Here is a 52,527-nt window from a genome sequence, read left to right as displayed (position 1 = left end):
GGCAATCCTCAGGTTAATGGAAACGCTTCAGACACTTTTTGCATCTGCCCCGCATGGTGCTTCTAGTTTGTCTTCTAGCCTGTCTAGCGAAAAGCCCGCGCCACCCCGCGCGGGCTTTCTTTTGCTCCCAACCACCCAGCCCAACAAATGGGGCGCCCAAAAAAGCGCCCCGCAGCAAAACACCTTGTTATCATCCTTCATATCGCAAGACATCAGCTCTGTTTCACGACCTTTTGCCTTATCTGCCACTCTAGTTGCGCGTTGCTCCCTTACCTGTGCCACAGCACCACGCTATCCCTACCATCGTCAAGGCATTCCAGCTCTCACAACTCATCCCAATCCCACAACCCCAAATTACCATCGCCCCAGCTACGCGCCATACTCCCCGCCGCCGAACCGCCTCCACAACACGTTCAAACTCCCCGCAAAATTTACCTGTTCCAGGACTACCTGCTTGCGCATCTAGTAACCCGCATTGTCTCCATCTGCCCGCCCAACATATCGCTAAACGCGATCCCTCGCTATCCGCCTGCCGCCTGGCCATCATCCCCGACAAACAAATATCGCCCGACTGGTTATTCTTGACCTATCCGGTTGCCTGCCGCGCAATCCGACGCCTGATCAGCATCGGTGAGCGCCGAGCGCGGAGGACGTGGCCACTAAGGGCCTGAAAAAGTCCGCAAGTGCTCAAAACTTGGCGAAAGGCGCAAAGGATGACGGAGTCCATTTCGGATACCGAGTACCCGATGGGGTCGATCGAGGCGGTTTCAAGCAGACTACGTCTCCTGCTGATGGTCGATTTCGGGAGGGAAAGGGTCTTTAGGGTTCCGAAATCCGAGTGCCGTATCGCCGCCTGGTCAAGGGGCCGGACTTCATGGCCAAGCTGCCGCGGATCAAAAACGCTGATTACCCATACTACGATTCGCGGCAAGGCCTCCATGGGATAGGAGCCACATGTCCGCGAGCGGTTTGAAATTAAGGGATTACCAAGCGGAATGTATCGACATAATCGACAGCTTGGACGGCGGTGCCCATTTGGTCCAGATGGCGACCGGGTTGGGCAAGACCGTCACGTTCGCGAACATCCACCGTCACGGCCGGATGCTTATTCTGTCCCACAGGGACGAGCTCGTGGCGCAGCCTGTCAAATACTTCGATTGTCCCGTGGGCATCGAGAAGGCGAGCCGCCACTCGAACGGCGAGCCGGTCGTTTCCGGTTCGGTCCAGACCCTTTCGCGCGGTACCCGCCTCCAGCGAAACTTCAAGCCGGGCGATTTCGACCTCATCGTGACCGACGAGGCACACCACGCCTTGGCCCCCACGTACCAGAAGATCGTCGACTACCTGCAACCACGCCTTCATATCGGTTTCACCGCGACGCCGAACCGAGGCGACGGTAGGGGATTGGACCATGTCTTCGAGGACATCGTCTTCCAGCGCGATCTCCTCTGGGGCATCCGTCGCGGCTATCTCTGCGATATCGACTGCATGCAGGTCGAGGTCGATTGGTCCACCAAGGGCGTAAGCGCGTGGCGGGAGACTTCCAGCTGAGCGCCCTGAACGATGCCGTGAACCGTCCGAAATCGAACGCGCAGGTGGCCGAGGCATACCGTCAGTTCCATCGCGGGCAGACCCTCATCTTCGCCTCATCGGTGCAGCACGCCCATGCGCTTGCCGAGCTCATCGAGGGCGCGGTGGTTGTCGACGGCAAGACCCCGATGGACGAGCGACGTCAGATCATCGAGGACTTCACCGCCCGCAAGATCCCCGTCCTCATCAATTTCGGCGTGTTCACCGAAGGAACCGATATGCCCCTGATTGAGACGGTCTTGCTCGCCCGACCGACGCGAAACTCAACCCTCTACACGCAGATGGTGGGGCGCGGCCTGCGCCTCTACGAGGACCCTGCCACGGGATACAGGAAGAAAGACCTGCTGCTGATAGACTGCGTGGGCGATTCCGACAAGAACGATATCTGCACGGCTCCGAGCCTGATCGGCATCGACCCGAGCGAACTCGACGAGAATGAGCAGAAGGCCGTTCGCGGCCCCTTGTCGGGCATGCGCGACCGTATCGCGGCATCCGAGGACACGCCCGAGGGCTGGGTGCTTTCAGTCCGAAAAGTCGACCTCACCGCTTCCAGCCAGAATATCGCCTGGATACGCCGCGCGGATGGCTCAAAGGTCATCCGCGGCAAGGGCTGGTCTGTTCGCATGCACGCCCCAGATATCCTCTACCGCGTCAAGGTGGACTACATCGGCACCCTGAAGAGCACCCGCGAATACGATAGCGAGGAAATCGCCGAGGGCGTGGTGCGCCGTTGGCTGGATCATTACCCCATTCCTTCCCAAGACAAATCCCTATGGGATACCGAGTTTGTCAAAAAATGGGGCAACAAGCCCGCCTCCAGCGCACAAGTCGGACAGATTAGGCGCATGCTGGGCGATGGTGCCGAGGAAATCGATGTCGAACACCTCACGAAGCGAGAGGCGGCAGCGGTGCTGGACAACGCATTCGAGAAGCAGGAGAAGGTCTTCGCCGATATGTACGGCCTGTGCCCCAAGTGCGGTCAGGCGTTGAAACTCACCAAGAACAAGAAGTCCTTTACCTGCACATCGAATCACTGGTCGAAGGACGGCACGTGGACGCTGATTTCTGGATGCGGAACAACCTTCAAGGTAAGGGCGGACGGCCATTGTGTAAAACCCGCAGACCTCAAGGAGATTCAAGAGAATGGCTTCTACATATGGCGCGGCAAGAAATATGCCTTCGAGCCCGCCCATAACCCTGGTGACTTCAGCGCCATCAGATGCATCGGCAACGCCGATGATGACTCCTGATAGGACTACGCCCCTCACACTTCACACCTCAAACCCATCAAGTCCTTACGGCCGAACAACACCTCATCCCCACTCAATCGAAGTGATTTTCAATAGCATCCCTCATTAACTGATTTCTTTAGTCATCATCTTCCTACTATTGCCGCTGCGGCAAGACCGGTGCAGCCTTTTGAAATAGCGCTACGCTCAGCTCGTATTGCAAACCCTGAGCGAAGGGAGCCGCATATGCATGCAGCGGCATTTTCGCCTCGGGGGGGGGGGGCGCTCCTAAGACGATCCGCCTCCGTGGGCAAGGACTTATCGAGTACGTCCTGCTCATCGCCGTCATCGGCCTAGTGGTCGTGTTCGCCGGACCCGGCGTGGCGGGCGCCATCCGCAACCAGTTCAACCTGGTCGGAAACACGGTAAACAGTGGGATTAGCGGAGGCACCGAGGGAGGCGGAGCATCCGGCGGCGATACCGGCGCGGTATCCGAGGCCGTCCATGCGGCGGTGGCCAAGGATGCCAGGGATTGGACGCTCGATGAGCAGAAGGCCGTGGCCGAGGATATTGCGAAAAAGGGCGAGGCCTCGCCCGCCTACGCCAAAGCTAAGGCAGCCATGGACGCGGGTACCGAGTGGTCGATAACGCTCACGGACGGGAACACGCTGACCTACCGCATCATCGGTATTAACCATGACGACATGGTAGATGGCAGCGGCAAGGCGGGGCTAACGTTCCACACTACTTCGTCGGGCATCAGTTCGCGTATGAACGCAACCGACACCAATGCCGGCGGTTGGGAGACCTCTGAGCTCCGTGCGAAGATGAACTCCGGCGAAATCTGGAACCTCATGCCGTCCGATTTCCAGTCCAAGGTGAAATCGGTCAGGAAGCTCACGAACAACGTCGGCGGAATGGACGAAAATGCCGCAGTGACGGCGACCTCCGACAAGCTGTTCCTGCTAAGCTACTCCGAGATCGTGCCGACGTCGTATTGGGCGGATAGTGACCCCTGGACCTCCTCCGAGGGCACCCAGTACGAGGCCTTCAAGGGCAAGGTGACGGAGAACTTTTCGGCCGACGCTAGCTTGGCTAATGACATCGAATGGTGGCAGCGTTCGGTGGCTCCGAACGTCTCTGAGGGCTTCCTCGAGGTCTACCTCGACGGCGATATGTCGCTCGCCGAGGCCGCGACGAGTTGCTGTTGCGTCTGCCCCGCCTGGTGCTTCTAGACATTTTGTCCTATAAGCCGACATATGGAAAAAGGCCCGCGCTACCCTGCGCGGGCCTTTCTTTTGGTAACAGAACGAACGGTTTGAGTTTCGTAGCACAGGTAATCGGGTGGAGGAAAATTGGGGTCACACAGCGGCTCTCAGAGCGCCTTTCGCACTCCTATATCGTTGCCGCTGCGGCAAATCATCCTTGCTGTCCGCCATGACCCCTATCTTCAAACCATCAAAGACTTTGGCTTGAAAGGACAGGACATGGCAGATAGCGAGGCTCGTCTGTTCGACGCAACTGGAAAGAACATCGGCTCCTATAAACTCGAGGTGATGGACACCTTTTGGAAACGTTTCATGGGACTGATGGGCCGGCCCGATATCCCGATCGGCGATGCGGCGCTGTTCCGCAAGTGTTCCTCGATCCACATGTTCTTTATGAAGGTTCCACTCGATGTCATTTGGTACGGGGCGGCGAGGGTCGATGGTCGTGTACCCGTCCTATCGGTCGCGAGGGACGTCAAGCCTTGGCAATTGTCTTTCGGCCCGAAGCGTACGCAGGGATGCCTCGAAGTCGCCGCCGGTACCGTCCCCAAAAATCTCGATGCAATCGAGATTGTGGCTGCGTCTTCCTTGCAATCAGGATCGACTGTTATCCCTCCCGACTACCGAGATGTCGTGCGTGACCGCATCCAAGTGACCAGATGCTTCGATACCGCAGTTCACCTCGGAGGAGCCGCCCCGCTTCTACATGGTCGCACCTATTAGATGACATTATTTCATTCCCCATAGCGAGAGGAGCCGCATATGCATGTAGCGGAAATTCCTTTCGGGGGGGGGGTATCTCCTAGGAATACCCGCCGCCTGAAGGGGCAGTCGACAGCCGAGTACGTCCTGATTGTCGCGATTATCGGTCTGGTGGTCGTGTTCGCAGGACCGTGGATTGCATCGGCAATCAGGAATCAGTTCGACGCCGTGACCGAGACACTTGACGAGGGTACGGGCGGGAACGCGTTCAAGGACGCCGTCGATATCCCGGACCCGCAGAACGGCACCGCCTTCGCCGTCTACTCCGAGGACGATCACAGCCTCATGTTCTACAAGCGCCGCGGGGTCCCGCAGGTCGGCGACATGTTCAACGACCGCAGGGTGACTGAGGTATATACGGGGTTCGAGGCTGCGCGATACAAGGTGTGCGCAACAAATGACACCATGGCTCGTGATTGGACTTGTGAATCGGTGCCATGGTGGTCCCACCGCGTGGATATCAAAACTGTCGTTGTTATTGACGAAGGCATTACTCCTTCATCCATTAGCGGTTGGTTTATGAGGATGCCCGGGTTGACGACTGCTGATTTGAGCAGTCTTGATTGCGCAAAGGTGGACACTGCGTGGTGTGCTTTTCTCCGCTGTCCAATGCTGGCCACGCTAAAGTCACCTAAAAACTTTCGGCCGATTGACTTTAGAGATTTCGTCTATTTTTGCGTGAGCTTAAAGGACTTCGATACAAGTGATTTGGACATGAGTCGCTGTCGGGCGATTTCGCTGGCTTTTGACCATTGCAAATCTCTAAAAGTTATTCCAGGTGCCGAGAAATGGGATATGAAATCGTTGAAGAATGCTGAAGGTGCTTTCTCACACTGCGATTCACTCGAACTTGACTGTTCCGGCTGGATTGTCAGCGCGAATACACAGCACGACGAATTCAACAAGAGAGCGCTCGGCGTAATCCTTCCCAAAGCCTGGCAATAGAAGTTGTGCCGCAGCGGCAAGACAAGTCGCGTCTCCCGCGTTGCATCGTACTCTCCCGCATGCAATATCAATCCCCATACGAAGGGAGTGTCGCAAATGCACGCAGCGGCGCAGAACCTTCGGGGGGGGGGGTATCTCCTAGAAATACCCGCCTCCGTGGGCAAGGACTTATCGAGTACGTCCTGATCATCGCCGTCATCGGCCTAGTGGTATTCGCGGGGCCGCAGGTCTCCGGTGCCATCCGGAACCAGTTAAACCAGGTGGCCAACACGGTCGACTCCGGCACCGACGGCGATAACTTCATCTCGGCCGAGGAAAAGGCCTACCGCGAGGCGATGAAGACCGTAGCCCAGAAGGATGCCAAGGACTGGACGCTCGATGAGCAGAAGGCCGCAGCCACCGACATCGCCAAGAACGGAACGTCTTCGGTCGTTTACGCCAAAGCCAAGGCCGCCATGGATGCGGGTACGAAGTGGTCAATCAAGCTCACGAACGGCAAGACGATGACCTATCGCATTATCGGAATCAACCACGATGACTTGGGCGACGGCTCTGGCAAGGCGGGTCTGACTTTTGAATCGACCCGCGCTATCACGCGAGATGTGGATCGGCTTGTTAAGGACAGAGCTTCAGGCGGCTGGGAGAAATGCGAGGGTCGCGCCAAATTGAACTCCGGCGAAATCTGGAAACTCATGCCGGCTGAATTCCAGTCCAACATTAGAACGGTTAAGAAGATAACCAACTGCGTCGATGGCACGGATGCTAATGCTGCGCTTACCACGACAACTGACAAAGTTTTCATCCTGTCCTCCACTGAGATTGCCGATGACGGGCATAGGGACGGATGGCAATATGAGTTCTATAAAGAAAGGAATGGAACCGTCGGAGTTGATGACTCGTTAGAAAGATGGACTCGTTCCTTGAGTGCTTACAGTAAATACGGCTTATTCGAATACTACAAGGGATCATACGGTTTTGGTCGAAACGGATTCAATGGTGGCACTTACGGTGGCGTATACCTATACCCTGCTTTCTGCTTCTAACCTCAACAACAAAGCCCGCGCGACCCCGCGTGGGCTTTCCCGCCCCTAAAACATTGCCGCAGCGGCAAGACCCGCGCAAAACCTCGCGCCACACCTACCCTTGGCTCGTATCTACAAACCCTGAGCGAAGGGAGCCGCGTATGCATGCAGCGGCATTTTCGCCACGGGGGGGTATCTCCTAGGAGTGCCCGCCTTCGAGGCCAATCTATCATCGAGTACGTCCTGATCATCGCCGTCATTGGCTTGGTGATTGTGTTCGCCGGCCCCGGCGTTGCCGGTGCCATCCGCAATCAGTTCAACCAAGTCACGAACACGGTCGATTCCGGCGCCGACGGTGGCAATTTCATGAGCGCGGAGGAGAAGGCCTACCGCGAGGCGATGAAGACCGTCGTGAATAAGGACGCGAAGGACTGGTCGCTCGGCGAGCAGAAGGCCGCGGCCACCGACATCGCCAAGAACGGCACATCCTCGGTCGTCTACGCCAAGGCGAAGGCTGCCATGGAGGCCGGTACCAAGTTCTCCGCCAAACTGACCAATGGCAAGACGCTCGAATACCGTATCGTCGGTATCAACCACGACGATCTCGCCGACGGTTCTGGCAAGGCGGGTTTGACGTTCGAGGCGACCAACGCTGTCTTGGGCGCCCAGAGAATGAACGCCACCCAGACCAACGCCGGCGGCTGGGAGCAGTCGGAGCTCCGCGGCCGTCTCAACAGCGGTGACCTCTGGTCGCTCCTGCCCAGTGAGCTCCAGTCCAAGGTGAAGTCCGTCAAGAAGATGACCGACAACAAGGGCGGCGGCACCGCCGGCACGCCCTCGGCTACGACCGACAAGGTCTTCCTGCTCTCTACGACCGAAGTCTACGGTAATCTCCAGTCTGATGGCGCCCAGTACGAGTACTACAAGTCTAAGGGCGTGACGACGTCGAGCTACTCCGGAGCTTCGTCGAGTAGCAATCACTGGGCTCGCTCCGTGAGTCCGGGCAACTCCGCGTACTTCCGCAGTGTCTATAGCAACGGCGACTATTACTACAGCGACGCGACGTACGCCAGCTACGTGTTCCCCGCTTTCTCCTTCTAATCTACGCCCCTGAACCCCTCTGGCATTCGCCGGAGGGGTTCCTTCACAGCTGGAGGCTCCATGGTTCCCAAGAGCAGACAGACCGAATCGGTTTCGACTGAATACCTCCGACAGGCACGCATCGTTTGGCGTGAGCTCATCTCGATAGCCAAGAAACTTCCGAAGTCACGTGCCCTTACCGAGACGCAGTACATCTGCCGTGCAGGCTACGAACTCATGCAGGCAACCGCCGAGGCGGATGGCATCTACGTTATGACGGTCGAAGAGAGTGCGCAAAGGCTTGCCCTCCTGAACGATGCCTACGGGCGGCTTTGTCTCATCGGCATGTTCATTGATGCGTGGCTGGACGATATGCCCCAAGTTATCTATACCGAGCTAGACGCTGGGGGAGTAGAAGTGGGAGTTTCCAAGCCCTTCGTGAAGATGAGCCGGCTCGAGGCGCTCGCAGGTACCGTTTCTACCGCCATGAAGGTGACGAAGGGAGCTATAAAGGCAGAGCGTATGCGCCTTAAATCACTTGATTCCAAATTGGCTGCAAGGTCGGTTTCTCCCGAGGTTTCTCTCGTCGAGTAGGGCTGCTCTCCATCTGGGCTTCATTGCAGTGAAGCTCAGATGGTGGGCATCCGTTTTAGCTTCGTCGAGTAACAATCACTGGACTCGCTCCGTGAATCCGGGCAACTCCACGAACTTCCGCAATGTCAATAGCAACGGCGACTATAACAACAACAACGCGACGAACACCAACTACGTGTTCCCCGATTTTCTCCATTTGGTCTGAGTAGCGAACCTCGTGAAAGCGGAATGGTAAAGGAGAAAAGGGGATGTCCACCGGTCGGCGCCCCATTCGGCGCTGCGAATACAGGCCTCGGTGATGCAAGATGGGCGGACTTGCCTCTCGAAAGAGACGGCATCTGGATTGCTCCGGCGGTTTTCAGGCACATCGGAATCGGCACCTTGAATAGGGGTGCAGCCGGGGCTTATTGTTGATTTATGAAAGGAGGGAGCCCCTTGAACCGCTCCCAACGGGCAAGGCGGCGCGAACGCCGAGAAAAGCGCCGCCGAGAGCTGAGCCGCGAATCGCTTGCGACGGTACCGAAAACACCTGAAGACGTTTTCTCTTTCGGAAACCTATATAAGGCGGCTCGAGTATGCGCAAAGGGCACCCTATGGAAATCGGCTGCTATGAAGTTCGATAGGTATCGTGCGGTCAACTGTATCCGCCTGCGCGAGAGCCTGCTTGTGGGTAAGTATCGCCGCCAGCCCCCAGTCCGCTTCACCCTTTGCGAGCGTGGCAAGATCAGGCACATCGTGGGACCGCGCTACAAAGATCGCGTCGTCCAGCGTTGCCTATGCGACCGCTTTATCGTCCCGATGGTGTCGCGCAGCCTCGTCTATACGAACTCGGCGAGCTTGAAGGGCAAGGGGACCTCCTTCGCTCGCAGCCGCTTCGAGCGGGACATGCTTTTGGCAGGCCAAAGATACGGGGCAGACGCTCGGGTTTTCCAATACGATGTCAAGAATTACTTCGGCAGCATCCCCTCGGCTCGGGCGCATGCCGTTCTAACTCGAATTATCCTGCGACCATATAGCGGGCTTCCCGAATCGGATTCTATGTCTCGGCTCCTGGATATCGCTGTTCTCTATAGCTGCGAATCGACTTATCTGACATTGGGCAACCAAGTAAATCAGCTTGCGGCGATTGCCTACCTGAACAGGATGGACCACGCCTTTCATGAGCGTCTCGGGCAAGGCGGCGCTGGACGCTATATGGATGACGGCTACATTTTCTGTTCAAGGGAAGACCTGCCGTCTATTCGTCATCTCTTCCTCGCAAGCCTAGAATCTTTTGGGCTTCAGCCGAATGCAAAGGCCTGCTTCTCTTCCCGCCTGAATCAGGAGCTGACGTTTCTCAAAATCCGATTCTCTTGCGCTAATGGCAAATCTCGCCGCCGTCTCGCCCAAACCACCCTAATCCGCTACCGCAGGCACCTCAAGTCACTTTACGCATCCGTGAGCTCGGGGAAGCTGCCGCCGGAGGTCATCGCGTCGTCCATCGCGAGCTTCAACGCCGTCCTGTCCGTCTCCACCGCAAGGCACAAAACAGCCCTAAAAGCGAAGGCCGTCGGTAACGAACGTCACGTCTCCCGCATCTTGCATAGCACCCGGAAGTGCCCTTAATAGCACTTCCGCAGTACTGCACCTTGTTATTATTCTCATCCCCATCCACACCCATTGCACCCATTTCGGTCATTTCCGGACATTCCCGGACAATGTCCTAAAACCGCCCAAAAATGTCCGAAAACGCCCCCAAATGTCCGCAATTGCTTACCGTCCACCGATAACACAGGAAATATATAACGGCGCACCGTTAACTATGCTACTATCCTAGCCGTCAGGCCGCTCCCCAAACGACCTGCCGGACAGATAGGATGACGACATGAAAACCCTGAATGCAGGAGGCGGAGCCAAATCCGCCGCCACCCTTTTGCGAAACGAGAAACCAATAGGAAGCCGAATGTTCTACTTCGAGGACGAGCCGCACGATGACGGCACATTCGTCCACGAGGCGGTCCAGTCGTTTCTCGGCGAGATTGTGGACGTCGCGATGCCGTGTCCGTTCAAGGCTCGCGGCTTGGAGACCATACGCATGCAGATAACACAGGCGTACCCCGCATTTTTCATCGGCCGCCGCGTGAGCGGCAACAAGCGAGGCCTCGTCGTAAGCGTCCGCTACGCCGATATCTCGAGCGGCGCCTGCATCTCTGACCAGATCTCCACCGCGGTGCGCCGAATCGAGACATCCCACACCCGTCCGCAAAGCCATGCGACCCGCGCGAAGCGTGCGAACTTCATCGCCGACCTTATCGATTAGCGTTTCGAGAGAGGAACCGACATGTCCGATATCAACAACGTTTCCCTGACCGGTCGCCTGACGCGACCGCCCGAGCTGCGCATGACAGCAGGCGGCACGCAGCTCCTGTCGTTCACACTGGCGTTCAACACCACGGTGCGCAACAAGCAGACCGGCGAGTGGGATGAGCGTGGAAATTTCATCGACTGCACCATTTTCGGCAAGCGTGCCGAGGCCCTGTCGCGCTATCTCGCGAAGGGCCAGAAAGTCGCAATCGCAGGCGAGCTCCGTTACTCGACATGGGACAAGGATGGCCAGCGACATTCCAAACTCGATTTGATTGTCGCTAACATTGAGTTCTTGGCAACTCGACAGTCCGCAACCCAGCCCGAGCAGGCACCTGCCCCGCAAGCCCCGATGCCTCCCGTCGTCGATGACTTCGATGACGATATCCCGTTCTAAGGGGGGCAAGGGTTAATGGATTTTAAATGCTCTGTCCGCGTGCAGACGGCAATCGAAGGCATTATTTATTTCACGATTCTAATAGGAGTGGGTTTACTCCTCTTTGCGATTTGGGACTTTGGCGACAGCGAATACAATTCGTTCCAGCTCGAGCGCACGCAGGCGGGGAGCATCCAGGGCAAATACATCGACTCATCGGGTTCAGCCAAAAGCTACTACGTGACCGTCCGAAACGGGAGATACGAGGCAGACCATGAAGTCTCCCTTGTCGATTACAACGCCGCCAAGGTCGGAGCCGATTTCCCGATCGTGCCGACCGATTCCGATTCCGTCAAAACCGATGAGGCTCAAGAGCAAGCCGACAACGCGCAGGCAGATTCTGCCAAATCCCAGGCGGCTGAACGCCAGAACAATGCCTACTGGCAGTGGTTTTGGACCCACCAGTTGCTCACGAACATGAGCGCGGGAGGCGAATAATCGTGATGCACTCTGAGTCCGAACACCTTCTAGCTTCACAGGAGTGACAGATGCACGTTATCGAGAAACTTCGCGACATTTGGACGAGGTACGGCGGCGGGTTCAATAGCCTGAGCCGCTCCGAGCAGGTCGAGATCCTGCACGGTGTATGGACCTTCTCGCTCGCGCTCTGCGTCCTTGCCTGCATCGCCACGCTCGTCGTGATGCTCGTACGCCTGATTGAGTTCTTGGCGTAATCCCCTGACATACAACTGTTTATAACTGGGCGGCCCCTGTCAGAGCCGCCCTTAAAGAAAGGAAGCTGCATGCTCTTCGAATCTGTAATCTTCAACCTACTCCCCATCATCGTCGGTATCCTGGTCGTGGCGATGGTGTTCGAGAGCTGCTGGCGCAAATGCCCACCGGACAAACTGATGATCGTATCTGGATTCGGGCAGATGCGCAGCGTCTCCGGTAAGGGTACCTTCGTTATTCCGCTCCTCCAGCGTGTCGACACCCTCTCCCTCGGTGCCGTACAGGTGCAGCTGACCACCGAAAATGAGATCCCCACTCAGGATGCAATCCTCATCCACGCCTGCGCGGTCGCCAACTTCCAGATCGGTCAAACCCCCGAGTTGATCGAGACTGCTTCCAAAAACTACCTGAATATGGACAAAGTGGAAATGACGCGCCAGGTCACCGAAGTGATGCTGGGTAAGATGCGAGAGGTCATCGGTCAGATGGACTTGAAGGAGCTCATGCGCGACCGCGAGAGCTTCAACGCCAAGGTCTTCGACGGCTCCAAGGACGACCTCGCCAACCTCGGCCTCGAGCTGCGCACCTTCAACGTTCAGGACTTCTCCGACTCCCAGGGCATCATCCGCTCCATGGGTGCCGATCAAGCGGCCGAGATTAAAAAGGAAGCCGAACTGGCGCAGATCAAGGCGGCCGAGGAGGTCGCCATCCGCCAGAACCAGCTCGACTTGAAGCAGGCCGATCTCAAGAAGCAGGCCGACAAGGCGAAGGCCGAGGCCGATATGGTGAAGGCCACCGTGACGGCCGAGAAGCAGCGCGAGCTCTATATCGCCCAGCAGGAGGCCGAGATCGCCGCGGAGACCAAGAAGGTCGAGCTCGCCGAGCGCCAGGCGGACGTGAGGGAGCGCGAACTGAACGCGACCGTGAAGAAGCAGGCCGAGGCCGACCGCTACGCCGCAGAGCAGGCGGCGGAAGCCGACCTCTACAAGCGCACGAAGCAGGCCGAAGCCGCCCGCATCGAGCGCCAGAACGCCTCTGATGCCGAGCTGTATTCCGCCCAGAAGGATGCCGAGGGCATCAAGGCGAAGGCTATCGCCGAGGCCGAGGCCACGCGCCTGAAGGGTGAGGCTGATGGGGCATCCGAGAAGAGCAGGGGAGAGGGCATCGCCGCCGGCGTGAAGGCCCAGGCGCTCGCCTACAACGGTATGGAGAACCCCTACCTCCTCGCGAACCGCTACATCGATATCATGCCCCAGGTTGCCGAGCAGGTCGCGAAGCCCCTTACCGCAGTCGACTCCATCAAGATGTACGGATCGGGCAACGCCCAGAAACTCGTAAAGGAGACCGCCGCGATTGTCGACCAGGTCGCATCTGGCCTGAAGGACAGCACGGGAATCGACCTGCCGTCCCTGCTGAACGGCCTGATCTCGAGCTCCGATACCGATACCGACCCTGCAGAAAGCCCAGTTGACTGATGGCCATCTTGCTGGTCGTCTCGGCCTTGCTGCTCGACTTCCTTGGCTGCGCGATGCCCCTGTCATGGATAGTGGACACCAGGGGCATCAAAGCGGGCGTCTTTCTGATTTGGCTGGCACTCGCCATCGTTGCCGTCCTGATGGGGTTGCTGCATCGCGATGAGCTGACGGGGGTGAACCCCCTGTTGACGGCAGGTCTTGAATCAATCTGCCTAGTCTGTGCAATCTATCCCTTGTTTGGTTTCGCTACGAGCTTGGCTCTCTGCGGTACCGCACAGATCATCACGCTGACCGTCCTTGCCTTTTTAGATCTCCTTGTGACGACCGCAGGATATATTTCCTTGCTCTTGGGTACGGTCTGGCTCATATTCTTCTAACTTCACGGGCGCACCCGTATCGCTTATAGTGCCCGCATCATTTATCCCCCGCGCCACAACGGTTGCGGGGGCTTTTCTTTGCCGATGTGACCCATCCCACGCAAATACTAACGACACGCCGATAATTCTCAGATATTGCTTGCATTATGCCGATAGGCTGTTATCATATAGTTAAGTCAAAAGCGTTCCCCAAGCGCTGGATGACGGACAGGAAGATGACTACGCGACATCTATAAATATCGTAAGGTGACGGGCGGCGTGCTGCCCATCACCTAGGCTATCTATGTTCGTAATTCCGTTCGGGGTCGCACGAATCCGAAGGGAGTCCGATGATGGGTGCCGATGGCGTGGCGCAGGTCGCAAGGACGATTGCAGTAATCAACAACAAGGGCGGGGTTGGGAAGACCACCGCAAGCAAGGCTCTCTGCGAGGGCATGGCCGAGCGCGGGTTCAACGTTCTCCTGATCGATATGGATGCCCAGGCGAACATCACGACTTGGATGAAGGCCGAGACCGCTCCTGCCGTCCCCACGGTCTTCAATCTGCTCGAGAAGCCCAAGACATCCCTCTCTGATTGCGTCCAGTTCATGGACGGGTGCGACATTATTGCCGGCGATATCGCGATGAAGGACCTCGATTCGGTCCTCTCTCAAGGCCTCGGCCGCGAGTTTCGCCTGAAGCGAGCCTTGGAACCTGCGATGGACGTCTACGACTACATCGTTATTGATTGCCCCCCGTCCCTCGGTCTTTCCACCTTGAACGCCCTCGTCGCGGCAGATGACGTGGTTATCGTAACCGAGCCGTCGATGTTCTCGATTAACGGTTTCGGCAACGTCTACGACCTCGTCGAGTCCATCAAAGCCGACTATGCGTTCAACCCCGACCTCAATATCGACGGCATCCTGCTCAACAAGTACAGCAAGGACGAGGTTGCATCCCGCGCCGCCGACGAGCAGCTTCCCGCGATCGCCGAGCTTGGCCACACGAAGCTCTACGCGGCGCGTCCGATGAAGCACAAGGCGATTGAGGACGCGGCGAACAACAAGGAGCCGCTGTTCGGCTTCCGCCCCAACGATGCCGCCGTGGCCGAGTTCCGCAAGTTTGTGGACGAGTATCTGGGCGGCGAGTAGCCATGGCCGCACCATCGAAGAATCGCATGGACCTCACGGCTGACGCGAAACGAGCCATGCTGAACCGCCATTCTGGACGTGCGTCCGCACGCCCCGCGGAGACTGCCAGGCAGGCAGGCCCCTATCCCTTTGGCGATGAATGCGTGAAGGGGATGGCGGCTGCGATTAAAGCGGCCTACTCCAAGGAGTATGCGGCGGCAGATTTCCCGCGCCAGACGCAAGTCTCCTTCAAGATTGATTCCAAGGCAGTAGACCGCATGAAGGTCGCAGCCGTCACCCACCACATCCGCATGCGCGATCTTTGGGCGATAGCGACCGATATCGTCATCCAAGCACTCGATGAACTCGATAGGGAAGGGATTTAAATGGACGAGATTGAGGATATTACCGGAACCTCGCTTCGGGATTGGCAGGTCGAGCGGGTCTTGGAGCCCAAAGACGCTCTCATTCCGAAGGGGATGAAGACAATCGCCAAAACCCTGCGGCACGCAGGTCAGCTACTCGCGGTAGCGACCGCCCCCAATCCCGATGACCCCGAGACTCCCTGTTATGCCTTTATCACCGTCTCTCGCAAGAACCGCGCTGAAATTAAGGCGTTCATCTGCGAGTTGACGCCCGAGCAATACCAAGATTTATTCGAAAGCGAGTGACCCTATGTCCGATTCTGCAAACAAGCTGCCCGCTCTGACCGATGAACAGCGCCGCGCGAACCTTGAGAAGGCTACAGCCGTCCGAAAGGAGCGCAAGGCCTTGCTCGATTTGGTTCGCCAGGGTTCCGTCACCTTCGAGCAGGCTTCTGCTGACCCCAAATACTGGCGCATTCCTGTGGTTCGCCTGCTGATCGCCGTTCCCGGTGTCGGCAAGACGAAGGCCACCCAGCTCATGGCTCAAGCCGGCATCGCTCCGAATCGCCGAGTCAAGGGTCTCGGCCGCCGCCAACGCGATTACATCATCGCTCACCTCCCTGGATTCAAGGACTAAGACATGTCTCTGCTTGCGACATTTCTTTATTTCGCGGCGGTCATATCAGGCTATGCCGCCGCCATGGCCCTGCTCCTTTGTCCTTGGCTGGCGAAGGGGCTGCGGCGTCGTCTCCCTCGTATTTGATCGATTCTATTTCACGGGTCGGGGTTCACGCTTTCCCGACACCCCCTTTGTTGACTCCTTTCCTTCCTTATGTGACACGTGCCTGAGTTGAAGACGGCGCCGCAGCCCCCTCGCCATATAGCTGCCGGCATGCTCGGCGCGGCGGACTCTGTTGAATTCCATTACTCCCCACACCCCCTTTTCACCCTCCCTACAGACAATGGTCTTCGACACGCCATAGAGTCCCCCGCGGCGGGCATACCGGCGAATTTCCCTAACCCTATAAAAAAGATTGGTGATCCGATATGAGTCAGCTGACTGCTGTCGATATTTCCGATAGCGACCGATTTGAACTCGCAGAGGTCCTCAAAGAGGAATCCGAATCGAGTTCCGCGCCTCGTCCCCTTGAGGACATCCTGCAGGAGACCTGCGACGACGATTTCGACCCAATGAGCCAGCGCAGCTGCTACGAACTGCTTGCAGCGTATATCGCCCGCCCGACGGCGACCATCGAGTCGAAAAACGGACATTCCTCCTGCTCGAATTGCGGTACCGGCATCCCATATCACACCCGCTTCGCCGCGTACTGCCTGGGCTGCGGAGCCGTTTTCAGCATCTAATCGCACGCAGCCGACCCCGCCGCGCCGCTCCACCCACTGGGACGGCATACGTTGGGACGCAAGTTGATAGCCATTCCCCCTATAGAAAGCAGTATCCGAATGGAACCGAATTCAAACCCGATCGATCCCTTTCCCCGCATGGAGCCCGAGGAGCTTCGCGAGCGCCGAAACGCCATAAAGCTCAAGACTTGCCCCTTCTGCGGCGGCACGGTGGCGCCCCGTTGGGCTCCATGGATGGACGGGGCTCCGTGCTGGGAAATCGAGCATACCGATTTCGAGCGGGCCGTCGCCGCCAAATGTCCGATCGAGATGGGCGGCTACGACTCCCTGGAACAGTTGCAGCGGGCATGGGATACCCGCCGCCCCAGTTCTAAAACATCCGAGACTCCCGAGGGTCCAAACGATGTCGAAGCGTAAGTACAAGCTGAAGCGGACGGACTTCATCGGATGCCAGAACACTTCCTATATGGATGTTGACGATGCTAAAGCCTGTCCGTTCTGCGGTAGCAGGCAGGTGACTATCTATCCCTACGGACAGGGAGCCACCTCGTATGTCGAGGGCGTAACTACGCTCTACTTTTCATCTGCCACCTGCAAATGTCGAGGTTGCACCGCCGAGATAGACGGTCCCCAGCGCAAATCGATTATCGAGGGCGAGGATGAATACAACGCCTGTATTGCCGCCCTGAAAACCTGGAATACGCGATATACCGGCCCCGCCGGTTTTTAAACGGATTGGGAGGCATGGAATGAGACAACGCGATAACATCACGAGCTATCTGTCCGAGCGCGTATTGGCCCGCCTGCGCCATGAGTACTCGCTGGTGGCGTCCGAGGTCTGGGTGGACGATGACCACCGCGTTGATTTCGTCGCTTTCAAGCCTGAAAGTTTCAGTCCCGGACGCTCATCGCCGTCCCCATCTTCCATAGAGCGGGGTGAGTTCGTCTTCGTCGAAGTCAAATCAAGCATGGCCGATTTCAAGAGCGGCCATGGCCTGACTTTCCAAGGCGATTCGAACTGGCTTGTCTGTCCGCAGAGTCTCGCCGAATCACTCTACCAGACGATGGGGCTCCCCAATGGCGCAGCGGTATTCTGTCCAGACGCTGGGGGTCGGCTGCGAAAGAAATTCGATCTCAGCATCGGCGCAGGGAGCTTTCGCACCGCACCCGCCTCCGAGCTCCTGTATCGGATGGTGAACCACAGCTACAACACTTGGCGGACCTCACGCGGTGTCTTCGGCTCATATTGTCCGTGGTGCTCCCCATACAATCCCAAGCCCTTGGGCGATATCGATACCGTCAGCGGGGACATGGACCTGATTGACGGGATAGGGCTCACGCTCGATGTCAGTGACCCGCATGGGGCGCATTTGACGATGTCCCACGACAACGATATCGACCGTGCATGGATTCCCATCAACTATTGCCCGATTTGCGGGCGAAATTTTCGAAAGGTTAGATAAATGACCGTTATCGAGTGTTGCTGCGAAAAAACCGCCGGAACGCAGTCAAGGGAAAGGAACTCGAAATGTCTTTAGATGCAAGTGACCTGTACTCCATCGAACGCAGGTTGGAGAGGGTTGCCGACGAGATGCGCAAGCGCAACGAGATTGAGACCCAGAAGCTCGAGCTGCTGAAGCAGTTCGAGAAGAATCTGTCCGACAAGGACAAGGAGTAGACCGATGACCGTTATCCAGTATTGCCGCGAAGAGGCCAAGTGGCGCGATCTCGTGATTATCCGAGTTGGTGGATGGGTGAGTTGCTCGGCCTATATCGACCACAAGGATTTAATTCGCCTGCCGCCCGATTTAGCCAATGCCGAGGTTGTCTGCGCAGAGCGCGGCTGGACTCGCCTCGCGAACCGGTCAGGCGGCTTAGAGGATGCCCCATGCGTCTATCTAGATATCAAATAGGGAAGTTAAAGGAGGCTGATCATGACCGTTGTCGAATACTGCAGACATGAGACCAGGGTGTACGAACTCGTGATTATCCGAGCTGGCGGACGGGTGAGGTGCTCGGCCTATATCGACCACGAGGATTTATTTCGCCTGCCGCTCGATATAGCCGAGGCCGAGGTTATCCGCTCAAAGCGCAGCTATATTGACATCGCAACTCGCGCGGGCAGCGCATGGAGTTCTCCGTGTGTCTATCTCGATATCAAATAGGGAAGTGCTCTGGGTGGATCAAGACGAGATTGCAGTCATCATTCCCTGCTACAACGAGGCTGAGACCATCGGCAAGGTGGTCGACGACTTCCACCGCGAGCTGCCAGCCGCGACGGTTTACGTTTATGACAACGATTCGACCGACGCGACCGCCGAGATTGCAGCGAAACACGGTGCAACCGTCCGATTCGAGCCTCGCCGCGGCAAGGGCAACGTCTGCCGCCAGATGTTCCGCGATATCGATGCCGCCTGCTATCTCATGGTGGACGGTGACGATACCTATCCAGCCGAGGCGGCGGGCGCCCTATGCGAGCCAATCCTCGCTGGGCAGGCCGATATGGTTGTCGGCGACAGGCTCTCCAACGGGACATATGCCAAGGCGAATGGTCGGGCGTTTCATGGATTTGGAAACAACCTAGTCCGCGCCATGATCAAGTGGATTTACGGTTACGGATATCCCGACGTCATGACGGGATACCGTGCCATGTCCAAGCCCTTTATCAAGACGTTCCCTGTGCTCTCCGAGGGCTTCCAGATCGAGACAGAGCTTTCCATACACGCCGTCGACCGCCGTTGGCGCATCCAAAGCGTCCCCGTAGACTATCGCGATCGACCCCAGGGTTCGATCTCGAAGCTGAACACCGTGGGCGATGGGGTCAAGGTTATCGCCATGGTCGGCACCCTTTTCAAGGACTATCGCCCCCTCAAGTTCTTCTCCCTGGTCGCGATTGCGTTTTTCATCATGGGAGCGGTCTTGGGCATTCCCGTCATTCGCGAGTTCGTATTGACCGGCGTTGTGCCTCGGTTGCCGACGGCGCTCCTCGCGGTGGCGTTTATGTTCCTCTGCGCCCTGTCGCTCGCCACCGGTCTGATTCTGGATGCGGTGGCGAAGTCGGATCGCCGGCAGTGGGAGCTTGAGGTCTATCGCTCCTTCCCGCAGGCCGATGAGGGTGCGTTCGATAAACCCTGGTGGGCTTCCACTTTTCAACCGCGAGATAGTGGGCGCTCAGCCTCATAGATTCGCCTCGCCGCGAATAATCAAATTGACTTACGCTCTGCCGATTATCGCAGATTAAATTAGCTATAATAACTATAGTTAATGCGAGCGTTCCCCAAGCGTTCCGATGGACAGGACGATGCCGAAATGAATATCTATGAATCATCCACGCCCTTACCGGATTGCGATACCCGGTTATCGTTTGCTGCGAGGCTCCGCTATAACTCGCAGGTGCATGGCGCTGCGGGTATACCCTTAGGCCCCGCATCCATTGCCGGCATCATCGAGGAGACTGTTGCGGACGAGGCGCCCTTTACCGATGAGGACACGCTCGAACTGCTCGCGGCCCTGATCGACCCCGGTACGTGCGAGAACCTCAACAGCCCGCAATCGGGCCATTTCACCTGCTCCGTTTGCGGAGCGGACGGACTTCATCGGCAAGGTGCGCATACCCGACGAGAATTACGAGGGTGGATGGAGAGTCGAGCTCATAAAGAACTGCCCCTACTGCGGACACAAGGTTGTGGCCCCCAAAAGGACGCTTTTGCAGGTAATTCCAGGCGGCACTAAAGCCCGTCAAGGCTGAATAGCGAGGACGAGACCCTATATGGATAACCTAATCAACGTGAACCGCGAGATGGCAGACGCGCTCCGCCACCTGGCTCTCGCAGGCTCCAAACCCATCGCAGAATTCGTCAATGTCCCCGCTGCGCTGTCTAAACTGGGCATTGAATGCCACCGCGCCGAAGGGGAGCTTCTCATTGATAGACGCGACACGCTCAGACTTGCAGACTATGTCGATCGCCCCGTGGGCGATGCAGACGAGGCGCAGCGCGGCCGAGCCGACATCGCCATGTCCATCCGCGATGCCGTTTCCGATGCAGCCGCCGAGGAAGTAGCGGGTGACGATATTTGGGAGCGTCGTGGCCTGTTGGATCTTTGCGACCTCGCCAAGGCCCTCGGTTTGGACGTGAAGTATTACAACGAGGAATACCCCGCAGTCGAGCAATGTGCCGCAAGAGACCTAGCCGACAAGATTGACGTGCAGACATGCAGATACGTCCGCGGTGAGGACAACGAATCGAAGAACTTCGCAGGGCCTGTCTGGTTTTGCGACAAATGCGGTCATGACGAAGGGGAGTATGGCGCCCATTTCTATTGGCACTGCCCCATATGCGGTCGCGTGATCGAGAAGACGGAGGGATAGGTCTTGTACAACCCCACCAATGAAATGACGTCTTGGGAATGTCGCAGACTGTGGCAGATTCTAAAATTGCGATATGCCGACATCGAGCCGTACGACTTGGATGCCCTGCAAGGCTATATTGCTATCGAGTGCGCCGAATCATGTCGCAAGAGCGAGACTCCGCGCTACACGATTCCCCGCCGCAAGGACGATAGCCTCTGCTACAAGATGAACCCGGACGGCGGCATCGTAAAGGCATATCTGAAAATCGACTGTCCCGGCCAGTGGAACGGTCGCGAGGCGGTAAGTTTCAACTCCGACGGCTTCATCGGCTTCTGCGGCTGGGCTGATACGGTCAACAGCCAGCCAATCTATCGCGCATGGTGCAGATGATGCATCGACTATATGAAGTACAAGTTCGAAGACCAGCTCGCCTCGATAGTGTATGGACTGAAAGATGTTTGATATCGCCAAAGTAGACCAGATTCACTGCTCGCACTGCGATGCAGTGATTGTAGACCCTGCCGACCTCATCGAGCTCGACGAGTACCTTGAGTCGATAACGGGCACGGTGTACTGGGAGGGCAAGTCTATCTGCGGCGACGGAAACGATATTTCCAAACGACTGCGGGAGATTGTTTGCCGCTCTAAACCCTGTTGAGAGGATATGATTTTGAATATACTTCCATGCCCTTTCTGCGGCAATCAGGACATAGAGCCGTCCCTTTACGATGACGACTGCTATGAAGATGCTGAGGGTAACACTGTCTACGACGTTCGCATGATAATGAACTGCGACCGATGCGGCACGCACATGATCGCCGCCGGCAGCATCGCCGACTCGATGGATGGTGCAGAAGACGCCGCGCGGGCTCGCCTGATTCGTCGGTGGAACATGCGATGGAACCAAAACGGAGCAAACCCGCATGATTTGGTTTAGATACATATTTCTTGCGCTTATCCTCGCTGCAGCGGTCAGTTTGATTTCCGTTGCGATTCCCAATCCAAAATCTTCTGATAGACTCTTTCGCCTATATATCGCATCAATCCTTGCCACAGGTGCGATCATCTGCGTTCTGTTTCAGGCGCTCATCCCGACGGGCATTGAATCGGTCGGGGAGAAGGTCGAGGTTTCGGAAACCCACTCCCTCGCCTCGCTCAAGACGGAATCGAGCCTGTCGGGCAAGACGGCGCTCTCCTTCGGATACCTTACCTCGACCGATGAATACGTACTGATGGTGAAGCGGGACGATGGTGGTTATCGACGAAGATGCTACCCTGCCGAAACGGCGGTAGTATACGAGGACGCGGGTGCCGATGATGCGAGGGTTGAGACGGTCAATAGCTACCAAATCGTCCGTTTGAACTATGCATTACCGATAGTTGGCGAATGGTCACGCGACCAGCTGTTTTTCAACAGGCGGGAGACGCGAATACACGTCCCGCAAGGCAGCATCGCTCAGGGTGAGTATGATTTCTCTTAGCACGCTGACAGCTTAATCGGGTGTTTTTCTAAGGCGGTCGTGAGATCGCCTTTTTTGATGTTCTTTTGCCGCCCCGATCTTGTATCCCGACCATCAATATACTATGCTATATGACTAAAGCAGGACGGATAGACGCCCCGCAATCCGAAAAAGGAAGGACGTGCCCACATGACATTTCACTGTATGATAGTCGGTAGCAGAAGCTATACCGACTATGCCGCCTTCAAGGCGAAATGCGATGCCCTGCTCGCTGGCAAGACCGATATCGAGATTGTCTCGGGCGGTGCATCCGGTACCGATGCCCTAGCCGAGCGATATGCCCATGAACATGGCTACTCGCTGCAGATCTTCCCAGCCGATTGGTCACGATATGGAAAACGAGCAGGATACGTAAGGAACCGCGAAATGCACTCCTACATTTCCACTTTCACCGATCGCGGCGTAATCGCCTTTTGGGACGGCTCGAGTAGGGGGACCGCACAGAGCTTCGCTCTATCGAAGGAATTCGATAATCCGCTCAGGGTTATCCGAATCGATTCAGGCCACAGGCCTTCGGTCTCATAAGTTTCATACATGCCCGATATCGATACGCCGTTAAAACAACCAAATACTAATGGACTACCGATGGCTGTGCTAAGATTAACGTCAGTTAATGCGCTTCCCCAAGGCGTCAAAGATAGGAAATGACCCGATGCACTCTGAGAAGATTCTTCAGGCAAATCGGAATTATAGGCAGGATTGACTTGCCGTAGAGCTGCCCAATCGGTCGGGGGAGACGCATCCGAGCATTGACAGGAAAGGATGCGAAATGAATTACCTCACTGACCGAAAAGAGTTCGAGTCATGATGGTTCCAAAGCGGCAGGCTAAGTTTTTACAAAAACTCGTGATCGCGCTTTGCATTGTTATCCCTGCTTCTTTCGTCACGCATTGCGGCATAGCGCTAGTTTTCAATCCAAAATTAAATCAATTTGTGACGTCGACTCAGACTCCCGATGGGACCTCGACTTCAAGTCAGCCGATCTCGATTCCCGAATACACCGGCAACCCCTCCGTGGCGCTTTCGGACACAAGCGGGTTGTCTGCCGCTCCGGCAACCAAGGAGCCGATTCTAACCAAGCTAGATTCGTCTGGGCGCTGCGGCACGGTGGAGATGGTCGTATCCCTCGAGACTGCTCCATCACGAGGAGAGAAGCGCGGTTCGATCGGCATGGTTAAGCCCTCCGGCTGGCACACGGTGCGCGATGATTCGCTCGACGGCAAGTACCTGTACAACCGCTGTCACCTAATCGCTTGGTGTCTGTCTGGTATGAACGCCGAGAAACGCAATCTGATAACGGGAACCCGTTACATGAATGTCGAGGGCATGTTGCCCTATGAGACAAAGGTAAGCGACTTTATTTTCGCCGGCGGCGGTCGCGTCTGCTACAGGGTGACGCCCGATTTCCGCACGGGCGAGTTAGTTGCCCGCGGCGTGCGCATCCAGGCGTATTCCCTTGCTGACAAGGGAAAGAGCATCGATTTCGATGTGTACTGCTATAACGTCCAGCCCGGCTACAAGATTGACTACGCCACGGGCGAAGCGACGAAAATCGACTAATCAAATGTCTGGCAAGGAGATTTAGGCATGTACGACACATATGTCCTTCTGGGATGCGGTCTTGCTGCGATCGGGATGAAAGGCCTTATGAATTAGGTGGTAGCTTTGGAAGAGACTGAAAACAAACCATGTTCGGGGCTTCCATGGGGTGCCATCATCTACGCCGCGATAATCCTGGCGGCGATCGAGACCGTTCTTTTAATAAGAGCATTCGTGATCGAGCCTTTCAGTATTCCCACCGAATCGATGTGCGACACGATTGAGGTCGGGGATAGCGTTTTGGCCGAGAAGATAACCCTTGAGCTCGGCGGAAACGTTTCGCAGGGCGATATCATCGTCTTCGAAAATCCTGAGAGGGATCCCGAAAAAGACGTGCTGTGCAAGCGTGTCATCGCGCGAGGCGGACAGACGGTCGATTTGAAAGACGGATCGGTCTATATCGATGGAAAGAAGATCGCGGAGGATTACGCGAAGGGCGATTCCTATCCCCTGTATATCGGGAAAGCGAAACGGATATCCTATCCCTATAAGGTCCCCGAAGGTGAAATCTGGGTCATGGGTGACAACAGGGAGAACTCAGCTGATTCCCGCTATTTCGGCGCGATTTCCGAGGACAGCGTGATCGGCATCTGCGTCATGCGCCATCTGCCCGTGAACCGTATCGACTTACTCTAAGGCATGTTGTTTGACTTCCAGTCTTACTCAATAGGGCATCCTTTAATGGATGCCCTATTTGTAAATCTCTTCGTTATTATTCTCATTTTGATCTTGCTAACATAATTCAAATCAACTATACTATATGCCAACAAGCGGAACGAAAGGCGTCCCGCAAACCGGAAGGGAGATACCCCATGAATCGCAAACTGGATACGTTCTTCTTTTACTTTCCGAGAATCGTCATGGCACTCATCGGATTGTCGGCATTCATTTTCGCTGCCTGGTTCTGTCAGTTCTACTACCTGTATCTGAACTGTATCGTGGTCCCGACCGCTTGCCTTCTTGCCAGCCACGGAATCCAGTGCGCACGCCAGGTGGTAAAAGCATACCGTTACTCGCTTTAGCTACTTTGGGGTGGTGCATGGGTGCAACCCCCTCCATTTCAGCAATCCTTACAGAGAAGGGAATCGACAATGTTCGATCAGAACATGAGCCTTGAGAATATCAAGAAGGAATCATCCTTGTGAACTACGAGCGGATGCGCCTGGCGATGGAGAGAGTTGGACTTTTGCTTGAGGTCAGGTTGCACTCCGAAGACCGTGACTTTGGGGAGTATATATATCAGAAGGTAGAGCATGACTTGGATATTCTGGAAGAACAAATCACCGTCTTGGACACCCTAATTGACCTATGGCAGCTACAGGAGTTTTAAAGTGCATCAGGTTAAGTGGATGCTCATTCAACTCCATGAACACCTGATTTCGGAAAGGAAACAGCCATGAAGAAAGTCTTTAAGTTCACTGAAACTCGTTCTTGGTACTTCGACCTCGATATTGACGATGAAACGCAGGTCGAGAAGGCTCTATCGGCATTGGTTGGAACCGAGGGTTTTAATTATTATCTGACTGACCGCGCCGAGGATGAATATGAGAGCGTCTGGGATGAAGTTTCAGCAGACGAAAAGCGTACGTGCGGCGATCATGCTACCGACTATTTTCGAAGGGTAGCAGATAGGGAACTCGAGGGGGAGGCCCGTGACATAGTTTTGAAATCGCTGCGCGAAGGCGAATAGATCGCACTGTGATCAATGGCTTCCATGCCGCTTTATTTCGTCTCGTTTTTCAAGATAAATCTTGAATTTCACTCTATATTCAACTATACTATATGCTAACAAGCGGGATGAAGGCATCCCGCATCCCTAGAGGAAGGAACATCCCATGTCTATCAATCGCGTTATGCTTTCCGGCAACATCACCCGTGACCCCGAGGTTCGCATGACCGCGAGCGGCACTCCTGTCCTTTCGTTCGGTCTTGCCGTCAACGATCGCCGACGCAATTCCGTGACCGGCGAGTGGGAGGATTGCCCGAACTTCATCGACTGCACCATGTTCGGTACTCGAGGCGAGGGCATCTCCAAGCACATGGCGAAGGGCGACAAGATTGCCGTAGACGGCAAGCTCCGCTTCAGCCAGTGGGAAAAGGACGGTCAGCACCGTACCAAACTCGAGGTGATTGTCGAGGATATTGAATTCATTGCTCGTCGTCGAGACCAGTAGAAACCAGTAGACGGACGGCTGAAAGGCCATCCGTTTTCAGTTATTTTCCATGGTAGATCTTGCATCCTGCTCGCTATTCAACTATACTATATGTCGACAAGCGGAACGATAGGCGTCCCGCAAACCCTTTTGGAGGTACTCATATGAGCTGCTACATCGTTTCCGATCTCACAATTTCCGCGATCGTCGCCGCAATGGCAGGCACCGGCTTCGAGCCCGCTGGTCTGAAGGACGAGAAGTCCGGCATCAAGTACAACTCCGCGACTTGCGGCCAGATTGTCGGGCAGATGCTTCTCGATGCCAATTACGAATCCGTCAACGAGCGTTACGGCGAGCAGGCCCATGCTCATGATTTTAAGCTCACGCAGAAGGCTGACGGAAGACCTTTTACCCTAGGCGAGATGTACGGCTGCATCAAGTGCTACGAGTACCAGACATGTGAGAAGCCTGGATACGAACTGTCGGAGATCCATGACGTTCTTGCCTATGTGAAGGACGATTTGGCCGAAAAGATGCTTGCAAGGCTGGGCGAGGAGTCTGTCTGGGGTCTCGAGTAGCCATACCTTATAAAAAGGTGGTCGCGAGATCGCCTTTTTCATGCCGGTCTCCCAGTTAGATCTTGCATCCTGCTCGCTATTCAACTATACTATATGTCAACAAGCGGAACGAATGGCGTCCCGCAAACCCGAAGGGAGATACCCAATGAAGAACTTTACGATTAAGGTCACCGAGCATCGTGAAGGTCTGTTCGTCGTTGAGGGCAAGGACGAGAATGATGCCCTGGAGCGTTTGGGCAAGATTATCGAATGCGACGCTTTCTGGAATGACTTCGAGAACTGGGGCGAGTATACGCTCGAAACCGAGCTTGATGATAGCTGCGATGATCCGATTGGGGAGTGGAGCGACGAGAGCTACCGCGACCTATTCGGCGCATAGTTCAGCAACTCAAGGCGATCGGTAACGGTCGCCTTTTTTTGTCCCATTTTCCCAGCTAGATCTTGTATTTCTACCCATTTCCCCTATACTATATTTAAAAAGCGGGATGAAGAGCGTCCTGCAAATCGGAAGGAGATACTCCCATGAAAGACAAGAAGCTCAGTGATTCGATTGATTATGTATGCTCTTGCTGTCCGCGCATATCCGACTGCGATGAAAGGTGGGACGATTCCTATCCCGCTTTCGACGATTACGATAGCTCCGATGCAAAGTACTGTGAGCGCTGTATGGTGCGCGTAATGGCGGATTACTACAACGCCCTCGATAATCGCGGAGACTCCTGCGAATCTGAGTACCAAGCGATCCTGAATTACTAGTCCATGAATTGACAGCGGTTCCCATAGCCGCAGATATCCGCGCCTTTTCCCAGATGATAGCGGCCGCAGGGTCGCTATATTATCCGAAAAACATTCTCAGATAGATCTTGTGTTTCAACCATTAGCCAACTATACTATATGTTAACAAGCGGAACGAAAGGCGTTTCGCAACTCACCGGAAAGGAAGCCCCAAATGACCAACACGAACGATATTTCCAGGTACGTGACCAGGGTGGACGACGGCCTAATCCGTCCCATGACGGTGCGCGAGCTGATGTCCAGGCTGAATGAATTGATCTCTATCGACAAGTCTATCGCAAGGATGCCTGTGGGATTGTCGACTGACGCGGAGGGCAATATGATTTATGTCCCCCGTGTTTTCACACCGAATGACCCAGAGAAAAACGATGGATACACACCCTTTGCCGATCTCGTCGGCGTGCTTACCGACGAGGACTGCGCTTACTACCATGTTCCCAAGTGCGTTGTGATTGGATAGGCAGGACACACGAGGACTGCATAGATAGCCTAGAGGGCGTTCGGTAACGGTCGCCCTTTTTCGTTAAGTTCGCCGCATTGAATCGGCGAATTATATTTGGTGGATCCCAAAGTTTTTCAAACTATTTTGCAATTCGATCTTGCATCCCAGCCAGTAACCAACTATACTATATGCCAACAAGCGGGATGAAAGGCATCCCGTAATCCTAGTGGAAGGAACACACACCATGTCTATCAACCGCGTTCTGCTTTCCGGCAACCTCACCCGTGACCCCGAGCTCCGCGCTACCGCAGGCGGTACCCCCGTCCTCTCGATCGGTCTCGCCGTCAACGACCGCCGTCGCAACGCGCAGACCGGCGAGTGGGAGGATTACCCCAATTTCGTCGATTGCTCGATGTTCGGAACCCGCGCCGAGGCAGTCTCCAAGCACATGCAGAAAGGCGACAAGATTGCCATCGAGGGCAAGCTCCGCTTCACCCAGTGGGAGAAGGATGGACAGCATCGTACCAAGCTCGAGGTGATCGTCGAGGATATCGAATTCATGGCCCAGCGTCGAGACCAGTAGGAACCAAAAGGCAGGTGGTCGAAAGATTGCCTGCCTTTTGACATATGCAACTAGCGCAACGATAGGCGTTTCGCAGGCCTTAGTAGAAGGGACTCAATATGGCTACAAAGAGTTATTTGGCGGCGGCATTCATCGGTGATCGGGATGTTAGCGGGGCTTTTGGAAGCGGCGAGTTTCGCTCGAGCCTGAACTTCGCGAGGCGAGAGCTTCGCGGGTACCAGCGCCTGGCGGAGACCATCTACCGACACGAAGTCGTATTCTGCAACCGACGCGGCCTCGAGGATATAGCCGCCCCAGAGCTTGAGTTCGGCATCCTTACCGAGACGAAGGACACCAAGACCGGTATTGTGGAGGCCAATTTTTCCGTGACGTCGACCTACAAAGCCGAGGATTTCGTATCGGATACGCGAGACGCATTTCTCGCCTTTGCAGCCGAAGATTTCGGCGAGCAAATCGCATCCGAGGCCGCGGCGCTCCTTGAAGGTCAAACCGCTTCGATGCCATGGCATAAGCGCTTCGAGATATGGAACTGCCTCACAAGTTACGACCTATATGGCGTCTCGACTGCAAATCAACTCATTGATGGGGTTAGGGAGCTCGCCGGCGCCCTTGCCGATGGGCGCACAGCTGACGTAGACGGGGTAAGCCCCGTTTTCCAGGCTTTCCACCGCGCCGAGCGAAATAACCTCGGCAGGGAATAGGAGTCTCCAAAGATACGCCTTGATATTAACGATTTAGGGTATCGGTTAATCCGATGCCCTATTTCATATCATTTTCCGTGGCCGATCTTGTATTTCCTCCTATATTAAACTATACTATATGCAACGAGGCGGGATGAAAGGCGTCCTGCATATCGGAAGGAGATACCCCTATGATTACATTGGTCAACGGCAAAGGCGAGCAGGTCAACGACTTTCAGTTCCTGGACTGGGAGGAGGCGGAGGGCTACCTGATGGAGCGGCGAGAGAAGGGGGCAAACGACCTGTACTTGCGCGGCGATTTCGTCACCCCGACCACCTATGATGGTGCCTATTTCATCGTAGTCGGTTTTGCTGACGATTACAGCATGGTTATCAAGGCTAAGCACCTGCCGTGTCCGAACGAGATCATGAACTGGATCGAGTCCGATATGAAGAGGTTCGGTTATTCCGATATCTTTGAGTATTACGTGACGGACGAGGACGACGTATACACGGGCTACGATACCGAAAACATCGACAACTGGCCTATCTTCGGTGCATAGTTCAGTGACTCCAGGGCGGTCGCAAGATCGCCCTTTTCTATGCCATTTTCCCAGAAGAATCTTGTATTCCCTCCCATATTCAACTATACTATATTTCAACAAGCGGAACGAAAGGCGCTCCGCACACCGGAAGGGAGATACCCTATGAACCCCATCGACTCCAAACTCAAGAAGATTCTCGCCATGATTGACGGCGCGACCTCCGAGGGAGAGGCTAGGGCGGCATCCCTTGCCCTTCAGCGCCTGCTTGCCGCAAACAACATGACCATCGACGATATCGACCTCACCGAGGACGCGCCCGAGGTCAACGAGTTCGCCGAGGAGCTGGGCAAGCGCGTCCCGGAGTGGGTCAAGGTCCTCGCGTACGTTATCGCGAAGAACTACCGTTGCCGTTACTACATGCAGACGAGCCACGGCGCATATGATTACTGGACCGGCTGCCGCCGTGTGACCGGCACCCGTTTCATCTTCGTCGGTGAAAGCCAGGATGCCACGGTTGCAGCCGGTTGTTTCCGCGCCACCAAGCACGCGATCGAAACGTGCTTCAAAAAGTTCTGCGACAAGCGAGCAGAGCAAGACGGAACCAAAATCGGCCGCCGTGCCGGCGTTAAGAACAGCTATTGCCTCGGCTTCATCCAAGGGCTCGAGAACTCCTACCGCGAGCAGCTTGAGCAGGACGAGACCATGGCCTTGGCGATCGTGGTGCCCGAGAGCGTCGCCCGATACATGAACGACGAACTGAAGCTCAAGAAGATGAAGCCTCACTCCATTACCGTTTCCGCCGATACGTCCATTGAGGATGCCGGCAAGGAAGACGGCTACGGTTTCGGTCAGGGCGATCGCATCGCAACCTGCGCCTAGCAACCGACATGGAATAGGGGAGGGCGATGCCCTCCCCGTCCATTTTCCTCGCATGGCTATCAATTTTTATGACTCCAATTTGAGTGGAGCTGATTATTCTATCGCACTGGTAGAATAAGACGAAAGGCATGACTGTATTGAGTCATGCGACCCCGCTATAGGAAGGAACTCTCATGTTCGATTTCAAATGTTCAATGCAGGCCCAGCTCGATAACTTGTGGCTCAAGCCCGAAGATCTTGCCCGCGGTCTCGATGTTCGTGTGTCCAGCGTACGCAAATGGCTCGATCCCAAGCTCGATTGCGTGCCGGTCAAGGATGCTTTTGATTGGGTGTATGACCAGACCGAAAAGCTCGGAAACCTTACGATGCATTGTCTGAATGAGGCGAATGAGTCTGTCGAGAAGTTCGGTCGGTATATTCTCCGCTGGTATCGCGATGATGATTTGCCCGATACCGAGCCGATGGGCCTTTACAATCTCGCAAGCCATCTCGTCGCCGACCAACTCGAGGCGAAGGGCGTGGAGTACTCATTTGTCTACGCGTGTCGCGACGACGAGTGGATTGAGCGACACTTGGACGATTTCCCCGACCTCGACCCCAAGGCCGAGTTTTCCGCCTTGGCAGATACCTTGGGCGTTCCGACGTCCGATATCGCTATGGCGTTGGGCATCACGGGCCGTTCGGTCAAAGACTGGAAGAACCCCAAGCGCGACACGATGCTGCCGGTAGACGAGGCATGGGACTTCCTAGACGACTATGCCGAGACGCTCGAGCGCCGCACCGCCGAGCTTCTTGAAACCAAGCCCAACCCGATGCCGTACCACCCTATGACCCGTCTCGGGACCCTGACAGAGCAGGAGCGAATCGACAATCTCGCAGCCCTGGCGGCCTCCAAACGAATCATGGGCGACGGACAGACCGTTGTAGATTTCGCATATGTCTAGACCGTAGCGGTTGGCTAAGACAATTGCATCCCGATGGATGGAGCCGTAGGCGAGCTATGCCGATGTACCGAAGCGGCCAAATGAATGGAAAGTGATTAGGATATGACTATAAGCGATGGATTGATCCGCGCGGAATGGCGCTCGTTGGAACAAGCCGAACGAGCCAAAACAAAGTGCGCGGACTGTCTCTATTGCACGTGCGACGGAAACGTTCGGGACGATTTGCATCGCCCCGAGGACACTACAGTTGAGTATATATGCCACCGCAGGGACGGCCATAAGTTCGAAACGGCTCATTCGAACCGATGCAATTACTGGGAAAAGCGAGATGAAAGCTAAGCCGAGTGCTACTTTTTCGCAGCGGTGCGCGGTTTGTTTTCGTCAATCCCACGCAGGTCGAACTGCTTGTTTCCGCGTTTAAGCACGAGCTGCCAGCCGCACGCATCGCAAATCTTGACGAATTCATCGATAGTGAACCGCGTATTGTTGTGCAATCGGGTAGACAAACTGCCCTTCTGCTTGCCAGTTTTAATGGACGCATCTTGCAGCGTCATGCCGCAATCCTGCACCATATAGCGAATAGCATCGGACGAACCAATCCGTTCAAGCACTGGATACCTCTTTCAGATATACGATAGTCTATTTCGATTATAGCCATTTAAACTATTTGCTAGTCGCGGCAAATTGTTTGGTCGCTGCCCGGTCATCGTTAATCACACTGCTTGCAACACTGCCAGCGCTATTGAATTGTAATTTGATTGCGCGTAGTTCAGTTCCGCAATTGCCGCTGCGGCACGTCGCAGTGGATATATCCACCCTGTCCCAAGATGTAAGAACCAATTTCCACATTAGGAGGACAGATGGATAACGAACTCCAATACGATCCGGCAGCCATTCGCATGGCCTATTTTTCCCTGCTCTTGAGTGGTCGACCGCACGACAACCTGGAGCTTGCCGTCACCCAGGAGATGCTGAAAATGAATCGCCTCACTGCCGAGCGTTCGTTGCCGGCTATGGTCGGTCGTTCAGCGCGAATCACCGCGACGATCAACTCGATTAAAATCGAAGAATCTTCGAAGCGCTACCTGATTAAGTTCCAAGCTGACAACGGAGAAAGGGAAGAGCAGATCCGCTCCGAGCGCATTGATGCCAATCACAAGGACGCAGTTAAGAAAATCTGGGAGCGCAATTTGGTCGGCCACCGTGTTGTCATTTTCAAATGTAAGGACAGGGTCGGCTCTAAAGAAGCGCCCAACGGTTATCGAATCGCCCCATATTGCATCGACCTCGGCAAGGCGGAGTAGGTGCAGATGAAGCGTACGAAACTGGACGGCCTAGACCTAAAGGCGATTGTTGAGTCCGAACTCGAAAGCCGGAACTGTGACGGACTCTATTCTCCATGCAATCGTTGCGAGCGCGGATGCTCCCGCACAGGGCTCTTCTCGTGCGGTAAGGCGTGTGCAGATTGCCGCCCCGGTTTGCAACACCCCGGCACGAGCGACCTGAAGATCGTCTCACATGATGAGTATTGTGAGATCATCGACCGTATTGAAGCCGAGAGAAAGCGCCGCGAGGAAAAGCTCCGAGTCGAAGCGACCGAAAAAAAGAAAGCTGAACGACTCGAAGCCAAGCAGATTAAAGAGGAGAACACCCTCAAAAAGAAGCAGGCGCGAGCTGATAAGCGAAAGCAATTTTTCGGCAGCATCCGCGCGTGGCTCGAATCACTGTTCGCAAATATTTCGTCTGCAGTGCGCACGAGCATCCTATGCAAACTTCTCGGCGGTGTTTCAATCGGATCGATTGTCTTCTCGATTGCCTCGATTATCTTCTTTGAGGTCATCAAATACGAATGGATGGCATCCGCGGCGAAGGTCGAAGCACTTGCAGCCGTCTATCTATTCCAGAAGCTGTTCATGTTCGAGGCGATCTATGTATTCGTTATCGTTGCGTTCACGATCGGCGTGATTGTCGTTCGCGTTGCCCGCGGCGATTACAAGGCAGATTTCGCGTTCGATCAGCAGACAGAAGAGGAAGGGAAAGACGACCAGTTCTTCCTATAAATCCTCAAGCGCTCCTGCTCCTGACATACTTCCACGACTTCGCACTAATGGGTCAATCCGATTTGGATTGACCCATTATTTCTTCAAAGATAGATAGTTTAGATAGCTAATATCATCTTCTCCATAGCGCTGCAAGTTAGTACAACTCCATCCAGCTGCTAGTTTTTCTAGAGCTGGAATGGTCGAGGTGCGACACTACTGCGACAAAGGTGCGACATTTTCCCGTCAACCATTCCCGCGAAGGGTGTATTTACTTCGCATCTCAGGCGCTTAAAACAGAAAATTACAGCCCTTCACTATCCAGTTTTACTCATCGACTTATAGATTTACAGCTGTTGTTCAACTGATCTATTTTCTACAGCTCACGCAACCGGAACATCCAATCAAGATTTTGGTAAACTCGGCTATCCAAACAATGATTGCATCCAACCGTCTCAGAATCATATATTTGACAGTCGTGTTTTGGCTCAGCAAGTCCAAAATCACAGTGCGATTTGATTTTTCTAGACTCAAGTTCCTATAGATCGGAATCGGTTCCAGTTCTAAATAATGGTCCAGCCAACAATCGGAAACAATTTGAATAACATGCGGAGTGCACTTCATGGCACTCCGCAGCATCGCTATTTGTTATTATTCTCAGTCGAAACTCAGTAAATTAGCCGTCACACCTGAACTGAACGGCTGGCTCGCCAAACTATTTGAGTACTTTGACCCGTTTGATTTCCTAAAAAATCCAATGGAATGTATCAATTAGAACGCTTGTTTTTTGCTGCTCATCACCGATATAACCAGGGGTTTAAAGGTTATTCATGTTCAAAAAACGAGAACGCGAGCTTGCTGATTTTGCTTACGCATATCTATTTACCGACTGATTTTGCAAACCCGAAACGAATTCACCGTCTCGTGCAGACTGTTTTCAATTGTCCGAATACCGTTACAAGCATCGAAACGAACATGATTCAAAGCAATTAGTAAACCATGAAGAGCGCCTTTAACGGCGCTCTTCTGTATCGCTGTTTGTTCTTATTCTTCTTATTGAAAGCTGATTCCGGTGGCAAATAATACTGAAATTATCTTTAGCGCCATGCAATAAATCTTTCCACGGGAGTTGTTTTCCTATACATAGCGCAACAATTTCAACGTTGAAATATTACCCAGTATTAGCTTTTGCCGAACATCATTCGCTTTGTGCAAAGTAATTACTTTTCATTTTCGGCACCTCATTTCTACATTCTCAGGCCGTTTCACGTCTGAAAATTGCGCGTGGGTCTATTTCAAATCGTTAATCGACGACACTCAAAAGTAGTTCGCGCCACCGTTTTCGATCATGCAAAACCTGATTACGCGCGTCCCGAAACAACTCAAATCGTTATCGCAACAACGTTTTCCGTTTAAGAACTGTAACCAAATCAATGCTCACATCCAATCGATTCGATCCTCTCGCCCATACAAATAGTTTGTAATTAAATCGTTTTCGCTACAGAGATGACCATAGTTTTGAAGCCAGCAACGTGCCACATCCAGACTAAAACGCAATCCTAGAGTCCCCGCGACCGCTCTTCAAATAGGGGAGAAACGTATCCCGATCAAGTCTCGAAACCTGCATCCGCCCATCGTCCGCAGCTCCGAGACCTACTTATACTTATCGAACCCAACCCCTATCGCAAGCTCTATTCCTCGCCCGTTGCTTTGGTAGACATTCAACAAGAACCCTATAGCCTGTCAGACATTTAAGCTCCCCAGCTGTGGGATTGTCAGACATTGAATTGTCAGCCAATAGTAGTTTGTCAGACATTGCACGGCGCAGCCGAAACGGGAGATCGCACGGCAGAAATCGCCCCGAGCAAAGCCGAATCACCCCGCGGCGCGGCCGCCTGCCCTGCGGTCAGGCGGCAGGTGCAAAACGGCCTTGCCAATTGTGGATGCCGCTGCGGCAACACCCTGAGCCACCCAAAAACGTGCCCCAAACTACCCATAAGGCCATTTTGCACGCCAGCTTCGTTCAACGTCAGACATTGAGAATGTCAGACATTGAACCTGCGGCAAAGCCGCAGCTGGGGCCGCTAGCGGCCTGTAATCGCGTCGCTCCGCTCGCTCCCGTCAAGCGAAATGTCCGACAGGCTGTCAGACATTTAGATCCGCTTGACGGACGGCCTGCTCGCGAAGCTCACTATCGGCCGTAGTTAAGGAGATACGAAATGTCAGACATTTCGACAGATCGAGAAACCCCGGAAACCGTCAGCCCACATTTGCCAGACATTGCTACCACCGCCGTCCAAATGCCGGCCGGCACGTCACCCTATGCCCCGCCAGCTCGGTCGCAACCCGAACAGCCGCACACCGAAATGTCAGTCGTCTCGTTGGTCCCAAATGCCGTCCAGCCCGCAACCCGCCGCATCACAGTCCGCCTCCCCACCGCAGACCTGACCGCCCTCGACGCTAGAGCCGATGCCCTAAACGCGAGCCGCAGTGACTACCTCCGCACGCTCATCGCGCTCCCTGTAACGCTCGACCTGACATCCATCCGTCATGCCACTCCAGGCTCCGGATCGCTCACCCGTCCGCTCGGCCCAGACCTAGCCCTCACGCTCTCCAGCAACCAAACCGAAAGTTTGGCAATCCAAGCCATCACGGACAGCATGCTCGAATCGATCTCCAACGAAGTTCGCGCCATCGGCGTCAACTACAACCAGGCAGTCCGCGCCCTGAACCGCATCATCAAGAAGTACGGCAACCATCGCGCCCTCTCGCAAGATGAGCGAACGGAGATAGTTGAGCTCTATGAGCGCCTCTCGAAGCAGAACAAGGCAATTTACGAACGCCTCAAAACCCTCGCCAGCGAAGTCGAGACTCTGTCCGGGAAACCGTCCGTCAATCTAACCGCCATCGGCTTGACTCAATCCGAAGCCCCTATCAATAAAACCGAACCCGAGCGCCGCCGCCGTGTCCGCGGCAAAAAGCACTCCGCAACCCATCCTGACCAATTTCAGGACGGAGATGACTCATGACCTACATGAAGCCCCTCTCCGGTCACAGCTCCGTCAAGTGGATTCGCTACTACTTGTTTAAAAATGACCGCGCACTCGACAAAGACTTCCTCAACCTCACCGATCGCGATTGGAAGGGCCGCGACTGGGCGAAGGTCATGGATCGCACTCGCGAGATTTTCGGCAACAACGTGCCGGTCAAAAAAGATAGCAAGGTGCGAACCTACGAACACATGATCATCTCGCTCGACGAGAAGGACAACGGCGTGGAACTCGAGGACTTCCGCGACTTTGTGAACGAGTGGGCATCCAAATGGTTCGACTCACGCGGTCCAGAGGGGGAGGGCATCGGTCGGTTCGAGGTTGCCATTGCCTACCACGATGACAATAAGGCGCGTGGAGTTCAGGGAAAGCAGGGCATCCTGCACGCGCATATCGTCATCAACAACACGGAACTCGAAACGAAACGCCGAATCTCCGGCCTGCTCACCACAAAGGTCGTCCAGGCGATGCGAGCCGACTTACAGACCATGTCGCTTGAACGAGGTTGGCATGCATTTGCCACGGACGGGAAATCCTACACTCAAGCCGAAATGGATGCGAAGGGTTTAAAGGTTTCCCGCGGCAAGAGGCTCGACCGCGCCATGGCTGCTCTCGACAACGTTCTCGCCAACGAGGCGAAAGGCGCCCAGGTTGAAGACTTCGGTGAGGCTATGCAAAACCAACTGGACGAGCGCCGTCCAGTCGAGAAGTTGATACCCGAGACCTATGGCGGCGCGACTGCAAGCCCGCAATCTGATGCCGACGGGATCAGCCCGTCCAACGCCGTCGAACCCGCTAGCCTCTCCTACACGACCATGAGAACCGAAGACGGTCGCGTCATGCGCCTTGTTGTCCCGCATGGTTTCGGCGATTCGGATACCATGGCGGAGCGGCAAATTGAGCAACGCGAGGGCTGGTCTTGGAAGGATGACATCCGCGACCGCGTAGACATCGCAATGCGAATCTCCAAAGGCCCTGTCGACTTCGCATCGAAATTGGGCGAGCTCGGCATCCAAGTCAACTACAACCGCAACGGCGATATCATCTACCACCATCCGAGCGACCCCGTCTCAAGGAAGGTCAAGGGTTCGACGCTCGGCAAGCGATACACTGCCACTGCAATTGAACAGACGATGGCCGAGAAGTACGTCGGTCGTCGCCAGAGAACACAGGGGCTCGTTGGACGCGAGCGCTGGATGGACGAAGACGAGCGCTGCGCAGCCCTTGCAATTGCTAAAGCTGCCGAGCCGTGTACGCGCGAGGGAGCGCAGCTTATGAGCCGCCTGAAATCGACCATCGAGCAGAACGACTCCGCGCCGCGGGACAAAGTGGCCAACGGCTCCAGTGTCGAGTATCCGTCGTCTTTGGCCAATTCACTTGGCATCGAGTACCCCAAGACCTCCTCGGCCGGCGATGGCCGTCGCAAGAAGATGACTGAGGAAGAAGCTCTCGAAGCGATGGCGGACATTCGCGACGAGAAAGGCTATGGCGGCCTTGCCGCAAACAACCCGACGGTCACTTCTTCCAATTCCGGCAATTCGCATCAGCAGGAGGATGCGAACGAGATCCAGAAAACCAAACATCACTAAGGAGTGAACATGATCATTGCCATCGAATACAAGAACGGCCGCATGAAGGAGTTCGACACGAGCGCTTTCACGGCAACGAACGCAATGAGCGCAGGCGACAAGACGGCCCGAAACGTCTTGACCGAACTCGACTTGCGCCTAGACCTCGTGGACGAGGTCGGTTTGAGGTTGGACTTCTATTGGTACGATGCGACACCTCAGGGACAGCGTGTCAAAATTGACGGTCTGACGGATTCAAAGGGTGACCCCGCCTGTCTCACATCCGCATCGCGCCGCTTGGGTACTTCTGTGCTTCTCTGTTCCCGTATGGGCATCCAACAGATTTCCCGTGTCATCGTGCAGCGTGCGAACGGGACGGTGGATGCCCTCTGGCGACAGGGCTCGGGGGACTGGCTCATCAACGGCGCGAGGTTCGAGGCCCAGCGAGTTCTTTCATATACGGATTGCAACGTCACATCGATGAACTCCCAAGCGGTATTCGTCTTCAAGTATTTGAAGAAGTCCAATCCGGAGATGGCTGATGACGAGATTTGCAACCTTATCGGATATCCGCTTGAAGCCTACAAGGAGATTCAGTGGGACGAGGCGAAGAACGCCGAAGGATTAGTAGGCGCTGATCTAATCGAATCGGATGATGAGGAAGATCCGAGTTTCCCCTCCGACCCGTCCGCTGCCGACCCTTCAGATCCCCCCGCCAACCCCTCCCTCGGAAAGCATTTCGCCGTGGACGACGATGACGACGGCTTCGACGATGATGAGGACTCTCTGTTCGATGTCTGACATTTGCCACGCCCGTCGGATTCATGATATTTTGAGTGCAATGGCGTAACCCCAAGCGCCATGAAACAGGAGAGACGAATATACCGCCCGACCGTGCGAGGCACGGCTATCTATTCCAATTTGATTACGCATGACTGACTCGGTATAACTCGACTCGTCTCTCCGCACGTTCTGACAGGAGATGACAGGTTTGCCCAAGCGTAACGAAACCCAAACCGAAAACCTTACGAGCGCAGGATCGGGGTGGTCCCGATGAGGGCGGCGGTCAAGGTGAGCGAGGCCCTCAGCCGGCTTCGCAGGCAGGTCGACACTGCGGAACTCGAGGAGGCAGTTAATGATTTCCTCGCGGCCTACGGAGAGCTTCGCAGCCAGTTCTACTACGAGGATGCCGAGGCGCGGGCAAACGCCAAAACCGCCTCGACGCTTCTCGAGGCCATCGACCGTGGGCTGATCGAGCTGCCTCAGACCGATGACGGAATCGTAATCATCCCCGACATGAAGCTGCGACTCCCCGACGGAGCGAGGCTGTTCGTCAACTCAATCGAAATCGAATCCACCGCGACCGGCCGCGCCCCGATTGTCCGCTTCGAGGATGGCTCGTCTATCCGCTGTCGTCGCGGCTCGGGCGTGCAGATCGTCAGAATGCCACTCGAGGAGGAGCAGAATGCCGACTGAACGTGACACCCAGCTCGCCCTGCCGTTCCGCATTCCCGTTCTGCGTGTCTTCCTGCTGCCTTTCGTGCAAGACGGGAAGCGCGACCGCCTGTTCCTCATTCTGCTTGCCTGCGTCATGTCTACTGCAGGCTTCCTCATGCAGGGAAACGGATCGTATGACTCCGATGGCTGGTTCCTGCTCGCGACGGGAAAGCAAATCGTCAAGAACGGCATCCCGTACACCAACCCCTGGTCACTGGCGTCCTACAGGCCGATTGTCGTCCAGCAGTGGCTCCACGATGTGCTGCTATACGGTTCGTATGCCCTGGCAGGATATGCCGGCACGATACTCTATCAGGTCCTCCTCTCCGCCGTCGTCGCCCTCGCGCTCGCCTTTGCAATCCAAGGATTCGGCGATAAATGCCTGACTTTGCCCCGCCTGCTGTTCTGCATCGGCCTAGCCCTTTTCGGGGCGGGAATCTATATTTCCGTCCGTCCTACGGCATGGTCGATGGCATGCATGGCGCTGACCGTCGGTGTCTGCACTCGTTGGAAGCGTACCGGCGACTGGCGCTATCTCATCGCCCTGCCCGCGATCACGGGACTGCATGTGAACATGCAGTCAGCCATGTGGCTCCTAGATGTCTTCCTCGCTGGATGCTTCCTTTTGCCCCGCGACCCATCCGATTTCAAAACCACCACCCCCGATGAGATGCTGGCTGAAATCTTCCCGTTAACCATCGCCCTGCCTGCGATGGTTCTCGCCGCCTTCGTGAACCCGTACGGCGTCAACGGCGTCCGCTACGTGATCGACTCGATGGGTGCTGCATCTTACGGAAATGTGATATCGGAGATGAAGCCCGCCTTCGAAGCGACGAACGGCTTCTGCGTTGTTTTCTTCGCGGTCGGCTTCATTCCCACAGCACTTGCTGCCGCCATCGGCCGCAAGCGGGTCGATGCCCCGCTGCTGGTCATCCTCATCGCCGCCGTGGTCGCGACGATGCTCCATTGGCGAAACGTCTGGATCTTCTCGGTTGCATCCGCCCTCGCCTTCGCGAGCCTTCTGACGGGAACCGAAGATCCTTCCGCGTCCAAACCGCACCATATGACGAAAACTGCTGCCTTGATTGCCCTCCTTGCCGCAATCGGCCCGCTTGTTGCGAACTGCTGCGTCTGTGCCGCGAACGGAGGACAGTCCTGCTGGCAGACCTCCGAACGCTCGGCAAATCCCCTTGTGAAGAAGATTGCCGAGAGCGGCATCTACGACCCCGTCGTATACGCCGAGGATCCCGTCATATACAACTACCTGGAGTGGGAGGGGATGAAAGTCCCCTTCGACCTGCGACCCGAGCTCTGGGACGATAAGGGTGCGGCGGGAGTCGTCTCCCCATACCGTGACTACGTGGACGGCATGCAATCCAAGAAAGCAAGGCTGTCCTACCTCACCTCCAACCACTTCGACTACTACATCGTCTCGAAAGATACGGCGCACTGGTATAAGGAGAACCTGAACCTGAAGGTTGTCAGTGCCACGGATACGCTCGTTCTGCTCGAGAACGCGGGATAGGGAAGTGAGGTTTGAGGTCTGGAGATACTCGAAGGGAAAGTGTTTCCCGCGAGGACGCCCGAGCTTTTCCGAAGGCACTTTAAGGCGATTCTGGTCGCATGAATGACGCTCTTCCTCGGTATCGCTGCCCTCGCGCTCATCGCCCGTCACACAGGGCTTAATTCAAGCATCTCAGTGAATGGCATTCCACAAAGGCTCGAAGTCCAAAAAGAAAGGCCACCGTCGCCAAGACGATGACCTAACTTCGTTAAGCAACGGCTCTGCCCAGCTCATCACAACTTGGACTGCGCGTTACCCACCCATTCTATCATCTCACTGAACTCCACACATCTAGTACAGCAAAAGGGGAGCTCCCAAAGAGCTCCGCGCAGCACCGCATCTAGGCAGAAACATACCGCTGAACAGAAACCTTACCCACGCTCCTGCTCGCCAGGCATGCTCTCGCAATCCCCACGGTCGAGCTCCGCCTCGGTGCTTTTCGCATCGCAGCTCTCATCGAGTGACTCGCCGGCTTCCTGCGATTCCGCATTGCCGACTGGCCAGCCGTAGACCTCGCAGATCGCAGGTACGATATCCTGCAAATGACCTTGCTCCTCCGCAAGCGCGATGATCACATCATCGAGAACGGCATCCTTGTCGAACCCGTTGGATCAGGACGTACTCGATAATACTTTGCCCTCGGAGACGGGTATCCCTAGGAGATACCCCCCCCCCCCGAAGGTTAATTGCCGCTGCGTGCATTTGCGACACTCCCTTCGCTCAGGGTGAATAGAAAAGGCTCGAGGTTAGGACTGTTACGCGAATCCGCCTCGGTCTTGCCACATCGGCATCCCTAAACACGCAGCCAATACTTCCCGAACGACAAACGGGATGTCTTCCTTGACATCCCGCAGGATGGATAATCGTTATTGTTCTCATTCCTTTAAGGCTTTCCGCAGGTCAGCCAATACATAAGAATCTTCTTATCTTTCTCCTTATTATTCTTATTATCCTCATACTCCTTTTTCTCCTTCTCCTCCGTCGCTCATGCACCGCTTCCAGACCTTGCTATTCCTCAAAATCGAAAATTTTTTAGTTTTGAGGAATAGCACCCGAACCCTTCAAGCCCCGCCAATTGTCGCCACTTTATGAATCGTAGATTCCCATTACGCATATGTGGAATCTCGTCTATTATGGGAACTACCGAACGGGCAGGGGATTTAGCACCCCAATAAATGGCACTCCGTTTGGGTAAGAGGATCCATCCCGTAGGATGAATCACTCGCGGAGTATATCCTCTCGGTTGGTTTTCTCCAAATCATGTAAACGCCAGCCGAGGGGTGATCTCCTTTTTTAGGTCACGATCTCTAAATCAAAATCCCCAGGCGCTTCATTGAAAGCGCCTTTTTTTGTTTTACAATAGCCATGACCTCATTTCGGTGCGCCGATATTCCTTTTTTGGATTAACGGCGCGTTATCTTTCTGTTATACTTAATATCGACCAGGGCGTACCCCAAGCGCCTTGTAGAACAGGAAGATGAACAACATGCCCCAGAATCTAAACGGTTCGCGTGCATCCCGTTTCCAAAATGGTGCGCGCCATGCCGACTAAAACAAAAGACGAAAAACCCCAACCTGCGAATACGATCATCGCCCCACAGCAGGAGACAATCGTCCTGACCGCCTGCATGCGCTCGAAGGACGTGCGCGAGGATGTCCTCCCGATGTTGCTGGAGGACGATTTCGTCAAGTCCGACCACCGTACGCTGTTCGGTGCCATCCGCGCCATGCACGAGGCCGACATCCCGATCGACGACGTGTCCCTGCTCGACTACCTGAAATCCAACGACAGGCTCGCAGCCGCCGGGGGAGAGCAGGCAGTGTTGCGCATGTTCGAGGCGGACATGCCGAATCCCATCCGGGGACGCCCCGCCTGGCAGACCTACGCGAATCCGGCTCCATCGAGCAGGACGCGGACACGGTCCTGTTCCTGTCGCGCGACCCGGACGAGATCCAAGACGAGAAGTCGGGCTCCAGGCAGGTCATCCTGTCGGTCGCGAAGAACCGCAGCGGCCCGACGGGCGATATCGACATGCTGTTTGTCCCGACGAGTACGAAATTTTACGAGGTGGGGCCCAGGAAGGAGTCCTCTGATGAGTAGGAAGAAAACCAAGAAAAGTTCGAACAAGATCGTCGGCCGCTGCCTCGAATCGGATGCCCACGCCCAGACCATCGACGAGGGCTTTGCCTTTCTCGACCGCCCGATCTTAAAGCCGCGCGAGGTTCTCGCGTACCAGTGGGCGCTGCGCAACATCGCCATCAAGAACATGCGGATTAAGTCGGAAAGCACGCGCGAGGCGGTAAATGACGGGACGAGCTATTTCTCCGACGGTTCAATCAGGGTGAAGGCGCATATCCTGTGCGGTATCGCCACCGATGTCCGCTTTGCCTCCGATGACCCGGACGCGCCCATCGACCGCATCATGATGTCGTTCGTGAAGGTGTACAACGAGCAGGAGCGCAGATGGCGCCCCGTTGACTCCCACCTATGGCTGTTCATGGACAAGCTGACCGTAAGGCAGGGCGAAGGCTGGGAAGAGCGAGAAGACGGGGATGGTTTCGGTGTCGCGCTGGGCGACCGCGTCATCTTCCTCGCCGAGGACAGGGTCTATGACGGCCCGAAGGGCATGCGCCGGCACGGGGCAGGGGAGTGGTCGGTTATCTCGTCTCAGCTAATGTACGGGACGAACGGCAAGAAGGGGATGCGCATCTGCGAGGTTCCCCGCAAGGCTGTCACCGACGCCTACCTGATGTTCTTCGCGAAGCGTGGCGAGCAGGTCGGCATCACGCTTATGAATAACGAGGAGTGGGCCGAATGCCAACAGCGCTGCCAGGCGGCGGCGATGAAGGAGCCCTGGAGCCTGATCGCCTACCTCGAGCAGAGCAAACGCCCGTACAGGAGATGCGGGAGATAAGGAAGAGACATGATGATGATCGAAAAGAACGTACCCCGCTGTTCCCGAGTGGTTCTCGTCGAGCCGACCAGAACCGACAACGGGCACACGGTTTTCAAATTCTCGCTTGATGCCAAGCGGGCGACGACCGGCTTCATCGAGAGGAGCGATCGAGACGACGGATCAGTTATATGGCGCCCGTATATCCGCTCGTCGACGCAATCGGGCTACTGGAACGCTGGGTCGATGAAACAGTTCGTCGCTGGGTACAAATCGGAGGAGGATGCGATGGTCGCTCTTCTGGACGAGGCTCAGGAGGTTCTTTGGAGTAGCTAATGGTCGAGACTGAACCCAACCGGCTGCACATGCGCCTGAAACGCGCCTTGACAGCCAAAGGCATCTCCCAGCGCGAGCTGGGCAGAAGGATTGGGGCGACGCAGGCGAGCGTCTCGCACTACGTGAAGGGAAAGCGCCTGCCTGGGACAGTCGTCCTGTACAAGATTTGCAAGGAATTGGATGTCTCGGCGGATTGGCTGCTGGGGCTTAAGCGAAAGGAATCGGACATGAACGACAGCAATTGGATCGACGACGGCGACATCGCCTTCCGCACGGCAGACGACTGTTCCTTGGTCGCCCGCATCGAGCAGGCGGAAGACGGCACATTCGAATTGGGAATCCTCGAGGGCGACACCGCCTGCGAGCTTTTCGCCCAGCGATTCGAGTCGATTGACGCGGCCAAGAAGTACGGCAATGGCATCCTTGGCCAGAAGCCGCAAAGGGACAAGGCGATCACGCTTATCGAGGACGAACTGGATGGCGTACTGGGCTCCAACCTGTCAGACGAGGACTACCTCGCCAGCGCATCGCTCGACCGCGACACGATGCGCACCCTGGTCGTAAATGCCATCCCGACCTGCACGGGTCCCAACTCCCAGGAGGTAGCCGTCACGTTCTCCATTTCAGGGCCTGACGGCATCGAGATGGAGACGGAAGCCGAGCGGGCCGCCTTCGATCTCGCGACCGAGCGAGCCGTGTTCCTCTCCGGCATCTGGTCGGTCTACGCGACGCCTGCTGCTGCGGTCGAAGCCGTGAAGGGGCTGATCGCCACGCTTGAAAAGACCTATCCCTCGCTGAATCATTAGATCAAACACACTATCGGTCGGCACTTTCCCTATCGGAGGCCACCCTTGCCGCGGCATTCGCCGCCATAAGGGTGGCCTCTTCGCTTTTGCCGCCCATCATCTCATCGAGGGATTCTTCCTTCTTATCCTTCTCATTATTCTTCTCATCGTTATCGAGGATGTTGTCAGACTTCTCGCGGAGCGATTTGGCGAACTCTCCGATCTTGTCTCGACCGATGGTCACATAGATCTTCCTGTCGCCGTCTTCACGGGCCAGCTTCAGGTCATATCTTCCGTTGAGCATGATCTGGAGAGACCCCTCATCAGCGGCCTGATCGAGATACTTATCTACCACGACCACTTTGGCGGTAAAGCCACCGAGGCGGTAGCCGTCGACTTTCACGCCATTGGGCACCGAGACGGTAACCGAGTTGAGCACCTGTCCGAACTTATTGGTTTTCGTCTTGCCGTCCTTATCGGTCATGCATTCGCTGTCGATGACGTTGCCGTACGGGATGACGACCTTCGGGTTGTCGAACGTGACGTCCCTATCGATATTCTTGGTTCCGAGATATTGCCCGTCAAAGGGCATCTTCCCAAGATCGGCCGGTTTTTTCTCATCGGCACGGCGCGGCTCCGAAGCGCCTGCCGCCGTCGGCTTTTCAGGTTTCCGGCTCGCCGAAATCGCCGGCACGTGTGCATCCCGAGGCGAGGTCTTGGCATCCGCACTGGTCGTGATGTTGATGAGGTCCTCGCAGCATTTCCCGAGGTTCTCTACGAAATCCCCGATTCTATCCTGCCCCACGGTCAATTCGATAGCGCGGCCGTCCTTGAAGCCGCTGAGCTTCAAGGGTCGCGAGTTGTTGAAGGATGCTTGAAGGATGCCCGTCTTCTCCGCACGCTCGAGATACTTGTCGGGATTGACGATCTCGACTCGAAGACCGTCCATGCTGTAGCCGTCAAGCTCCATCTTGCGGGGGAGACGGATGACGATGCGCGACATTTCCTGCCCATAGCGGCTCGTCACGGGCGTGCCGTCTCGCCGCACAGCCGCCGCGGAGGAGAGGACGCTCGAGTAGGGGATACTGACGACCGTTTTCTCGACCTCATCGCTTCGGTCTTTCGAGACAGTGCCGATGACCTGCCCCTTCTGCACAGGCTGCAGATCGGAATCGACGGGATCGATTTTCTTCACGCGGCCCAGCCCGAGCTTCTTCAGGAAGTCGAATCCTCCGAGCAGCGTGGCGTTCTGGCTATCATTTTTCGGCATGTTGCCTCCTTATATCGCAAATCTATGTTTGAGGGTATCCACCGCCCGCGCAATACGGTTGAGCGGGACGAAAGAAGTTTGACGACGGGCCGATAATCCTTATGTGACTTGACGGCGTGATATACTTTTGTTATCATATGAACCGTAATCGATAGATTGATGCGCTTCCCCAAGGCGCATCGGACAGGAGAATCGCAATGTCAGATTTCACCAAGCCGAAGATTAGGCTGCACTCGGTCAACATTCGCGAGCAGTTCGCCGCCCCGCTGATGGACGGCAGGCTCAAGGCGATAACGCGCCTGAACGGGCGCGGCTACAACACTGGGGACTACTTGCGCTTCAGCGTGTTGCCGATGCAGTCCTCGGATGTCCAGTTCTCCATGACCACCGATAGCGAGCGCGAGACGCTGCAGAATCAGTTCTACAAGGTCACCTTCGCCATGTACGGCAAGGGCCTGAAGGAGGGCTACGTGACGCTCTCCCTAGAACTTGTCAGCGATCGGAAAACGATGGATACCCTGCGCAACGAGATTGACAGAATGGCGAACAACGGGCAGAAATTTGCAGATCCGCTCGATGCTTACGCAGATCTCTTCGACACCGCCTACCCCCAGGGTTATGATTCCCAGTATATGAAACGTCACGCGGAGCCCAGTCTGGACAGTATCGCCGAGGTAGCGACCGAGGCAGCATCAGACGCGGAGCGTCCGCGAGGTCGCTAACATCAAGGAGCGCATCATGCAAGCTATCACTCTCTTTCTCTCCGACCCCTATAACGTGGCCGGTATCATCCTGTTCGCCTATATCTATTTCATCGTCTGCAAGCGAATGCTCCACTTCCGCGCGTTCAACGTCTGGAACGTCAAGACGAACCCGAACGCCTGGTGGCGCTTCGACCGCAGCTCTATCAAGTACGCCTACAGGAAGGGACGCTGCCATGTCCCTAAGAAGATCGAGGATTTCTGCATCATGGTGAACCGCGTGATGTACCGCCGCGAGATGCTGGTGAAGCTCTACGACGCCGATGGCAACGACCTCCACATGCCCACCGTCTGGATGAAGAAATCCGACCTGACGCGCAAGGAGCGCATGACCAAGACGATCAAGTGCGAGGTCGTCTGCCCACCTGACAAGCGAGGTTTCGCATTCATCACGAAGTATCACGCCTACGTCAGCGCCGTCGAGACGCTCGCGGGAGCCTCCCGCGCCGGCGGCAAGACCTGCGAATACGTATCCCTATATCACTACGAGATGATCCAGATGCCGCAGGAGCTGTTCCTGGAGGATGAGGTCGTCAAGGCCCGCGTGGAGCGCCTTAAAGAGGACCACGCCTTCATCGTCCGCCATTACAAGCGTGCCGCCCTGTCTTACCGTTTGGCATACGGTCGATGCTTACCGCTCAAGTACTTCCTGCCCCACTACCAGTACAGCCCCATCAGCCACGACATGGCCATCATCTAAACCCTGTCCTCACAGACCCGTATACTCATCCGATATCTAGACTAGATAGGAGCCTTCCATGAATACCGATATGAATCCTGAGAACATCAACTCCAACGATTCCCTCGACCTCAATGCCGATACCGAGGGCACTCATCTCATGGATACCCCAGATACCTCCACTTCTGCCGACGTCACGGCGGAACTTCCGATTGCCAAAGACCTGGAAGATGCCACGGCGCCTGACTCGACCGAGCCTGCCACCGATGACTCCCAGAAACCGAAAAACTCAAGCAGCCTGAAGCGCAAGTTCGTCGCGGGCGGCGTGGCACTTGCCATCGTCGCGGCTCTCGGCATCGGCCTCTCACTAAACCATGAACCCGTGAACATCCCCGACAACGCCCCTGTCGCGTCCGCCAAGGCCGCCGAGGACGAAAAGACCTACCCCGCAGCCGTCACCCTCGAGGCCGACGGCTGGTACGAGGGCGATGGCGAGTTCTCCTACGAGATCGTCGATGCAGATGGCGAGTCCGCAGCCAAGGGCGATATCGTCCCCGGCAAGAAGGAATCCGTAGACCTTCCCCACGGCGCCTACGCGTTGAACGTCACCTCCATCCCGACCGCCAAGGACGGCAAGACCACCTGGTTGGTGCCGGACGCGGTCGATTTCGTCGTCGAGGGCAAGGGGGCGTCCGTCAAGGTGAGCCTCACCAAGGTCGACATGACCGACGATGCGGCAGTGGACGCGGCAATCGAAAATCTCCCCGAGGAGGAGCGTGCCGCCGCCAAGAAACTCATCGAGGCCAAGCGTGAGAACCCGAACGCCAGCGCCGTCTCCGCACCCGTCTCCCGCCCCAGCAACTCCACCGTCCAGCAGGCGGCCGCCTCCAAGCCCTCCGGCTCCAACTCCAACAAGAACGATTCGAAGCCGTCTACCGGCTCTGGCTCCAATTCCGGCTCCAGCTCCAACAAGGGCGATTCCAAGCCCTCTGGCTCGAACAAGAACGACAAGGAGGACAAGCCCGCGTCCAAGCCCTCCGGCTCGGGTAATTCTGGTTCGAACTCCGGCTCCGATTCCGACAGCTCCAAGCCCTCCAAGCCCGCCGAGCCCGAGAAGGTCTGGGCCGTCATCACCCCCGCATGGGACGAGCAGATCTACCACCCCGCCGTCACCCATGTTGAGAAGCAAAAAGTTGGCGTTCAATACATGGCAGATGATGGAAAGATGTTCGACAGCGAGGACGACTGCGCCTACTACTGCGTCATCAATGGACTCCAGTACAGTTGCCTGCCCAAATACCAGGATGTAACTGTGACCGACCAGGCAGCATGGACCGAGACCGTACACCACGAAGCCGTCTACGGCTGGGTGAACAAATAGGATGTCCGAAACGAAAAGAGATGTAGGCTATGTCGCTACGTACCTTTATCCATGGGCTTGTAAGCGGAACCAAATCAGACAAGTCGAAGACATCGACATCGACAGGCTTCGAAAGCAGCTCAAACGGAAGCGGGAATCCTTCGAAAGTTCATTCACCAGAATCAAATGACGGTCCCTACAGAGCTGCACGGGATGTTGTATATGACTTCCTGCCCATGTTTCGCAAGCTCAACGAACAGGGAACCGATTATTGCGTGGTCGGTGGTATGGCAGTCCTGCTTCAGGCGATGGATAAGGCACGAGATTCCAACAGGTTCAGGGCAACCCACGATGCGGACATCATGTTTGGCTCCGAGTACACAAACGTAGATTTTGCCAAAGTATATATGGCTGCGTTCGGTGAGGATGGGCAATTCGCCCAGACGGCCTATGACGAGATGTTTGGCGAGGGAGCGTTCGAAGAGCTGGCCGAAGAAGACCAGGCGCTGGTCAACTGTTCCTTCTGCGGTCCCGATACTTTCTCGGGAAAGAATGACTATCCCGACTTCGATGTGGTAAGAAGCCTGAACGGGCTGGCTCTCGATGATTTGGATAGAGAGTATATCCAAGTTGAGGACGTAGCCGTTCCCGTCGCGAAAGTCGGGACACTTCTCGAGATGAAGCGGCGAACAGTTGCCTTGCTCAAATCCGACATGGCTTTTTCAAGCCGCCCACAGGACTATGCAGATATCGAGACGCTGGAAATGATTCAGGAGAGGCTTTATGACCAAGGAACACCTGAACGAGATTATGACGGGCCTTTGCCGGAAACTGAAGATCCGGGAAAGTAACTTGGTCGCGGTTCACGAGGCCGGACTTGTCGCGCTTGGCATCGATAGCAATGCCATCCCATACGGATTGGATTTCCTTCTATTGAATGGCACTGAGGATGGCGCCGTGCGTGAATTCACCTTCGAGGGTTTCGACATCCGCCTCTACACGCCAGAGGAATTCGGGGCAGATGGACCCATTTCCTTGGTATCTCCTAAGGGCATGGATTTTCCAGCTCTCGCTCCCGAGATCATTTTAGAGACGATTTCAAAGTCACCAGTTATCGAATACCTAATGGAACAGAGAGCGGCACTGGCGGAGCTGCTGCACTTCGACGATATGGACGATGACGAGCTCCGCCAATTCGCCGCTTACGTCAGGTCGTGATCCCACGGAATCCGACGGAAACAGCCTCGGACATACCGCACCCTTCGAAGAGGAGCTGATCGCATGACCTACTTCCTGAAAGACTGCGGGCGTGAAGCCTCGTCTCCCGCTAAAGATAGGGAGGATATCGCACGAGCCGTTGCCGAAACGTTCGCGACCAGACCTTATATCAGGTACGCCGTGTTCATCGAGCCGTACGCCGACGGCAGCGGGGACGATAGCGTTGAGCTGATTGCCGTCCCCGATGGGAGGTTCGGCGTACCGCTGGTACCGTGGGCGGCCACGGGGTGCGAGGAGTTCGCCTACGACTTGGTCGCGGCCCTCGGCAGGGACGTTGACTGCTGCCTGGATGGGTGCGAGAGGGCGAGACTAGCCCCAATCTACCGAGCAATCGTGCCGATTTACAGGCGTCCCGACCCCGCAATCGAGCCTGCCAACAGATATCTCGCCTCCGCAAAGGCCGATGCGACAATCGCCTCGAGTGCGCTGCGCTGCCACCGCATGAATGCCGACCACGTCGCCAGGCATGCGGCGCGGACGGTCGGGCAGAGCCTTCTCGCGACTACCTCCGCATTCGGCGGCAAAGGCGACACGATGGCGACGCTCCCGGACATCCTCGACAGCGCAATCGAATGCGGAGCGCTCTTCCGCAGGGGCTGGATGGGGACGGCCGCCGAGCGGCTCGAAGCCTGGATGTCTGCCGCCGAAGGCGGAGCCGATATAAGCGGAGGGGATGCGCTGGAGGCGGCGTGCCTTGCGAACCGATTCGCCGACGAGCTACTCGAAAAACGCCGTACCGCTTTCCGCATCGAGACACAGCGGATACCGTAGGACACATCCGATAGATAGAAATAGGGAGGGGACGGTTATCCGTTCCCTCCCTTTTCAACAACGTAGATAGCTCGGCTACTTCCTCCTGACGCCCACAACACCGTCCACAACGACCTCGCTCCAGCGGATGTAACGCACCGTATCCATGGTTAACTTTACCGCGGCGCCAGCTCGCGCTCGTGAGGACGACTGCCCAGAGACATCAATTTCGGATACCTCGGCGGCGTTCGCCTCGTCCGCATCGAGCCACGCCTCGCACTTATACGTGCGCCACTGCCCGCCGCCGATGTTTCGGTACGCGGTCGCGGGGACCGTGATGCGAGCGAGCTCGTCGAAGTAGTATGCCGTGTGGCCCTCGCCGGAGTCGCCGATTGCCGCTAGCTCGAACTCCTTGCCCTTGGCGTCGTAGCCCTTATGCTTCGGCTCGTCGAAGACGGGGATGAAGCCGGGGTGCGCCTCCGCACCCTCTTCGGGCAGCAGCCTCATGTCCCAGCTCGGGTCGAGCACGACCGAGCCCGGGGCGTACTCCGTGCGCAGGGTGCAGCGGTTGCGCCCGAACAGCGGAGAAACGCCCTTCGTGGCGACCGCATGGGTAATCGCCTCGTCGCCGAGTGCTTTATCGGCATGCCAGCCGGTGAAGCCGCTCGAGGGATTCATGCCGAAATGATCATTGAGATTGCAGGTCGGCTCCAGCTGCTTGTCGATAACCTCCTGCGGGAATGTGTAGTCAGTTCCGGTGAGGTAGCGGGGGCTCGTGAAGATGATGTTCTCCTTATTAAGTCCATCCTTGAAGAAGATGAACTTACCCATCCTCACGCGAGTCCACAGGTACAGGTCACCGTTGACCTTCCTGCCGACATACTTCGAACCCTGGAAGATGCTCGGGTCGGAGCAGTCCTTATCGCCCTCGTACCAGCCGTCCAGGCACTTGTCGAGCAGGCTCATATCCTGACCCTCGTCGCGCATGACCTGCTCGA

68 protein-coding genes and 1 pseudogene are annotated in these 52,527 nt (G+C 55.8%); 65 read left to right on the top strand and 4 right to left on the bottom strand.

Features of this window, described 5'->3' with window-relative positions:
- Positions 1–954 precede the first annotated feature (954 nt).
- The 47 genes from DW029_RS08445 (at position 955) to DW029_RS08215 (ending at position 31,698) form a co-directional block, all read left to right on the top strand.
- Positions 955–1,551, top strand: coding sequence for a DEAD/DEAH box helicase (locus tag DW029_RS08445; RefSeq protein WP_118345782.1), 597 nt, complete (start codon positions 955–957; stop codon positions 1,549–1,551).
- Positions 1,530–2,840 carry a helicase-related protein gene (locus DW029_RS08440; RefSeq protein WP_158572647.1) on the top strand — a complete coding sequence of 437 codons (1,311 nt, stop codon included), beginning with the start codon at positions 1,530–1,532 and terminating at the stop codon, positions 2,838–2,840. The genes DW029_RS08445 and DW029_RS08440 overlap by 22 nt, the downstream gene beginning before the upstream one ends.
- Positions 2,841–3,181: 341 nt before the next feature.
- Positions 3,182–4,054 (top strand): DUF6273 domain-containing protein, encoded by an 873-nt coding sequence (locus DW029_RS08435; protein WP_147351898.1) that lies wholly within the window; start codon positions 3,182–3,184, stop codon positions 4,052–4,054.
- Positions 4,055–4,306: 252 nt separating this feature from the next.
- Entirely contained in the window at positions 4,307–4,810 is a 504-nt protein-coding gene (locus DW029_RS08430; protein WP_147351897.1) for a DUF192 domain-containing protein, read from the top strand.
- A 39-nt stretch (positions 4,811–4,849) separates the two neighbouring features.
- Positions 4,850–5,794, top strand: coding sequence for a Flp family type IVb pilin (locus DW029_RS08425; RefSeq protein WP_118345778.1), 945 nt, complete (start codon positions 4,850–4,852; stop codon positions 5,792–5,794).
- Between the two features lie 260 nt (positions 5,795–6,054).
- Positions 6,055–6,837 (top strand): DUF6273 domain-containing protein, encoded by a 783-nt coding sequence (locus DW029_RS08420; RefSeq protein WP_147351896.1) that lies wholly within the window; start codon positions 6,055–6,057, stop codon positions 6,835–6,837.
- A 144-nt stretch (positions 6,838–6,981) separates the two neighbouring features.
- The gene (locus DW029_RS08415; protein WP_118345776.1) at positions 6,982–7,917 is read left to right on the top strand and encodes a DUF6273 domain-containing protein; all 936 of its coding nucleotides are present in this window, start codon (positions 6,982–6,984) and stop codon (positions 7,915–7,917) included.
- 60 nt (positions 7,918–7,977) lie between these two features.
- The gene (locus tag DW029_RS08410; protein WP_118345775.1) at positions 7,978–8,490 is read left to right on the top strand and encodes a hypothetical protein; all 513 of its coding nucleotides are present in this window, start codon (positions 7,978–7,980) and stop codon (positions 8,488–8,490) included.
- A 609-nt stretch (positions 8,491–9,099) separates the two neighbouring features.
- Complete coding sequence (locus tag DW029_RS08405) at positions 9,100–10,095, top strand: hypothetical protein (RefSeq protein WP_118345774.1); 996 nt, start codon at positions 9,100–9,102, stop codon at positions 10,093–10,095.
- Positions 10,096–10,432: 337 nt separating this feature from the next.
- Complete coding sequence (locus tag DW029_RS08400; RefSeq protein WP_118345773.1) at positions 10,433–10,789, top strand: hypothetical protein; 357 nt, start codon at positions 10,433–10,435, stop codon at positions 10,787–10,789.
- 21 nt (positions 10,790–10,810) lie between these two features.
- Entirely contained in the window at positions 10,811–11,230 is a 420-nt protein-coding gene (locus tag DW029_RS08395) for a single-stranded DNA-binding protein (protein WP_118345772.1), read from the top strand.
- 15 nt (positions 11,231–11,245) lie between these two features.
- Positions 11,246–11,707, top strand: coding sequence for a hypothetical protein (locus tag DW029_RS08390; protein ID WP_118345771.1), 462 nt, complete (start codon positions 11,246–11,248; stop codon positions 11,705–11,707).
- A gap of 50 nt (positions 11,708–11,757) precedes the next feature.
- Complete coding sequence (locus tag DW029_RS08385) at positions 11,758–11,943, top strand: hypothetical protein (protein WP_118345770.1); 186 nt, start codon at positions 11,758–11,760, stop codon at positions 11,941–11,943.
- Between the two features lie 69 nt (positions 11,944–12,012).
- Positions 12,013–13,416, top strand: coding sequence for a flotillin family protein (locus DW029_RS08380; RefSeq protein WP_118345769.1), 1,404 nt, complete (start codon positions 12,013–12,015; stop codon positions 13,414–13,416).
- Positions 13,416–13,793, top strand: a complete 378-nt coding sequence (locus DW029_RS08375; protein WP_118345768.1) for a hypothetical protein — start codon at positions 13,416–13,418, stop codon at positions 13,791–13,793. Before DW029_RS08380 ends, DW029_RS08375 begins: the two co-directional genes overlap by 1 nt.
- Positions 13,794–14,122: 329 nt before the next feature.
- Positions 14,123–14,923 (top strand): ParA family protein, encoded by an 801-nt coding sequence (locus DW029_RS08370; RefSeq protein ID WP_117843584.1) that lies wholly within the window; start codon positions 14,123–14,125, stop codon positions 14,921–14,923.
- Between the two features lie 2 nt (positions 14,924–14,925).
- Positions 14,926–15,288 carry a hypothetical protein gene (locus DW029_RS08365; RefSeq protein ID WP_117843583.1) on the top strand — a complete coding sequence of 121 codons (363 nt, stop codon included), beginning with the start codon at positions 14,926–14,928 and terminating at the stop codon, positions 15,286–15,288.
- A complete protein-coding gene (locus tag DW029_RS08360; RefSeq protein WP_117843582.1) occupies positions 15,289–15,573 on the top strand; it encodes a hypothetical protein in 285 nt (94 codons plus the stop codon).
- Positions 15,574–15,577: 4 nt separating this feature from the next.
- The gene (mihF, locus tag DW029_RS08355; RefSeq protein ID WP_118345767.1) at positions 15,578–15,904 is read left to right on the top strand and encodes an integration host factor, actinobacterial type; all 327 of its coding nucleotides are present in this window, start codon (positions 15,578–15,580) and stop codon (positions 15,902–15,904) included.
- A gap of 410 nt (positions 15,905–16,314) precedes the next feature.
- Positions 16,315–16,629, top strand: a complete 315-nt coding sequence (locus tag DW029_RS08350) for a hypothetical protein (RefSeq protein ID WP_117843581.1) — start codon at positions 16,315–16,317, stop codon at positions 16,627–16,629.
- A 99-nt stretch (positions 16,630–16,728) separates the two neighbouring features.
- Complete coding sequence (locus DW029_RS08345; RefSeq protein ID WP_147351895.1) at positions 16,729–17,046, top strand: hypothetical protein; 318 nt, start codon at positions 16,729–16,731, stop codon at positions 17,044–17,046.
- Positions 17,033–17,359: a Lar family restriction alleviation protein gene (locus tag DW029_RS08340; protein ID WP_118345765.1), complete on the top strand. Its 327-nt coding sequence runs from the start codon at positions 17,033–17,035 to the stop codon at positions 17,357–17,359. Before DW029_RS08345 ends, DW029_RS08340 begins: the two co-directional genes overlap by 14 nt.
- A gap of 19 nt (positions 17,360–17,378) precedes the next feature.
- Positions 17,379–18,092, top strand: coding sequence for a hypothetical protein (locus DW029_RS11520; protein WP_199582617.1), 714 nt, complete (start codon positions 17,379–17,381; stop codon positions 18,090–18,092).
- 65 nt (positions 18,093–18,157) lie between these two features.
- The gene (locus DW029_RS11335; protein ID WP_158572646.1) at positions 18,158–18,307 is read left to right on the top strand and encodes a hypothetical protein; all 150 of its coding nucleotides are present in this window, start codon (positions 18,158–18,160) and stop codon (positions 18,305–18,307) included.
- 4 nt (positions 18,308–18,311) lie between these two features.
- A complete protein-coding gene (locus DW029_RS08330) occupies positions 18,312–18,542 on the top strand; it encodes a hypothetical protein (RefSeq protein ID WP_118345764.1) in 231 nt (76 codons plus the stop codon).
- Between the two features lie 21 nt (positions 18,543–18,563).
- Positions 18,564–18,794 carry a hypothetical protein gene (locus DW029_RS08325; RefSeq protein ID WP_118345763.1) on the top strand — a complete coding sequence of 77 codons (231 nt, stop codon included), beginning with the start codon at positions 18,564–18,566 and terminating at the stop codon, positions 18,792–18,794.
- 13 nt (positions 18,795–18,807) lie between these two features.
- Complete coding sequence (locus DW029_RS08320; RefSeq protein WP_199582614.1) at positions 18,808–19,812, top strand: glycosyltransferase family 2 protein; 1,005 nt, start codon at positions 18,808–18,810, stop codon at positions 19,810–19,812.
- Positions 19,813–20,398: 586 nt separating this feature from the next.
- Positions 20,399–20,998: a hypothetical protein gene (locus DW029_RS08315; protein WP_118345762.1), complete on the top strand. Its 600-nt coding sequence runs from the start codon at positions 20,399–20,401 to the stop codon at positions 20,996–20,998.
- 3 nt (positions 20,999–21,001) lie between these two features.
- Entirely contained in the window at positions 21,002–21,370 is a 369-nt protein-coding gene (locus DW029_RS08310; RefSeq protein ID WP_147351894.1) for a hypothetical protein, read from the top strand.
- Positions 21,371–21,434: 64 nt separating this feature from the next.
- On the top strand, positions 21,435–21,638 hold the full coding sequence (locus DW029_RS08305) for a hypothetical protein (protein ID WP_118345760.1): 204 nt from the start codon (positions 21,435–21,437) through the stop codon (positions 21,636–21,638).
- A 12-nt stretch (positions 21,639–21,650) separates the two neighbouring features.
- A complete protein-coding gene (locus tag DW029_RS11330) occupies positions 21,651–21,917 on the top strand; it encodes a hypothetical protein (RefSeq protein ID WP_158572645.1) in 267 nt (88 codons plus the stop codon).
- On the top strand, positions 21,904–22,461 hold the full coding sequence (locus tag DW029_RS08295; RefSeq protein WP_118345758.1) for a hypothetical protein: 558 nt from the start codon (positions 21,904–21,906) through the stop codon (positions 22,459–22,461). Before DW029_RS11330 ends, DW029_RS08295 begins: the two co-directional genes overlap by 14 nt.
- A 168-nt stretch (positions 22,462–22,629) precedes the next feature.
- Positions 22,630–23,025, top strand: a complete 396-nt coding sequence (locus DW029_RS08290; RefSeq protein WP_118345757.1) for a DUF2493 domain-containing protein — start codon at positions 22,630–22,632, stop codon at positions 23,023–23,025.
- A 408-nt stretch (positions 23,026–23,433) separates the two neighbouring features.
- Entirely contained in the window at positions 23,434–24,060 is a 627-nt protein-coding gene (locus tag DW029_RS08285) for a DNA/RNA non-specific endonuclease (RefSeq protein ID WP_199582611.1), read from the top strand.
- Between the two features lie 105 nt (positions 24,061–24,165).
- Entirely contained in the window at positions 24,166–24,735 is a 570-nt protein-coding gene (lepB, locus tag DW029_RS08280) for a signal peptidase I (RefSeq protein WP_158572644.1), read from the top strand.
- Positions 24,736–24,911: 176 nt separating this feature from the next.
- Entirely contained in the window at positions 24,912–25,121 is a 210-nt protein-coding gene (locus DW029_RS08275; protein ID WP_118345755.1) for a hypothetical protein, read from the top strand.
- Between the two features lie 374 nt (positions 25,122–25,495).
- Complete coding sequence (locus DW029_RS08265) at positions 25,496–25,789, top strand: hypothetical protein (RefSeq protein ID WP_118345753.1); 294 nt, start codon at positions 25,496–25,498, stop codon at positions 25,787–25,789.
- Between the two features lie 145 nt (positions 25,790–25,934).
- A complete protein-coding gene (locus DW029_RS08260; RefSeq protein ID WP_118345752.1) occupies positions 25,935–26,273 on the top strand; it encodes a single-stranded DNA-binding protein in 339 nt (112 codons plus the stop codon).
- A 143-nt stretch (positions 26,274–26,416) separates the two neighbouring features.
- The gene (locus DW029_RS08255) at positions 26,417–26,830 is read left to right on the top strand and encodes a hypothetical protein (RefSeq protein ID WP_118345751.1); all 414 of its coding nucleotides are present in this window, start codon (positions 26,417–26,419) and stop codon (positions 26,828–26,830) included.
- Between the two features lie 145 nt (positions 26,831–26,975).
- Entirely contained in the window at positions 26,976–27,209 is a 234-nt protein-coding gene (locus DW029_RS08250) for a hypothetical protein (RefSeq protein ID WP_118345750.1), read from the top strand.
- Between the two features lie 143 nt (positions 27,210–27,352).
- Positions 27,353–27,586, top strand: a complete 234-nt coding sequence (locus DW029_RS08245; protein WP_118345749.1) for a hypothetical protein — start codon at positions 27,353–27,355, stop codon at positions 27,584–27,586.
- Between the two features lie 193 nt (positions 27,587–27,779).
- Positions 27,780–28,085 carry a hypothetical protein gene (locus DW029_RS08240; RefSeq protein WP_118345748.1) on the top strand — a complete coding sequence of 102 codons (306 nt, stop codon included), beginning with the start codon at positions 27,780–27,782 and terminating at the stop codon, positions 28,083–28,085.
- Between the two features lie 226 nt (positions 28,086–28,311).
- Positions 28,312–28,650 (top strand): single-stranded DNA-binding protein, encoded by a 339-nt coding sequence (locus DW029_RS08235; RefSeq protein ID WP_118345747.1) that lies wholly within the window; start codon positions 28,312–28,314, stop codon positions 28,648–28,650.
- Positions 28,651–28,748: 98 nt separating this feature from the next.
- The gene (locus DW029_RS08230) at positions 28,749–29,351 is read left to right on the top strand and encodes a hypothetical protein (RefSeq protein WP_233543842.1); all 603 of its coding nucleotides are present in this window, start codon (positions 28,749–28,751) and stop codon (positions 29,349–29,351) included.
- Between the two features lie 170 nt (positions 29,352–29,521).
- A complete protein-coding gene (locus tag DW029_RS08225; RefSeq protein ID WP_118345746.1) occupies positions 29,522–29,893 on the top strand; it encodes a hypothetical protein in 372 nt (123 codons plus the stop codon).
- Between the two features lie 144 nt (positions 29,894–30,037).
- Positions 30,038–30,754 (top strand): DUF2786 domain-containing protein, encoded by a 717-nt coding sequence (locus tag DW029_RS08220; RefSeq protein WP_118345745.1) that lies wholly within the window; start codon positions 30,038–30,040, stop codon positions 30,752–30,754.
- Between the two features lie 173 nt (positions 30,755–30,927).
- Positions 30,928–31,698 carry a hypothetical protein gene (locus tag DW029_RS08215; protein WP_118345744.1) on the top strand — a complete coding sequence of 257 codons (771 nt, stop codon included), beginning with the start codon at positions 30,928–30,930 and terminating at the stop codon, positions 31,696–31,698.
- 347 nt (positions 31,699–32,045) lie between these two features.
- Here the strand turns inward: DW029_RS08215 and DW029_RS08210 are convergent, their stop codons facing one another.
- Entirely contained in the window at positions 32,046–32,309 is a 264-nt protein-coding gene (locus DW029_RS08210) for a hypothetical protein (RefSeq protein ID WP_118345743.1), read from the bottom strand.
- A gap of 249 nt (positions 32,310–32,558) precedes the next feature.
- Between DW029_RS08210 and DW029_RS08205 the strand changes: the two genes are divergently transcribed.
- The 7 genes from DW029_RS08205 (at position 32,559) to DW029_RS08175 (ending at position 41,377) form a co-directional block, all read left to right on the top strand.
- A complete protein-coding gene (locus tag DW029_RS08205) occupies positions 32,559–33,002 on the top strand; it encodes a hypothetical protein (protein WP_118345742.1) in 444 nt (147 codons plus the stop codon).
- A gap of 6 nt (positions 33,003–33,008) precedes the next feature.
- Positions 33,009–33,758, top strand: coding sequence for a hypothetical protein (locus DW029_RS08200; RefSeq protein WP_147351893.1), 750 nt, complete (start codon positions 33,009–33,011; stop codon positions 33,756–33,758).
- A 2,198-nt stretch (positions 33,759–35,956) separates the two neighbouring features.
- The gene (locus tag DW029_RS08195; RefSeq protein ID WP_118345740.1) at positions 35,957–36,766 is read left to right on the top strand and encodes a hypothetical protein; all 810 of its coding nucleotides are present in this window, start codon (positions 35,957–35,959) and stop codon (positions 36,764–36,766) included.
- The gene (locus tag DW029_RS08190; protein WP_118345739.1) at positions 36,763–38,376 is read left to right on the top strand and encodes a relaxase/mobilization nuclease domain-containing protein; all 1,614 of its coding nucleotides are present in this window, start codon (positions 36,763–36,765) and stop codon (positions 38,374–38,376) included. Before DW029_RS08195 ends, DW029_RS08190 begins: the two co-directional genes overlap by 4 nt.
- A gap of 9 nt (positions 38,377–38,385) precedes the next feature.
- Positions 38,386–39,156 (top strand): hypothetical protein, encoded by a 771-nt coding sequence (locus DW029_RS08185; protein ID WP_118345738.1) that lies wholly within the window; start codon positions 38,386–38,388, stop codon positions 39,154–39,156.
- A gap of 252 nt (positions 39,157–39,408) precedes the next feature.
- Positions 39,409–39,831 carry a hypothetical protein gene (locus DW029_RS08180; protein ID WP_147351892.1) on the top strand — a complete coding sequence of 141 codons (423 nt, stop codon included), beginning with the start codon at positions 39,409–39,411 and terminating at the stop codon, positions 39,829–39,831.
- Positions 39,821–41,377 (top strand): hypothetical protein, encoded by a 1,557-nt coding sequence (locus DW029_RS08175; protein WP_118345736.1) that lies wholly within the window; start codon positions 39,821–39,823, stop codon positions 41,375–41,377. The genes DW029_RS08180 and DW029_RS08175 overlap by 11 nt, the downstream gene beginning before the upstream one ends.
- Positions 41,378–41,787: 410 nt before the next feature.
- Here the strand turns inward: DW029_RS08175 and DW029_RS11325 are convergent, their stop codons facing one another.
- On the bottom strand, positions 41,788–41,958 hold the full coding sequence (locus tag DW029_RS11325) for a hypothetical protein (RefSeq protein ID WP_158572643.1): 171 nt from the start codon (positions 41,956–41,958) through the stop codon (positions 41,788–41,790).
- 987 nt (positions 41,959–42,945) lie between these two features.
- On the opposite strand from DW029_RS11325, the pseudogene DW029_RS11880 reads away from it, so the two are divergent.
- The 5 genes and pseudogenes from DW029_RS11880 to DW029_RS08155 all read left to right on the top strand — a co-directional run.
- Positions 42,946–43,242, top strand: a pseudogene (locus DW029_RS11880) (DnaB-like helicase N-terminal domain-containing protein); the annotation flags it as partial.
- Positions 43,197–43,517 (top strand): DnaB-like helicase C-terminal domain-containing protein, encoded by a 321-nt coding sequence (locus DW029_RS11715; RefSeq protein ID WP_158572648.1) that lies wholly within the window; start codon positions 43,197–43,199, stop codon positions 43,515–43,517. The pseudogene DW029_RS11880 and the gene DW029_RS11715, both read left to right, overlap by 46 nt.
- Positions 43,510–44,331, top strand: coding sequence for a hypothetical protein (locus tag DW029_RS11515; RefSeq protein ID WP_199582620.1), 822 nt, complete (start codon positions 43,510–43,512; stop codon positions 44,329–44,331). The genes DW029_RS11715 and DW029_RS11515 overlap by 8 nt, the downstream gene beginning before the upstream one ends.
- A 9-nt stretch (positions 44,332–44,340) precedes the next feature.
- Entirely contained in the window at positions 44,341–44,646 is a 306-nt protein-coding gene (locus DW029_RS08160) for a hypothetical protein (protein WP_118345733.1), read from the top strand.
- A complete protein-coding gene (locus DW029_RS08155) occupies positions 44,646–45,452 on the top strand; it encodes a helix-turn-helix domain-containing protein (RefSeq protein ID WP_118345732.1) in 807 nt (268 codons plus the stop codon). Before DW029_RS08160 ends, DW029_RS08155 begins: the two co-directional genes overlap by 1 nt.
- A gap of 10 nt (positions 45,453–45,462) precedes the next feature.
- Here DW029_RS08155 and DW029_RS08150 read toward each other — a convergent pair whose 3' ends face one another.
- Positions 45,463–46,701, bottom strand: coding sequence for a hypothetical protein (locus tag DW029_RS08150; RefSeq protein WP_118345731.1), 1,239 nt, complete (start codon positions 46,699–46,701; stop codon positions 45,463–45,465).
- A gap of 197 nt (positions 46,702–46,898) precedes the next feature.
- Here DW029_RS08150 and DW029_RS08145 point away from each other — a divergent pair, with 197 nt between their 5' ends.
- The 6 genes from DW029_RS08145 (at position 46,899) to DW029_RS08120 (ending at position 51,550) form a co-directional block, all read left to right on the top strand.
- Positions 46,899–47,423 (top strand): DUF3850 domain-containing protein, encoded by a 525-nt coding sequence (locus DW029_RS08145; RefSeq protein ID WP_118345730.1) that lies wholly within the window; start codon positions 46,899–46,901, stop codon positions 47,421–47,423.
- A 16-nt stretch (positions 47,424–47,439) separates the two neighbouring features.
- Positions 47,440–48,162, top strand: a complete 723-nt coding sequence (locus tag DW029_RS08140) for a hypothetical protein (RefSeq protein ID WP_118345729.1) — start codon at positions 47,440–47,442, stop codon at positions 48,160–48,162.
- A gap of 58 nt (positions 48,163–48,220) precedes the next feature.
- Positions 48,221–49,522, top strand: coding sequence for a hypothetical protein (locus tag DW029_RS11315; protein WP_158572642.1), 1,302 nt, complete (start codon positions 48,221–48,223; stop codon positions 49,520–49,522).
- A 29-nt stretch (positions 49,523–49,551) separates the two neighbouring features.
- Complete coding sequence (locus DW029_RS08130; RefSeq protein WP_147351890.1) at positions 49,552–50,352, top strand: hypothetical protein; 801 nt, start codon at positions 49,552–49,554, stop codon at positions 50,350–50,352.
- A complete protein-coding gene (locus DW029_RS08125) occupies positions 50,285–50,719 on the top strand; it encodes a hypothetical protein (protein ID WP_147351889.1) in 435 nt (144 codons plus the stop codon). The genes DW029_RS08130 and DW029_RS08125 overlap by 68 nt, the downstream gene beginning before the upstream one ends.
- A gap of 63 nt (positions 50,720–50,782) precedes the next feature.
- Positions 50,783–51,550 carry a hypothetical protein gene (locus tag DW029_RS08120; RefSeq protein WP_118345726.1) on the top strand — a complete coding sequence of 256 codons (768 nt, stop codon included), beginning with the start codon at positions 50,783–50,785 and terminating at the stop codon, positions 51,548–51,550.
- Positions 51,551–51,625: 75 nt separating this feature from the next.
- On the opposite strand, the gene DW029_RS11310 is transcribed toward DW029_RS08120, so the two are convergent.
- The coding region (locus DW029_RS11310; RefSeq protein ID WP_158572641.1) for a hypothetical protein at positions 51,626–52,527 on the bottom strand (902 nt) is incomplete at its 5' end.

This window comes from Collinsella sp. AF38-3AC, from assembly GCF_003474365.1.
Classification (GTDB): Bacteria; Actinomycetota; Coriobacteriia; order Coriobacteriales; family Coriobacteriaceae; genus Collinsella.
This window is presented reverse-complemented; position numbering and strand designations above follow the sequence as displayed.

Excerpts from the sequence above, each read along its gene's own strand:
- DW029_RS08445 (WP_118345782.1), top strand. The coding sequence starts at position 955 with ATGTCCGCGAGCGGTTTGAAATTAAGGGATTACCAAGCGGAATGTATC.
- DW029_RS08430 (WP_147351897.1), top strand. The coding sequence starts at position 4,307 with ATGGCAGATAGCGAGGCTCGTCTGTTCGACGCAACTGGAAAGAACATC.
- DW029_RS08425 (WP_118345778.1), top strand. The coding sequence starts at position 4,850 with ATGCATGTAGCGGAAATTCCTTTCGGGGGGGGGGTATCTCCTAGGAAT.
- DW029_RS08415 (WP_118345776.1), top strand. The coding sequence starts at position 6,982 with ATGCAGCGGCATTTTCGCCACGGGGGGGTATCTCCTAGGAGTGCCCGC.
- DW029_RS08410 (WP_118345775.1), top strand. The coding sequence starts at position 7,978 with ATGGTTCCCAAGAGCAGACAGACCGAATCGGTTTCGACTGAATACCTC.
- DW029_RS08405 (WP_118345774.1), top strand. The coding sequence starts at position 9,100 with ATGAAGTTCGATAGGTATCGTGCGGTCAACTGTATCCGCCTGCGCGAG.
- DW029_RS08400 (WP_118345773.1), top strand. The coding sequence starts at position 10,433 with ATGTTCTACTTCGAGGACGAGCCGCACGATGACGGCACATTCGTCCAC.
- DW029_RS08395 (WP_118345772.1), top strand. The coding sequence starts at position 10,811 with ATGTCCGATATCAACAACGTTTCCCTGACCGGTCGCCTGACGCGACCG.
- DW029_RS08390 (WP_118345771.1), top strand. The coding sequence starts at position 11,246 with ATGGATTTTAAATGCTCTGTCCGCGTGCAGACGGCAATCGAAGGCATT.
- DW029_RS08385 (WP_118345770.1), top strand. The coding sequence starts at position 11,758 with ATGCACGTTATCGAGAAACTTCGCGACATTTGGACGAGGTACGGCGGC.
- DW029_RS08380 (WP_118345769.1), top strand. The coding sequence starts at position 12,013 with ATGCTCTTCGAATCTGTAATCTTCAACCTACTCCCCATCATCGTCGGT.
- DW029_RS08375 (WP_118345768.1), top strand. The coding sequence starts at position 13,416 with ATGGCCATCTTGCTGGTCGTCTCGGCCTTGCTGCTCGACTTCCTTGGC.
- DW029_RS08370 (WP_117843584.1), top strand. The coding sequence starts at position 14,123 with ATGATGGGTGCCGATGGCGTGGCGCAGGTCGCAAGGACGATTGCAGTA.
- DW029_RS08365 (WP_117843583.1), top strand. The coding sequence starts at position 14,926 with ATGGCCGCACCATCGAAGAATCGCATGGACCTCACGGCTGACGCGAAA.
- DW029_RS08360 (WP_117843582.1), top strand. The coding sequence starts at position 15,289 with ATGGACGAGATTGAGGATATTACCGGAACCTCGCTTCGGGATTGGCAG.
- mihF (WP_118345767.1), top strand. The coding sequence starts at position 15,578 with ATGTCCGATTCTGCAAACAAGCTGCCCGCTCTGACCGATGAACAGCGC.
- DW029_RS08350 (WP_117843581.1), top strand. The coding sequence starts at position 16,315 with ATGAGTCAGCTGACTGCTGTCGATATTTCCGATAGCGACCGATTTGAA.
- DW029_RS08345 (WP_147351895.1), top strand. The coding sequence starts at position 16,729 with ATGGAACCGAATTCAAACCCGATCGATCCCTTTCCCCGCATGGAGCCC.
- DW029_RS08340 (WP_118345765.1), top strand. The coding sequence starts at position 17,033 with ATGTCGAAGCGTAAGTACAAGCTGAAGCGGACGGACTTCATCGGATGC.
- DW029_RS11520 (WP_199582617.1), top strand. The coding sequence starts at position 17,379 with ATGAGACAACGCGATAACATCACGAGCTATCTGTCCGAGCGCGTATTG.
- DW029_RS11335 (WP_158572646.1), top strand. The coding sequence starts at position 18,158 with ATGTCTTTAGATGCAAGTGACCTGTACTCCATCGAACGCAGGTTGGAG.
- DW029_RS08330 (WP_118345764.1), top strand. The coding sequence starts at position 18,312 with ATGACCGTTATCCAGTATTGCCGCGAAGAGGCCAAGTGGCGCGATCTC.
- DW029_RS08325 (WP_118345763.1), top strand. The coding sequence starts at position 18,564 with ATGACCGTTGTCGAATACTGCAGACATGAGACCAGGGTGTACGAACTC.
- DW029_RS08315 (WP_118345762.1), top strand. The coding sequence starts at position 20,399 with ATGGATAACCTAATCAACGTGAACCGCGAGATGGCAGACGCGCTCCGC.
- DW029_RS08305 (WP_118345760.1), top strand. The coding sequence starts at position 21,435 with ATGTTTGATATCGCCAAAGTAGACCAGATTCACTGCTCGCACTGCGAT.
- DW029_RS08295 (WP_118345758.1), top strand. The coding sequence starts at position 21,904 with ATGATTTGGTTTAGATACATATTTCTTGCGCTTATCCTCGCTGCAGCG.
- DW029_RS08290 (WP_118345757.1), top strand. The coding sequence starts at position 22,630 with ATGACATTTCACTGTATGATAGTCGGTAGCAGAAGCTATACCGACTAT.
- DW029_RS08275 (WP_118345755.1), top strand. The coding sequence starts at position 24,912 with ATGAATCGCAAACTGGATACGTTCTTCTTTTACTTTCCGAGAATCGTC.
- DW029_RS08265 (WP_118345753.1), top strand. The coding sequence starts at position 25,496 with ATGAAGAAAGTCTTTAAGTTCACTGAAACTCGTTCTTGGTACTTCGAC.
- DW029_RS08260 (WP_118345752.1), top strand. The coding sequence starts at position 25,935 with ATGTCTATCAATCGCGTTATGCTTTCCGGCAACATCACCCGTGACCCC.
- DW029_RS08255 (WP_118345751.1), top strand. The coding sequence starts at position 26,417 with ATGAGCTGCTACATCGTTTCCGATCTCACAATTTCCGCGATCGTCGCC.
- DW029_RS08250 (WP_118345750.1), top strand. The coding sequence starts at position 26,976 with ATGAAGAACTTTACGATTAAGGTCACCGAGCATCGTGAAGGTCTGTTC.
- DW029_RS08245 (WP_118345749.1), top strand. The coding sequence starts at position 27,353 with ATGAAAGACAAGAAGCTCAGTGATTCGATTGATTATGTATGCTCTTGC.
- DW029_RS08240 (WP_118345748.1), top strand. The coding sequence starts at position 27,780 with ATGACCAACACGAACGATATTTCCAGGTACGTGACCAGGGTGGACGAC.
- DW029_RS08235 (WP_118345747.1), top strand. The coding sequence starts at position 28,312 with ATGTCTATCAACCGCGTTCTGCTTTCCGGCAACCTCACCCGTGACCCC.
- DW029_RS08230 (WP_233543842.1), top strand. The coding sequence starts at position 28,749 with ATGGCTACAAAGAGTTATTTGGCGGCGGCATTCATCGGTGATCGGGAT.
- DW029_RS08225 (WP_118345746.1), top strand. The coding sequence starts at position 29,522 with ATGATTACATTGGTCAACGGCAAAGGCGAGCAGGTCAACGACTTTCAG.
- DW029_RS08220 (WP_118345745.1), top strand. The coding sequence starts at position 30,038 with ATGAACCCCATCGACTCCAAACTCAAGAAGATTCTCGCCATGATTGAC.
- DW029_RS08215 (WP_118345744.1), top strand. The coding sequence starts at position 30,928 with ATGTTCGATTTCAAATGTTCAATGCAGGCCCAGCTCGATAACTTGTGG.
- DW029_RS08205 (WP_118345742.1), top strand. The coding sequence starts at position 32,559 with ATGGATAACGAACTCCAATACGATCCGGCAGCCATTCGCATGGCCTAT.
- DW029_RS08200 (WP_147351893.1), top strand. The coding sequence starts at position 33,009 with ATGAAGCGTACGAAACTGGACGGCCTAGACCTAAAGGCGATTGTTGAG.
- DW029_RS08195 (WP_118345740.1), top strand. The coding sequence starts at position 35,957 with ATGTCAGACATTTCGACAGATCGAGAAACCCCGGAAACCGTCAGCCCA.
- DW029_RS08190 (WP_118345739.1), top strand. The coding sequence starts at position 36,763 with ATGACCTACATGAAGCCCCTCTCCGGTCACAGCTCCGTCAAGTGGATT.
- DW029_RS08185 (WP_118345738.1), top strand. The coding sequence starts at position 38,386 with ATGATCATTGCCATCGAATACAAGAACGGCCGCATGAAGGAGTTCGAC.
- DW029_RS08180 (WP_147351892.1), top strand. The coding sequence starts at position 39,409 with ATGAGGGCGGCGGTCAAGGTGAGCGAGGCCCTCAGCCGGCTTCGCAGG.
- DW029_RS08175 (WP_118345736.1), top strand. The coding sequence starts at position 39,821 with ATGCCGACTGAACGTGACACCCAGCTCGCCCTGCCGTTCCGCATTCCC.
- DW029_RS11515 (WP_199582620.1), top strand. The coding sequence starts at position 43,510 with ATGAGTAGGAAGAAAACCAAGAAAAGTTCGAACAAGATCGTCGGCCGC.
- DW029_RS08160 (WP_118345733.1), top strand. The coding sequence starts at position 44,341 with ATGATGATGATCGAAAAGAACGTACCCCGCTGTTCCCGAGTGGTTCTC.
- DW029_RS08155 (WP_118345732.1), top strand. The coding sequence starts at position 44,646 with ATGGTCGAGACTGAACCCAACCGGCTGCACATGCGCCTGAAACGCGCC.
- DW029_RS08150 (WP_118345731.1), bottom strand. The coding sequence starts at position 46,701 with ATGCCGAAAAATGATAGCCAGAACGCCACGCTGCTCGGAGGATTCGAC.
- DW029_RS08145 (WP_118345730.1), top strand. The coding sequence starts at position 46,899 with ATGTCAGATTTCACCAAGCCGAAGATTAGGCTGCACTCGGTCAACATT.
- DW029_RS08140 (WP_118345729.1), top strand. The coding sequence starts at position 47,440 with ATGCAAGCTATCACTCTCTTTCTCTCCGACCCCTATAACGTGGCCGGT.
- DW029_RS11315 (WP_158572642.1), top strand. The coding sequence starts at position 48,221 with ATGAATACCGATATGAATCCTGAGAACATCAACTCCAACGATTCCCTC.
- DW029_RS08130 (WP_147351890.1), top strand. The coding sequence starts at position 49,552 with ATGTCGCTACGTACCTTTATCCATGGGCTTGTAAGCGGAACCAAATCA.
- DW029_RS08125 (WP_147351889.1), top strand. The coding sequence starts at position 50,285 with ATGACCAAGGAACACCTGAACGAGATTATGACGGGCCTTTGCCGGAAA.
- DW029_RS08120 (WP_118345726.1), top strand. The coding sequence starts at position 50,783 with ATGACCTACTTCCTGAAAGACTGCGGGCGTGAAGCCTCGTCTCCCGCT.